The organism is Rummeliibacillus pycnus (assembly GCF_050459865.1).
Lineage (GTDB): Bacteria > Bacillota > Bacilli > Bacillales_A > Planococcaceae > Rummeliibacillus > Rummeliibacillus pycnus_B.
In genome coordinates, this window is the sequence record NZ_JBCMNM010000098.1 from 1 (window position 1) to 42,145 (window position 42,145).

Annotated in this window: 35 protein-coding genes and 10 tRNA genes; 35 read left to right on the forward strand and 10 right to left on the reverse strand. The window is 35.1% G+C overall.

The genetic code is table 11. From position 1 onward, the window contains the following. Positions 1-30: 30 nt before the first annotated feature. From ABE048_RS17750 to ABE048_RS17820, 15 genes are all read left to right on the forward strand, one after another. A tRNA-Arg gene (locus ABE048_RS17750) sits at positions 31-107 on the forward strand. A 105-nt stretch (positions 108-212) separates the two neighbouring features. Continuing rightward, positions 213-286 (forward strand) — tRNA-Met (locus ABE048_RS17755). An 8-nt stretch (positions 287-294) separates the two neighbouring features. Further along, a tRNA-Ser gene (locus ABE048_RS17760) sits at positions 295-387 on the forward strand. A 148-nt stretch (positions 388-535) separates the two neighbouring features. Beyond that, positions 536-612: transfer RNA gene (locus ABE048_RS17765), tRNA-Met, on the forward strand. Between the two features lie 4 nt (positions 613-616). Beyond that, positions 617-693 (forward strand) — tRNA-Asp (locus ABE048_RS17770). Positions 694-719: 26 nt separating this feature from the next. After that, positions 720-795, forward strand: a tRNA-Phe gene (locus ABE048_RS17775). Positions 796-799: 4 nt separating this feature from the next. After that, positions 800-873, forward strand: a tRNA-Gly gene (locus ABE048_RS17780). A 5-nt stretch (positions 874-878) separates the two neighbouring features. Further along, a tRNA-Ile gene (locus tag ABE048_RS17785) sits at positions 879-955 on the forward strand. Between the two features lie 9 nt (positions 956-964). Continuing rightward, a tRNA-Asn gene (locus ABE048_RS17790) sits at positions 965-1,041 on the forward strand. A 4-nt stretch (positions 1,042-1,045) separates the two neighbouring features. After that, positions 1,046-1,117 (forward strand) — tRNA-Glu (locus ABE048_RS17795). A gap of 61 nt (positions 1,118-1,178) precedes the next feature. Then, positions 1,179-1,328, forward strand: a complete 150-nt coding sequence (locus ABE048_RS17800) for an endonuclease (protein ID WP_430312639.1) — start codon at positions 1,179-1,181, stop codon at positions 1,326-1,328. Between the two features lie 427 nt (positions 1,329-1,755). Next, on the forward strand, positions 1,756-2,964 hold the full coding sequence (locus tag ABE048_RS17805) for a M20 metallopeptidase family protein (RefSeq protein ID WP_430312603.1): 1,209 nt from the start codon (positions 1,756-1,758) through the stop codon (positions 2,962-2,964). A 52-nt stretch (positions 2,965-3,016) separates the two neighbouring features. After that, entirely contained in the window at positions 3,017-3,829 is an 813-nt protein-coding gene (locus ABE048_RS17810; RefSeq protein WP_430312605.1) for a DUF3100 domain-containing protein, read from the forward strand. Between the two features lie 2 nt (positions 3,830-3,831). Continuing rightward, on the forward strand, positions 3,832-4,272 hold the full coding sequence (locus tag ABE048_RS17815) for a hypothetical protein (protein WP_430312606.1): 441 nt from the start codon (positions 3,832-3,834) through the stop codon (positions 4,270-4,272). A 207-nt stretch (positions 4,273-4,479) separates the two neighbouring features. Continuing rightward, a complete protein-coding gene (locus ABE048_RS17820) occupies positions 4,480-4,914 on the forward strand; it encodes a hypothetical protein (protein ID WP_430312607.1) in 435 nt (144 codons plus the stop codon). Between the two features lie 63 nt (positions 4,915-4,977). On the opposite strand, the gene ABE048_RS17825 is transcribed toward ABE048_RS17820, so the two are convergent. Further along, on the reverse strand, positions 4,978-5,157 hold the full coding sequence (locus tag ABE048_RS17825) for a small acid-soluble spore protein H (protein WP_430312608.1): 180 nt from the start codon (positions 5,155-5,157) through the stop codon (positions 4,978-4,980). Between the two features lie 506 nt (positions 5,158-5,663). On the opposite strand from ABE048_RS17825, the gene ABE048_RS17830 reads away from it, so the two are divergent. The 3 genes from ABE048_RS17830 to ABE048_RS17840 all read left to right on the forward strand — a co-directional run bounded on the left by ABE048_RS17830 (position 5,664) and on the right by ABE048_RS17840 (position 8,691). Then, a complete protein-coding gene (locus ABE048_RS17830) occupies positions 5,664-6,764 on the forward strand; it encodes a PepSY-associated TM helix domain-containing protein (protein ID WP_430312609.1) in 1,101 nt (366 codons plus the stop codon). Positions 6,765-7,020: 256 nt separating this feature from the next. Continuing rightward, entirely contained in the window at positions 7,021-7,584 is a 564-nt protein-coding gene (locus ABE048_RS17835) for a MarR family winged helix-turn-helix transcriptional regulator (RefSeq protein ID WP_430312610.1), read from the forward strand. 78 nt (positions 7,585-7,662) lie between these two features. After that, complete coding sequence (locus ABE048_RS17840) at positions 7,663-8,691, forward strand: serine hydrolase domain-containing protein (RefSeq protein ID WP_430312611.1); 1,029 nt, start codon at positions 7,663-7,665, stop codon at positions 8,689-8,691. Positions 8,692-8,794: 103 nt separating this feature from the next. On the opposite strand, the gene ABE048_RS17845 is transcribed toward ABE048_RS17840, so the two are convergent. After that, positions 8,795-9,625: a nuclease-related domain-containing protein gene (locus ABE048_RS17845; RefSeq protein ID WP_430312612.1), complete on the reverse strand. Its 831-nt coding sequence runs from the start codon at positions 9,623-9,625 to the stop codon at positions 8,795-8,797. A gap of 223 nt (positions 9,626-9,848) precedes the next feature. Between ABE048_RS17845 and ABE048_RS17850 the strand changes: the two genes are divergently transcribed. Beyond that, positions 9,849-10,703: a lysozyme inhibitor LprI family protein gene (locus ABE048_RS17850; protein WP_430312613.1), complete on the forward strand. Its 855-nt coding sequence runs from the start codon at positions 9,849-9,851 to the stop codon at positions 10,701-10,703. A gap of 105 nt (positions 10,704-10,808) precedes the next feature. On the opposite strand, the gene ABE048_RS17855 is transcribed toward ABE048_RS17850, so the two are convergent. Both ABE048_RS17855 and ABE048_RS17860 read right to left on the reverse strand, forming a co-directional pair. Next, complete coding sequence (locus ABE048_RS17855; RefSeq protein WP_430312614.1) at positions 10,809-11,840, reverse strand: DUF5105 domain-containing protein; 1,032 nt, start codon at positions 11,838-11,840, stop codon at positions 10,809-10,811. A 679-nt stretch (positions 11,841-12,519) separates the two neighbouring features. After that, positions 12,520-12,999: a sigma-70 family RNA polymerase sigma factor gene (locus ABE048_RS17860; protein ID WP_430312615.1), complete on the reverse strand. Its 480-nt coding sequence runs from the start codon at positions 12,997-12,999 to the stop codon at positions 12,520-12,522. Between the two features lie 446 nt (positions 13,000-13,445). Here ABE048_RS17860 and ABE048_RS17865 point away from each other — a divergent pair, with 446 nt between their 5' ends. The 3 genes from ABE048_RS17865 (at position 13,446) to ABE048_RS17875 (ending at position 16,804) form a co-directional block, all read left to right on the forward strand. Further along, positions 13,446-14,333 carry a PP2C family serine/threonine-protein phosphatase gene (locus ABE048_RS17865; protein ID WP_430312616.1) on the forward strand — a complete coding sequence of 296 codons (888 nt, stop codon included), beginning with the start codon at positions 13,446-13,448 and terminating at the stop codon, positions 14,331-14,333. 213 nt (positions 14,334-14,546) lie between these two features. Next, a complete protein-coding gene (locus tag ABE048_RS17870) occupies positions 14,547-15,614 on the forward strand; it encodes a hypothetical protein (RefSeq protein WP_430312617.1) in 1,068 nt (355 codons plus the stop codon). 359 nt (positions 15,615-15,973) lie between these two features. Continuing rightward, positions 15,974-16,804: a glycerophosphodiester phosphodiesterase family protein gene (locus ABE048_RS17875; RefSeq protein ID WP_430312618.1), complete on the forward strand. Its 831-nt coding sequence runs from the start codon at positions 15,974-15,976 to the stop codon at positions 16,802-16,804. A 453-nt stretch (positions 16,805-17,257) separates the two neighbouring features. Here the strand turns inward: ABE048_RS17875 and ABE048_RS17880 are convergent, their stop codons facing one another. Both ABE048_RS17880 and fdhF read right to left on the reverse strand, forming a co-directional pair. Continuing rightward, on the reverse strand, positions 17,258-17,743 hold the full coding sequence (locus tag ABE048_RS17880; RefSeq protein WP_430312619.1) for a DUF1641 domain-containing protein: 486 nt from the start codon (positions 17,741-17,743) through the stop codon (positions 17,258-17,260). Positions 17,744-17,745: 2 nt separating this feature from the next. After that, positions 17,746-20,682, reverse strand: a complete 2,937-nt coding sequence (fdhF, locus tag ABE048_RS17885; RefSeq protein WP_430312620.1) for a formate dehydrogenase subunit alpha — start codon at positions 20,680-20,682, stop codon at positions 17,746-17,748. 371 nt (positions 20,683-21,053) lie between these two features. On the opposite strand from fdhF, the gene ABE048_RS17890 reads away from it, so the two are divergent. Both ABE048_RS17890 and ABE048_RS17895 read left to right on the forward strand, forming a co-directional pair. Further along, positions 21,054-21,398 carry a DUF2294 domain-containing protein gene (locus tag ABE048_RS17890; protein WP_430312621.1) on the forward strand — a complete coding sequence of 115 codons (345 nt, stop codon included), beginning with the start codon at positions 21,054-21,056 and terminating at the stop codon, positions 21,396-21,398. A 160-nt stretch (positions 21,399-21,558) separates the two neighbouring features. Further along, positions 21,559-22,341, forward strand: a complete 783-nt coding sequence (locus tag ABE048_RS17895; protein WP_430312622.1) for a formate/nitrite transporter family protein — start codon at positions 21,559-21,561, stop codon at positions 22,339-22,341. Between the two features lie 142 nt (positions 22,342-22,483). Here the strand turns inward: ABE048_RS17895 and ABE048_RS17900 are convergent, their stop codons facing one another. Next, positions 22,484-22,867, reverse strand: coding sequence for an HsmA family protein (locus ABE048_RS17900; RefSeq protein ID WP_430312623.1), 384 nt, complete (start codon positions 22,865-22,867; stop codon positions 22,484-22,486). 974 nt (positions 22,868-23,841) lie between these two features. Here ABE048_RS17900 and ABE048_RS17905 point away from each other — a divergent pair. The 3 genes from ABE048_RS17905 to ABE048_RS17915 all read left to right on the forward strand — a co-directional run bounded on the left by ABE048_RS17905 (position 23,842) and on the right by ABE048_RS17915 (position 27,551). Next, positions 23,842-25,932: a methyl-accepting chemotaxis protein gene (locus ABE048_RS17905; RefSeq protein WP_430312624.1), complete on the forward strand. Its 2,091-nt coding sequence runs from the start codon at positions 23,842-23,844 to the stop codon at positions 25,930-25,932. Between the two features lie 66 nt (positions 25,933-25,998). Then, entirely contained in the window at positions 25,999-26,364 is a 366-nt protein-coding gene (locus ABE048_RS17910; RefSeq protein ID WP_430312625.1) for a hypothetical protein, read from the forward strand. Positions 26,365-26,492: 128 nt separating this feature from the next. Then, entirely contained in the window at positions 26,493-27,551 is a 1,059-nt protein-coding gene (locus tag ABE048_RS17915; RefSeq protein WP_430312627.1) for an acyltransferase, read from the forward strand. A 190-nt stretch (positions 27,552-27,741) separates the two neighbouring features. On the opposite strand, the gene ABE048_RS17920 is transcribed toward ABE048_RS17915, so the two are convergent. Further along, complete coding sequence (locus tag ABE048_RS17920; protein ID WP_430312628.1) at positions 27,742-28,725, reverse strand: Two component regulator three Y domain-containing protein; 984 nt, start codon at positions 28,723-28,725, stop codon at positions 27,742-27,744. A gap of 638 nt (positions 28,726-29,363) precedes the next feature. Here ABE048_RS17920 and ABE048_RS17925 point away from each other — a divergent pair. Further along, positions 29,364-29,891, forward strand: coding sequence for a DUF1643 domain-containing protein (locus tag ABE048_RS17925; protein WP_430312629.1), 528 nt, complete (start codon positions 29,364-29,366; stop codon positions 29,889-29,891). A gap of 214 nt (positions 29,892-30,105) precedes the next feature. On the opposite strand, the gene ABE048_RS17930 is transcribed toward ABE048_RS17925, so the two are convergent. Both ABE048_RS17930 and ABE048_RS17935 read right to left on the reverse strand, forming a co-directional pair. Next, positions 30,106-32,259 carry an alkaline phosphatase PhoX gene (locus tag ABE048_RS17930; RefSeq protein WP_430312630.1) on the reverse strand — a complete coding sequence of 718 codons (2,154 nt, stop codon included), beginning with the start codon at positions 32,257-32,259 and terminating at the stop codon, positions 30,106-30,108. A gap of 294 nt (positions 32,260-32,553) precedes the next feature. Next, positions 32,554-33,201, reverse strand: a complete 648-nt coding sequence (locus ABE048_RS17935) for a hypothetical protein (protein WP_430312631.1) — start codon at positions 33,199-33,201, stop codon at positions 32,554-32,556. Positions 33,202-33,396: 195 nt separating this feature from the next. Here ABE048_RS17935 and ABE048_RS17940 point away from each other — a divergent pair, with 195 nt between their 5' ends. The 7 genes from ABE048_RS17940 to rbsB all read left to right on the forward strand — a co-directional run bounded on the left by ABE048_RS17940 (position 33,397) and on the right by rbsB (position 41,822). Continuing rightward, positions 33,397-35,574 carry a bifunctional metallophosphatase/5'-nucleotidase gene (locus ABE048_RS17940; RefSeq protein WP_430312632.1) on the forward strand — a complete coding sequence of 726 codons (2,178 nt, stop codon included), beginning with the start codon at positions 33,397-33,399 and terminating at the stop codon, positions 35,572-35,574. A 613-nt stretch (positions 35,575-36,187) separates the two neighbouring features. Further along, entirely contained in the window at positions 36,188-37,162 is a 975-nt protein-coding gene (locus tag ABE048_RS17945) for a LacI family DNA-binding transcriptional regulator (RefSeq protein WP_430312633.1), read from the forward strand. A gap of 11 nt (positions 37,163-37,173) precedes the next feature. Further along, positions 37,174-38,052 (forward strand): ribokinase, encoded by an 879-nt coding sequence (gene rbsK, locus ABE048_RS17950; RefSeq protein WP_430312634.1) that lies wholly within the window; start codon positions 37,174-37,176, stop codon positions 38,050-38,052. A gap of 2 nt (positions 38,053-38,054) precedes the next feature. Further along, the gene (rbsD, locus tag ABE048_RS17955) at positions 38,055-38,447 is read left to right on the forward strand and encodes a D-ribose pyranase (protein WP_430312635.1); all 393 of its coding nucleotides are present in this window, start codon (positions 38,055-38,057) and stop codon (positions 38,445-38,447) included. A gap of 17 nt (positions 38,448-38,464) precedes the next feature. Next, on the forward strand, positions 38,465-39,961 hold the full coding sequence (locus ABE048_RS17960) for a sugar ABC transporter ATP-binding protein (protein ID WP_430312636.1): 1,497 nt from the start codon (positions 38,465-38,467) through the stop codon (positions 39,959-39,961). Continuing rightward, a complete protein-coding gene (gene rbsC, locus ABE048_RS17965) occupies positions 39,948-40,883 on the forward strand; it encodes a ribose ABC transporter permease (protein ID WP_430312637.1) in 936 nt (311 codons plus the stop codon). Before ABE048_RS17960 ends, rbsC begins: the two co-directional genes overlap by 14 nt. Positions 40,884-40,898: 15 nt before the next feature. Next, the gene (rbsB, locus tag ABE048_RS17970) at positions 40,899-41,822 is read left to right on the forward strand and encodes a ribose ABC transporter substrate-binding protein RbsB (RefSeq protein ID WP_430312638.1); all 924 of its coding nucleotides are present in this window, start codon (positions 40,899-40,901) and stop codon (positions 41,820-41,822) included. Positions 41,823-42,145 lie beyond the last annotated feature (323 nt).

Genomic DNA, 42,145 nt, shown 5'->3' on the forward strand with positions numbered 1-42,145 from the left:
TAAAATATAATTAAATGATATATATAATATGCGCCCATAGCTCAACTGGATAGAGCGTCTGACTACGGATCAGAAGGTTGTGGATTCGACTTCTGCTGGGCGCACCATATCGGGAAGTAGCTCAGTCGGGAAAGCGGCCTACCTTGCACGCAAGAGGTCAGCGGTTTGAACCCACTAGGCTCCACAAGTTTTAAATATAATATTATTATTATGGCGGCCTAGCTCAGCTGGCTAGAGCGTACGGTTCATACCCGTAAGGTCGGGGGTTCGATCCCCTCGGCCGCCATATTACCTGGAGGAATACCCAAGTCTGGCTGAAGGGATCGGTCTTGAAAACCGACAGGCGGGTCAAACCGCGCGGGGGTTCGAATCCCTCTTCCTCCTCCATTTTTATTAAATAATGAATATAAGTTAATACTATTATCGCGTGGTGGAGCAAATCGCAATACGAAGATTGCGATTAACGTCGACGCAAGCAAAGCGTGGAAGACGTCAGCTTACTTAGTGCATAATGCAATTAAGTTAATACTATTATCGCGGGGTGGAGCAGTTCGGTAGCTCGTCGGGCTCATAACCCGAAGGTCGCAGGTTCAAATCCTGTCCCCGCAACCAAAATGGTCCGGTAGTTCAGCTGGTTAGAATGCCTGCCTGTCACGCAGGAGGTCGCGGGTTCGAGTCCCGTCCGGACCGCCATTTTCTTAAAATCTATTAAATTATTTGGGTCGGTAGCTCAGTTGGTAGAGCATTAGATTGAAGCTCTAAGTGTCGGCGGTTCGATTCCGTCCCGACCCACCATTATGCGGGTGTAGTTTAGTGGTAAAACCACAGCCTTCCAAGCTGTTGTCGAGAGTTCGATTCTCTTCACCCGCTCCAATTATGGGCCTATAGCTCAGCTGGTTAGAGCGCACGCCTGATAAGCGTGAGGTCGATGGTTCGAGTCCATTTAGGCCCACCATTTTATTTTTCCGAAGTAGCTCAGTTGGTAGCAGCATCTGACTGTTAATCAGAGGGTCGCAGGTTCGAGTCCTGCCTTCGGAGCCATATTGGCCCCTTGGTCAAGCGGTTAAGACACCGCCCTTTCACGGCGGTAACACGAGTTCGAATCTCGTAGGGGTCATACTTAAAAATCCTTTAGAATCATCTTGGTTCTAAAGGATTTTTTTTGCACAATGATATGCATGAAATCTTGTAAATATAGACCATTTGATATTAAAAGAAGTCATCGAATTTTACATTGGAATGAACAAGATCCAGTAAGTGAATGGGAAAGACAACAAAATGAAAAAATTTACAATATTCAAACCGCAATCCATTCATCGACCACCTAGATAAAAGTAAATACCAATAGAAAAAAGAGTATCTTCAATTATTTTACAATAACGGTATTTTACGTATGAATATCTTTAATTTTATATTGTAAAAGTTATATGGTTTATGTTCTTTTGCAAAATTTATATAAAAAACGAACATTTATAGCTATACGAGTTTAATGTTTATGGAGTATAATAAAAATAACAAGAATTTTAGTGTGTTGAATACATAAATGTTCGTGTTTTAGGAACCGAGAGTAATTATGAAGTGAAATTAACAAAGATTATTTAATAAGATCTTCACACTTAATTTAAAGATATTCTCCCAGAATAGTTTTCAGAAAATAAATAAAATATCGAAAGATAGTAATTATGTATTATTATTATTTTTAGAATACTTAAAGAGAATTCTTTAAATAATCGTTATAAGGAGGGGAATGTAAGGATGAATATTACAATTCTTAAAAATGTTGAGGTTTTGATTGATGACCATTTTGATGATTTCTGTTCCATTCGAAAGAAATTACACCAAACGCCTGAAATTGGTTACGATTTATATGAAACTTCTAAAATCGTCAAGAGCTATTTAGATGAATGGGGTATTTCATATACTGATAATGTAGCGAAAACTGGAATTGTGGCAATGATTAATGAAGAAGTTGATGGACCAACCATTGCTTTACGAGCGGATATGGACGCTTTACCTATCAAAGAAGAAACGGGTGCAGCTTTTGCCTCTTTTAACGAAGGTGCCATGCATGCATGTGGACATGATGTTCATACCACGACTTTACTAGGCACAACCAAAATACTAAATATGGTGAAAGACCAATTAAACTGCAAGATCAAACTCATCTTCCAACCAGCAGAAGAAATGGTGAAGGGTGCCGAAAAAATGATTGCAGAAGGTGCACTTGAAAACCCAAAACCTGACTTTATCTTTGGTTTGCATGTTTGGCCAGAACTCAATATAGGTGAGATTGGTGTCAAACCAGGTTCCTTAATGGCGAGTATGGATGTTTTTGAGGTAACTGTAAAAGGAATGGCAGGGCACGGAGCAGCACCGCATCAAGGCATAGATGCTATTGTAGGGACATCTCAAATTATTACTTCATTACAAACCATTTTAAGTCGAGAGATTAATCCTGTAGATGCTGCTGTTATGACGATTGGAACCATTGAAGGCGGACAAGGATTTAATATTATTCCAGAAGAAGTAAAATTCAAAGGTACGGTTCGTACAGTGGAGAAAGAAACCCGATTATTATTGAAAGAACGTTTTGAAAGTATTGTTAACAATGTTGCACAAGCGAATCGATTAACAGCGCATATTGACTACGATATGAGGTATCCAATTACCATTAACACACCATCTGTCGTCCATGCCATTCATGATGGATTAGTAGAGGAATTTGGGCAAGGTCGTATCGTCGATATCGAGAACCCTAGTCTAGCATCCGAAGATTTTGCATGTTATTTAGAAGAAGTTCCAGGTGCATTTTTCTTCCTTGGTGTCAATGATGGCAAAGGAGGAGCTCATAAATTACATAACGCTCACTTTTTACCGCCATTTGAATCAATAAAAAATGGTATATCCTTATTTTTATTTTTAGTTTTAAATAATGAGCTTTATCGAAATGTAATAGTAGAATAAATCAAAAATAATTTATTCGCCGTAAATAATCAAAAAGAGGTAGGAGTAGGAAATGAATCGTTTATTTAGCTGGAAAATACATATTTTAGTATTATTTTTAGTACTTATCGCCGAATTTATAGGTGTAAAAACATTAAAATTAGGTATTGGTTCTATTGCATTTTTCCCTATGTTATATGCTTTAATCATTGGGGCAATTATTAGTTTACCAAAATTTAAAATTCTATCTGAAAAAGATATGACTGTTGCTTCTAATATATTGGGCATTTCTTTCATGTTGTTTGTCACAAAGTTAGCAACATTAATGGGACCTTCTTTATCCCAGTTATTCGATGCAGGTTTTTCTCTTGTTTTCCAAGAAGTCGGTCACTTTTTAGGTACGATTGTATTAGGATTGCCAATTGCATTACTGCTAGGTATGAAACGGGAAGCAGTTGGTGCAACATTCTCGATTGACCGAGAACCGAACTTAGCAATTCTTTCTGAAAAATATGGTGCAGATTCTCCTGAGTCTCGCGGGGCATTAGGCGTATATATCTGTGGAACATTATTTGGAGCAATCTATTTATCCTTAATCGCAAGTTTAATCGCTAGTACAGGATGGTTTCACCCGATTTCTTTAGCAATGGGAGCTGGCGTTGGTTCTGGTAGTATGATGGCTGCCATGACTGGATCTCTATCAATTATGTTCCCGGATTCTGCTAATGACATTGCTGTATTTGCAGGTGCAGCAAACTTAATCACAACAATCGTTGGTACATTTATATGTGTGTACTTCTCTCTTCCAATGACAAATCTCCTCTATAAATATTTAGAGCCGATTTTGGGAAGAAAATCAAAAAAAGAAAAGTCTGCGGGTGAATAATTATGAAGGATCAAATTTTAACATTTATCATCATTGGTATTATTGCTATATTAGGAAATTGGATTGGCTATCATGTTTCACCCATTGAAGCAATCCCAGGTATGCTGATTATTGTTGTAATTACAGTTTTAGGTTATGCAATAAATAAGTTTGTCAAAAAAATCCCTACAGTTATTTGGGTCTCAATCATTGCATTATTAATTACTTCGAGTGTTAATCCTTTCCAGGAATCAATTGTTAAGTATACAGAAAAGATTAACTTCATGGCACTTGCCACACCAATTCTTGCTTATGCAGGTCTCTCTTTTGGGAAAGATATAAAAGAATTTAAAAAACTTGGTTGGAGAATTGTTGTAGTATCTATTTGCGTATATACCGGAACATTTCTTTTTGCCACACTCATTGCTGAAATTGGATTTAGATTGACTGGCAAGTTCCACTAGAAATAGGCAATTGATCAATATAAACGACTGCTGACATATATGTTAGCAGTTGTTTTTCTTTTTCAATCCAATTTTATTTACAAAATACATATCGCATCTGAAGTCCAATCTAAAATATTATTTTTAGCAACTTCTCGAAAGTCTAATCAATAAAAAAGTACAAACATATACTAAATTAGAAGTATAACTCTGATAGGGGGTGAATTCATGCCATTTTATCAACCAGATCCTAGAAGGAGTGCACTCCCACCAAGCTATAGACAAGGTTTTGGACCTCCTAATCAAGGAAGACAAGGCTTTGGACCTCCTAATCAAGGAAGACAAGGCTTTGGACCTCCTAATCAAGGAAGGCAAGGCTTTGGACCTCCTAATCAAGGAAGACAAGGCTTTGGACCTCCTAATCAAGGAAGACAAGGTTTTGGACTTCCAAATCAAGGTAGACAAGGCTTTGGACCTCCTTATCAAGGTAGACAGGAGCAGCGCTTTTTTGACCCTAATCAACGCCAAAATGTTTCTAGCTTTGGTAGATTACCAGATCATTTAAATACAATTATGGGCCATGCGGGAACAATAAAAAATGGGGTAAATATGATGAGGGAAATAGGATCATTTTTAAGATCATTTGATGGAAGAAGGCCTTAATTAAACCAAAAGCTCTCGGGTATATATACACGAGAGCTTTTATACTTATATGGGCTTTTCATATTAATGTTCTCTTAATTTTTCCAATGAAACCTCTTTTTCATTCCCTGGTTCATTAAGAGGATATATTCTAGCTGTTCCTTTTGTTTCATCAACATGTTGAATGTATATTGGAACTCCGTCATGTAATACATTAGCTAAAACTGGTGATGCAGCAATTTCTTGTGCTCTTTGAATTTCCATTATAAAAACCTCCATTTCATTTTGTTTACTCCTTAATTATTCTCATTCACACATTAAACAATGCATACAGATTTAAATTTTATGGTACCAGCCACCGAAACAATTAAAGATCAGTTGCTTCCTAGGCACAAAAAAGATCATCTAGGGCATTAAAATAACAGAGATAAAAAATCGTAAAAATATTTCTAAATAATGATTTAAAACTAATTGACAGTGATAATCATTATCAGTAATATATTACATATTGATAATCATTTTCATTTATATTTTGCGTAGCTTTTATATCAGCGCTGAATAACGCTAAATCATTTAAAAGATTTTCCCGGAATGAATAGGCTGCCCCGCCCCAAAAGATGAGTTTATGAGAGGTGACGTTTATATCTGGTCATACTGGAAAGGTAAAAGTTGAATAGACTCCAGATGATGAGGATATTAAAAAAATTCAATTATTATTATGATCTTTATTTTATTTATTATTATTTTGTTTGAAAGTAGGTTTTTATGATATGCGGAAAGTCATTGGAAAAATTCATCTATGGATGAGCATGTTAGTAGGTATTTTTATAGTATTTATCGGGATAACTGGAAGTTTACTTGTCTTTGAACCGGAATTAAATCACATGATACACCCTAATTTGTATAAAGTTACAGAAAGTAAGAAAGTAACGTATCAACAAGCTTTGGAAAATGTATCAAAATCATATCCAAAAGGGGAAGTTCAACGCGTATATACACCAGATCATCCTGATGCTAAAGGGGTATACTTATTTCGTCTGAACGAAGGTGAAAAACGGCAAACAATATATGTTGATCCGGGGACAGGGAAGATAAATGGTACATTGGGAGATAAATCATTTTTTAATATTATCCACAGTTTCCATGAATCGCTCCTCCTAAAAGATTTTAAAGGTGAAGAGATTGTTGGTATAATTGGATTTCTTTTCTTCTTTATTACTGTGTCAGGTATATATTTATGGTGGCCAGGAATAAAAAAATGGACAAGTGGTTTTAGAATGAGACGCAGTAAAAACGCTTACGTAAAGAAATATGATTTACATAAAGTAATCGGAGGAGTCTCTATTCCTTTTTTATTGATTGTTTCATTAACAGGGGCTCTTTTTACATATGATAAGACAATTTTCGGTTGGTTTGGTGGAAATGCTGAGGTGACAGTTCCAGAAAAGAGCCTTATCCCTAAACCTCTTTCAACTGGAAAACTTCCGCTCGATCAGTTATTAAGTAATGCTGAAAAAGAAGTACCTAAAGGAACTATTACACAAGTTAGAATGCCAGAAGATAAAGAGGGTGCAGTAGAAATTCGTTTGAGCCGTTCTTACGACCCTGGAAATGGTAACATAAAAGTATGGTTAGACCCTTATAGTGGAAAAATATTAGGAAAACTAGATCCAAAGATAAACAGTGGTCTGTTTTATCAAATTTGGCATCTGCCTTTACATGCAGGAACTTTTGGAGGAATATTTACTAAAATTTTATATGTAATTGGTGGACTTACTCCAACCATTCTAATGTTTACGGGGATTTATATGTGGTGGTATAAAAAGAAAAACAAAAGAAAACAAAAAGAGAGAAAAGTACAGGCTGCATAATTAAAGCTTGTTTTCATTTTCACTTAATGTTTTTCGGGAATTCTTTTTGATAGCTGTGTATATCGTGCAAATATGATTGTGATTATCGCAAAATAAAGTCTTTAATCTCTAACGAGGTTGAAGGCTTTTTAAGTACGATTTAATAATTCGAAAAGCTTTTTATTTCAAGATAAAATAAAATAGACAGTATATTGACTAAAATGAAAAATGTGATACTCTTAATTTAGACAGTGTAATGTCTAAATGGAGGTTGAATATGGATATTTATAGAGAACTTTTTTTAATGCAGCAAACTTACGCTACCTTATTTTCACTAGCAAATAAAATTCAGGTAAAAGGTGATAATTTCCTTGAACCTTTAACATCAAGACAGTATATGGCAATGGTGGCAATTGCTCATTTACCTGAAGATGAAACGACTTTGAATAATATTGCTAGAAAATTAGGTACCACAAAACAGAGTGTAAAACAGTTGATCACAATTATGGAAAGAAAGGGTTATGTTGACGTAGTTCCTAGTAGGAAAGATAAACGTGCAGTTAACGTAAATATTACTAAAACCGGAAAAGAGGTATTGCTAGTTGTTTCAGAAAAAGGAATCTTCCTTTTGGAAGACTTTTTCAAAAAATTGTCAGCTGAAGAATTGGAAACAATGTGGGACCTTTTAAAGAAACTTTATAGTTTTGACGGTGAAGAACACGATGGATTTGAAGAAGAGGGTAGCTTAAAAATGGATGAAGATAACAGTGAATTACAATTTAGAGTAATGAAGGAGTTTGAGAAACGAAGAATTCAAGCAATTAATAATGAAAATAAATAAATTGGATAGGCTAATTTATGAATATATATCCATTATTTGAAATGTTACTAAAATGAAGGATAAGGAGGAGTTATCATTATGTTTGAAATCAGTGATGAAACATTACGATTAATTAAAAGGACTTGCAAAGGAAAAAAACATTTAAAATTAACTGTTGGCTATTTAACAGACAATAATTCTGAAATAAAAATTTATAATGAAAACGGTGAACTTGATTCATCAAAAAAATATCATTATGAAATTGGGTCTATTACAAAGACTTTTACTTTATCTTTGCTATCAAAATATATATTTGAAAACAAGATGTCCATAAACGATTCAATACAAAAATATATAGAAGAGCTTAAGGAAGACGAATATTATCCTACATTGCTTCGCCTTGCTACTCACTCTTCTGGATATTCAGCAAGACTGCCATTAAATAAAAGGGAATATTTTAACCTAATTTTAGGCTTGATTACTGGCGGTGGTGATTTGAATAAGAATAATCCGTTAAATCTGGATCTTAATAAAATGAAAATGCTAATGGAAACAAATAAACTGAAAGAAATGGATTATTCATGGAAATATTCAAATTTCGGTATATCACTTATTGGGTATGGGTTGGGGACTGTATCAGGTAGGGGATATTGGGACACTATGAATGACTTTCTTCACAATGAGCTTGGATTAAGCGATACATATTTAGGTACATCAAATAATAATTTACATGGTTATGATAGAAAAAATAATGATTGTGGCAACTGGAAATGGAACAAAGAAAATCTTATATCGTCTGCGGGTGCAATAAGTTCAACTGCTGAAGATTTACTTAAATATGCAAAAATAAATATGAACGAAGATATACCATATTTGTCTCTTTGTCATAAAAAACATGGAAATGGAACAAAGAAGTATGATATGGGTCTAGGATGGTTGCTGTTAAAGAAAAACAATAATGTTATTTTACATGGCGGTGGAACAGGATGCTTTAGTTCATTTTTAGGGATTGATAAAGAAAAGAAAGTTGCCTCCGTCGTTTTGGCCAATTATAGATTAGGTAGAAATGATGATGAAAATATAGGAATTTCCTTATTAGAAAGTCTACAAAAATCAAAAGAAATATAAGAATTGCCAACAAAAAAATGGTGAGAGTTAATCTATCATGGTCCACCTTACCTTTAATTAAAGTAAAAAGCTCTCATGTATTTTTACATGAGAGCTTTTATACTTATACGGGATTTTTTTGGTGTTCATAACAATAGATGTTTCCTTTGAATTTTGGATTTGATAAGCAATATGATTTTACTTTATCTGAAACAGGTTTCTTGCAGATAATGCACTTATTTTCATCGGCTTTGTCATCATTACTCATGTTCGTTTTTATCTTCTCAACATGTTGTTTTCTGATTGAGGGATCGAGGACATTGGATTGTGAAAGTGTATTGTATATCCAGTCAATTTCATCATTTGTTAATAAGGGTTCGTTGTGCTGCAATTTTAGGATGGCAATTTTTCTATTAATAAACTCCGATAATAGAATATCGTAAATAACCAATTCGTTTGATTGTATTTTCTGTAATTCTGGATCAATTTTTAGTTTGCATCTTTTTGTAAAAGAGACGATTGAGAGAAAGTGTTCATGGTATTTTTTATCAACCAGCTCTTTAATAGCTTGAATATGACCGTAATTTTGTAATAGTGGATTCATCATTTTAAATTTGCCATTAATTAACCACGTTTTTCGATCCTTTCCTCCGTAAATAGTACCTTGATAGTTCTTTGTTTCAATGACAAATATTCCGTATGGTGTAATGATTACATGGTCAATTTGTGAGTAACCTGTTGAAGATTTGCCATTCTTTATAAGTAGGTCACTATGATACTTATAATTTTTAGGAAACTGATCTAGTTGAATATTGATTTTATATTCACCAAGTTCTCCTTTTCGATTTGCCCAGTGTTCATTATTTTTCTTACTCTCAGTAGTTTTTGTAACTGAAGAATTAGTTACTTCTTTTTCATTCTGTTTCTTTTTATTGAAGAGAAAGCCAAAAACCATTATTTAACCTCTTTTCCTATGTAAATAATAACTAATGTTTGTCTTATGTAAATTTTAGTAAATATAAAGTTACATAAATTATACCAATATTTAGGTCTAAAAGATTATAAATAATAATTTATTTGATAACTAGTATAATTCCTACTCGAAATAGCAAATGTACTAGTCATTGTTTAAAATCTAGAATAAAATAGGAATGGAATAAGTCAAAAGGTGGGACAACATGAGGAAATTATCATACATACTTATAGTCGGATTATTATTAGCAGGATGCGGTAATAGTGGAGACTCAAAGAAAAATGCAGAAAGTGTAAATTCTACATATACAAAAGCTGTGGAGCAGGGAAAACTTGCCCTAACAGATGGAGATATTGATAAAGCATTAGCATCTTTTGAATTGGCATTAGACGAAAAACCAAAAGATTCACAAGCAAAAAAATATGTAACGCAATTAAAGAAGACGCAAGAAATTGAAAATTTAATCGAAGATAAGAAATATAAAAAAGCAATGAATCAAGCAGATGCATTACTTAACTCTACAAATATACTCAATAGTGTAAATGGCCAGGTAGAGAATTTACGTCAAGAAGCAAAGAGAAAACAAGACAAAGAACTTGCTGCTAAAAAGAAAAAAGAGCAAACTTCTTCAACTAACAGTAGTACATATCAACCTCAACAACAACCAAAAAATAATATGTATCAAGTCTATTCCAACCGAGCATCTTCAATTGTCACAAATTATGATAATCCTGCTGCAAGTATTGATGGTACAACAATGGGTTCAGAAGATAAAATGATCAATGCAGAAAATGCACGTTATGGGCAATGGGATGCATTACTAAATGATATCTATGGTACATTAAAAACAAAATTATCAGCAAGTGATTTTAATAATCTACGAAACTATCAACGCCAATGGATTAATGATCGCGATGCTACTGCTGATCAAGCAAGTATAGATGCAGAAAGTATGGATTCGTATACACCAAAGGTAACACACGCTATGACTTTAGCTGAGTCTACGAAAGAACGCTGCTATGAATTACTAAATGATTATGCAGCTGAACTTCAACGTTAAAGCGTAGGTTCGAATCCTACAATGTCAGACTCAAAAAGAATCCTTTACTTATAATAGAAGAAACACAAACCACTTAAGGTTTGTGTTTCTTTTTCCATAGCCTGTTTAATACATTTCTAAAACAAATGCTTTGACCAAATCATCGTATTCGCTATTCATATCTTCATCAGTTGTGTTAATAGTCCACTTACCATCTACGTTTTTCATAGTAATTGAATAGTCACGTGAGCTATCTTTTAGTTTTGTATTGTTTAGAATTTGATCAATTCGACTAAAAGTATAAACTAACGCATCTTTTTCAGCTTTATCATATTCATCATATGAATATTTTTTTTGATTTTTTTTCGCAAATTGTTCGCTTACTTTTCGAGTTTGTTTGAACAAATCAGAAGTATCAAAGTTTTTAAATCTTACCATCACTTTTGCATTTTTTGTGTCTGCATATTCGATTTGATAGGTTGGTTTGATATTTTGATTTAATGCTTTACGGTATTTTTCAATAAATATTTTCTCAGTTTTTAAATCTGGTGTGTGATCCCCAAAACCTTCTTTAATTTGATTTCCAAGTTCTTCATCAAATTTTTGACTATCCTTAATCACATCATTTGTAACTAAAGTTTTAAAATCAGGGTTTTCTTTGCTTAGGAATACGTTATCGATGTAAGCTTCAATTGCCTTTTTCGCATTTTCAGTATCATTTTTATATTTTGACGGATCCACTTTCGCTACTAATTCTTTTTGTTTGTTACCTTTATCATCATAAATTTGTGGTTGGAAATGAAGTTCATATTTTTCTTCTGGATTAATAGGGTATGCTAAATCGCCAGATGCCTTTTTCTCTGGTGAAATGCTTCCTGATAATTCTTTATATGAATCTTCGTCTGGCGGATTTATATAAACCGTTTCAATTTTTTCATTGTTTTTATCATAAAGACTAAAATCTATTTCCGAAATAGAAGTTTCATTTTTAGATTTATTATGTACTGTTACGTTTAACTTGAGGTAGGTTTTTTCTTCGTTGTCATCATATTTAGTGAGTGTAATATATTCACCTGAGTTGATTTTAAATCCAACATCACTTGATTCTTGCTTAGAATCAGAACCACTACCACTTGAACCACATGCTGCTAGAAGCAACGAAAGTACTGCAAATAAACTAATGAATAACCACCTTTTCTTATTAATAACAAATCCCTCCAATATAATAATTTCTAAATGATTATAGCACTTCTTAAAACTTAGTGTGGGTTAAAATGTAAAAATGGAATAAAAATACCAAATCTGGATTGGTTATAAAGAAATAAAAAATAAGTAATTATCCATCTATTTTAGGGGTAATTACCTATAAATGAATAAAGTAATTTATGTTAATTCTTTAAGTAAATTTAGCTATGTCGAATTGTTGAGTATTTTGTATTGCGTTATTTTCATATTTAGAAATACAGAAAGGGGATGATTAGGAAAAAGGCATAATGGAAAATAAAATTTAAATAAAATATTTTACTTTTTAAATAAATATTTGATATTTTTACTTATCTTTTTGAGAACGTCTCCTTATCTAGTGAGTGGAATTGAAGGGCTTACCCGCGAAATCGAATGTCCAATCCACGGAAATTGTAGTCCAATACATGAAAAAACGAGTTGTATCCACGAAACAGATAGTTTATGTCACGTCGACTTCCGAAATTTCCATCTTCCTTGGTAATCTTTTCGTTTAAAACAGTATCCCTCCGCGAGCAATGTACTTAAGCAATAATTCAGCTTTTATTTTTAACAACACCACCTGAGCAATACAAATCAGGTGGTGTTCTCTTATTTAAATCCTTTTTCTCACTTTTTCTAATATCCTCGCACGTCTCTTTTTCAAAGCTGCAACAGAAGCCTGATATTTTACCGAAAGTTCTTCATTTGAATAGCCAAAAATATAAAAGTCTATAAGAAGTTGCTGATCTTCTTTCGTAATGTTGTTGAGGAGTCTCTCTAAAACATACAATACATCGGATTCTTTTGATGTTGGCATGTAAGATTCGATAATATCATCTTGCTCTGGTTGATAGCGTTCTTCGTAGCGGTTTTCGCGTTTTAGTTCGTCTAGGATGCAACCACGGATGCAAGTATAGGCATAGGGTGCAAAATGACCTTGTTTTTGATCATACTTTTCCCATGCTTTCCATAACGCAATGCGTGCTGATTGACGATAGTGTTCGTGGTTTTTGTAAATACGACATTTTCGAATTGTTGAAGTAATCATTGGTTCAAATTGCTTCAGTACTTCTTCAAATTGATACATTATCATTGTCCATTCTCATTGTGCACAATGGTTGTTTTCCTAGGTGCTTTGAGAATACTGGTTTGTTTTGACATCTGTAAAACGGATAAAATTGCGTTTTAGAGGGCTAAAACACACAAAATAGGTCTGTCGATGAAATGTAGAAAATTAGCGAAATCCCATCATAGCTGTGTTTGTAGTGATGATAAATATTTGATATGTAGTAAGTTTGCAACCTATTTTTTCAGTTTTGATATAATTTCTGATTTTTTAAAAATTTCCATAAATTATGAATTAATTGTTACAAATTACATATTATGTATCTTTCGCATTCTAAATAATGGTAATGTGTGGTTATAAAGTAGTATTGGAGAAAGGAGGTCAGTGAATAGTAATGAGAGCTTGATGTGTTGAGAGTTAGTTCAAAGGTATTTTTTTCACTAAATCTTAAAAAGGATGGGAGTTGTTCTAGAATGATTAAGGTTTTAGGGATTATTTATGAAGAAGGTAACAAGAAGGAACTAGAGGATGCATATGTGAACGATGAAAAAAATAATCGATATGCTGTAATCGATGGCGATCCCGGGTTTGGGCCGTTCTCTGGGGTAGAAGCTGCAAGTACCATCAGGAGCTTTCTTCTAAATAAAAGATATGAAAATGATTCTTTAGAACACATACTTAGAGTTGCGAATATCCAATTGCGAAGAGTGAAAAGCGGAAGTGCGATTTGGGATGACTTTAGTGATATGGAAAAACACATGAGAAATTGTTGTAGTGTAGCTGCTATACAGGTAAAGGATGATCAGTTGCACTATATTCAAACAGGAAATTGTATGATATTTGTTCAATACCAAAACGGTACAATTCGAAGCCTTACATATGATCACACAACCAAAATTCAGGAAAAGTATATTCGAAAGGTGAAGGGATCATTTAATGTATTAAAAAAGACATTGAGGAGAAATTACTCAGAAAAAAAGTTAACGCAATGTTATGAAAATGCACTGATGCTGAGTCAACCTTATCGTATGAAATGTTGTGAAAGCTTCAACACGTATGAAGGATATGGAATCATAGATGGAAGCAAAGAATCCGCAAATTATTGGGAAATGGGTAGTATTCCATTGATGGATGTAAAGAAAATCGCATTAGTAACAGATGGACTCCAATTACTAAGCCATAAACCACCAGGCCACGAAAGATGGATGGACTCAGCAAAGCAAATTTTCAACAGAGGCCTCAAAAGTATCTACACGAAAATCACCCTAATGGAAAAGAATGACCCATATTGCCAACAATTTCCGAGAGTAGAACAATCCGACGATAAGACCGGGATTTTGTTGGAGGTTTTGAGGAGTTAAATGGTGTTATTACAAATAGATAATTTAAAAATGGATTGTTAAGTCAAATTTCTGTTTTGAAATAAGAGATTTAGTAATTTTATGAGGTTGGGTGTTGTTCATTTTACTAGCGCTCTAATTCTATCGGACTGAATGGATCCTAAGTAAAATGATAGATAATTATTATGGAATAAATTTCATTATATAGATAAGATTGTTATAGGAGGGTGAGCAATGAAAAAACTATTCTATTCATTCATTTTTGCATTTACTTTATTTTTAAGTTTGGCGGTAGCAGATCGGGCAGAAGCATCAGTTCTCGGTACTAGAGAAAATCCTTTTAACGCATATGAGAAAACTGAATTTACATTTAAACCATATTTCACTAGTAATGAAAAACAAGTTGAACTTCAGTTGTTAGAATTGACTACAGGTGATACAGCAAATCAAATTGTGCAACAAGAATACAATTATAATGATAAACCACAAAGTGATGAACAATGGCTATTATTTAAATATAACTTAAAACATATTAAAAATAGCAAGGATGAACAGTTGGCAGCTAGAGATGTCATTTATAATAATCAATTTTCTTCTGACTTTTATTTTTCAAAAAATTATAGAGGGATACAGCCAATTAGTACGGCTACATTTTATGGGAATTTGAAGGAAAATGAAGTACGTAATGTCCTTTTATATCCTGGAGCACAAAGCAATGTATATGCTGGGGCATTAATGAAAAAGTCAGATGGCTATCCACTATTCCGTATTCGTAAATCAGACGGTACGTACTATTGGTTCACAACAGATCCGAAAGCTTTTTCTGTCAGATCCAACGCAAAAAGTAGCTATGTATATACTGGAAAAGCGATTCAACCATCAATCATTGTTAAAACGCCAAAAGAAACGCTAAAGCAAAATGTGGATTACACTGTTACGTATAAAAACAACAAAAACGTTGGAAAAGCAACTGTTACGGTTAAAGGTAAAGGACAGTATGAAGGAGTAACCAGATCATTTACATTTAACATCAAACCAAAGTCACCAACAATTACAACTGCATCGAACTCAAGCAAATATACCATTACATTAAAATGGAAAAAAGTAACAGGTGCCAAAAAATATGAAATCTACTATTCATATGGAGGATTAAACTATTATAAATATTATACAACAACGAGTACTTCTAAAAAAATAAATTATGTTAGCAGAGGCTATACTTATAAAATCAAAGTAAGAGCCGTTTATAATAGTGACATATACACTGACAGTCAGATAAAAGCAGTAAAGGTGACGAAATAGAACTATTCGAAGCCGAGTGGTATTTCCGCAAAAAAACGATTCATAAAATTAAGTGAACCCCATGTATCTCATGGGGTTTTTTATTTGAAACGATTAGATGAAATGCTTCTTTTTACGAAACTAATAAACCTCAATCTCCTCGAACCAACAGAAACTTATGCTTTAAGCTATTAATGCAAATGCCTTAACCTGATATTTTCCTGTCGGATCATATGTCACCAAGCCCGTATAAAACACCGTCTGTAGCGGAACATCCAAAAATGGAATTATGAAATTAATTTAAACAGATATAAATTAAATTTTAATTAAACTTTGGTCCATTATACTCTAAATATTTTTTATTGGGGTAAAATAATAGCATGAAAAAGTTAATAATAGTTGTTTTAATCGGTATATTTACATTCAGCACAATTAAATTGTTTTCAGTTTCTGAAGTTAAAGCAAAGAGATCAATGATGGTGATCGCACATAGAGGTGCGAACGACAAAGCTCCCGAGGAAATATTGCCAGCTTATTCAATAGCAGTTCAAGAAAAAGCGAATTATATTGAAATGGATTTAAGAGAAACAAAAGATAATCAGTTAGTTCTTATGCATGATCCGACGATAGACCGAACAACCAATGGTCATGGAGAAGTAAGTCAATATAGCTTACAGGAGATCAAAAAGTTTGATGCTGGTAGTTGGTTTAGCCCAAAATACAAAAACGAAAGAATCATTACGCTTGAAGAACTTATTAATCATTTTGGTTCAAACACAAATTATTTCATAGAAACTCGACAGGTAGATAATAAGCTAAAGATGGAAAAGCCATTAGTAGAATTGTTGAATAAGAAAGGGCTTATCAAGAAAAACAAAGTAATAATTGAATCCTTTTCGACTATGAGTCTAAAGAAAATACATGACCTAAACAATCAAATTCCCCTAGTCCAATTGACACTTTGTACTAGTCAAAAGGATTTTACGACAGAAAAAATAAATCAGTGGAAAAAATACGCAATGGGTATAGGGCTGAATGCAGATTTGGTTGACAAATCACTAATAGATAAACTTCATCAAAATCACCTGAAAGTGTATCCATTCTTTTTTAATGCGGAGACAGAAAAAGCTGAACAAAAACGAGTCATCAAAGACGGAGCTGATGGTGTATTTACGAATCACATATCTTATACACAGTCATTATTAAAGTAATTAGTGCTAGTCTAGAAAAATGGATGGAATCCGCAAATCACATTCTTAACAGAGAACTCAAAAGTACCTTCAAGAAAATCGTATTAATGGAAAAGAATACATCCCTCCTTTATCAACACTTCTAAAGGTTCGATATTTTTGTAAATACTTAAGCTATAAAAGCCATCCATCTTGCGTCCGCTAAATACACATATATAATAGTAGATACTCAAAATTTTTCGTGGATAATTGTTCCTGCTCGATCTTAAGGTGGGATCTTACTACACGTTAATACGGAATAAAAATTAATATAAAAAAACAAGCCAAGCGCTAATTAAGGCGCTGGCTTGTTTCTTTATCATTTGTTGCCGTAGGTGTAAATAAGTCAGCTAAATGTATGAAGGCTTCACCGACGATAGAGTATAAAGCTCTGGAGCATTGATTTTATTGAGCGTTTCTAATACTTGCTCTTTGTTAACCTTCGTCTTTCAATCCTTTACCAAGACCTTTTAAGAAGTGAATGCCAAAGTTTAGAGCACGATTGACATCAGGATCTTTAATGACTTTCATTAAGCTGAAGAGTGTGATTTTTTCTTCACTAGCAGTTGCAGCATTTGCTTCATCAAGTCCAGTATTTAAGCTACCGATTAGCTTTTTCGTCATATCAGGATCCATTGCTGATAAAAGACCTGCAACAGACATTAGCTGATTGATGATGTTTGTTACAGGCTCACGAGAAATTTGGCCGAGTGCAATATGGGCGATTTCTTCTTTCGCTTGTATCATTTTATTGACCGCTTCGAGTGCTCCGATATCGTTTAATTCGGATACAATCGAAAAAATTTGTTGTAGTGCTTGCTCATTTTCTGAAAGCAAACCTTTTAAATCATTTAATTTTTGTTCTGCAATTTGTTCTTCTGTAACTTGCTGTTTTTGAATAGTTGTAATTGGTGCTGCCATTTTTACACCTCTTCCTGATTCGTTGTTAAGTGAACGTAGCCAGGACGTTGCCATTTTCGCGATACTTCAACACCATTTTGTGGATGTCGTTTTTTGTAGCGCGGATTCGTACGTGGGAGTGGATTTTTCCCTTTCGTTTTTAACACTTCTACGCGGACTTTTGTTTGTTTATAAGCAGGTGTGGATGTATTCTTATCGCCTGCTGGCCCAGTCAAGAAGTTGATGGATGAATCTTTATCAACAGAGTTCATCGGTAAGAATAGCTCATTGCCGCGTACGCGATCGGTAATAAGGGCATTTAATTTTAGTGCTCCATATGGTGAAACAAGGCGTACGAGTGAGCCATCTTCAATACCACGCTCTTTTGCAAATTCAGGAGAAACCTCAACGAAGGTTTCAGGTACTTTTGATTGAATACCGTCTGATTTGTTTGTTAAATTTCCTTCGTGGAAATGTTCAAGCATACGGCCATTGTTGATATGGCAATCGTATTCAGCAGGGAATTCCACAGGCTCTACCCAATCGTATAAAGCGAATCGTGCTTTTTTGTCTGGGAAGTTGAAGCCATCTGTATATAAAAGTGGTGTATCTTTTCCGTCTAGGCTACCCCAGCAGAAGCTATTCCAGCCTTCTAATACGTCGTAGTTCGCTTGGCTGAAAATAGGAGATAGGCTTGCCATTTCTGCGAAAATTTCGCTTGGGTGGCTGTAGTTCCAATTAGCGCCTAAGCGATTCGCAACATCTTGGAGAATTTTCCAGTCTGGTTTTGACTCACCAAGTGTCGGTAATACTTGATATAAACGTTGAACACGGCGTTCTGTATTTGTGAATGTTCCTTCTTTTTCGAGAGAAGGTGCTGCTGGAAGTACGACGTCCGCATATTGTGCTGTACGAGATAAGAACACATCTTGTACGACAAAGAAGTCAAGTTGTGAAAGTACTTGGTCTACATGGTTGGCATTACAGTCAACGAGTGCCATTTCTTCTCCAACAAGATACATTGCCTTCATTTTTCCTTCGCTAATAGCATCAAGCATTTGCATGTTGTTGCGACCAGGTTCTGGTTGAATTTTGACACCGTATGCTTTTTCAAATTTTGCACGTTCCTCATCATTCACTACTTTTTGATAACCAGGAAGTAAGTTTGGTAATGTCCCCATATCACAAGCGCCTTGTACGTTATTGTGACCACGAAGAGGGTAAGCACCTGCTCCTGGACGGCGGTAGTTGCCGGTCGCTAATAGTAAGTTAGAAATAGCTGCTGAAGTATCGGAGCCACCTGTGTTTTGTGTAACACCCATACCCCAAAGAACACATGTACCATCTGCATCGCGAATCATTTCTGCTACGTGAATAAGCGTTTCTTTTGAAATGCCTGTTTCTTGTACGGCATAGTCGAGTGTATATTTTTCAAGTACTTCATTGAATTCATCGAAGAAATTAACGTTTTCTTTGATGAATGCCTTATCATGCCAGCCTTGGTCGATGATATATTTCGTAACAGCCATAAGCCATACTTGGTCTGTACCTTGCTTTGGGCGCATGAAAATATCTGAGCGTTCGGCCATTTCATGTTTTCGCAAATCGGCTACGATTAATTTTTGACCGTGTAATTTATGCGCACGTTTGACGCGAGTTGCTAAAACAGGGTGACCTTCTGCTGGATTGGCACCAACGATAATAACGAGACCTGCTTGGGCAATATCTTTTACCGTACCTGCATCGCCCCCCATACCAACTGTGCGGAACAAGCCGTCTGTTGCAGGAGATTGGCAGTAGCGTGAGCAGTTGTCGACATCATTTGTTTCAAATAGCTGACGGGCCATTTTTTGGATTAAATAGTTTTCCTCATTGGTGATTTTTGAAGAAGAGATAAAGCCGACAGAGCCAGGACCAAATTCTTGTTGAATACCACCAAGTCTTGAAGAAATCACATCAAGCGCCTCATCCCATGAGGATTCTACAAATTCTCCATCTTTTCGAATCAACGGTTTTGTTAAACGTTGCTCCGAATTTACAAAGTCCCAACCGAATTTCCCTTTGACACATGTAGAAATAGCATTAACAGGACCATTAGATGGCTGTACTTTTAAGATTTTGCGGCCCTTTGTCCATACTTCGAACGAACAACCAACACCGCAGAAGGTACAAACGGTTTTCGTTTTTTTGGTGCGCTTGCTACGCATAGCAGATTCAATTTCAGAGATGGCAAAGATACCGCTGTAGCCAGGCTCCACTTCTTTAATCAAATCAATCATTGGATCAAGCATCTCTTGTTTCATGCCTGTCATAAATCCTGCTTCACCAAGCATTGATTTTTCCATCAATGCATTACATGGACAAATCGTTACACATTGACCACAGCTAACGCAGGAAGAATCATTGATCGCAACGCCTTCATCCCAAATAACACGTGGGCGTTCTGCTTCCCAATCAAGCGATAGCGTTTCGTTTACTTGGAGGTTTTGACAGACCTCAACACATTGTCCACAAGCGATACATTGGTTAGGATCGTAGCGATAAAATGGATGGGACATATCAACTTCTGTTGGTTCCACTTTCGGTTTATACGGATATTTTTGATGCTCAACTTCCATCATTTCTACCGTATTGTGAAGCGTACAGTTCCCGTTGTTATTATCGCAAACCGTGCAGTACAGCATATGATTTTCAAGAAGACGATCCATCGCTTCTGTTTGTGCTTCTTTCGCTTTTGGTGATGTAAGCTGTACATCCATTCCATCCTGTGCCTTTGTAGAGCATGAGCGAACGAGCTGACCATCTACTTCTACGATACATGTATCACATGTTTGAATCGGGTCGACTTCCGGTACATGACAAATTTGTGGATGGGAAATTTGATTCTTGTTAATGACGTCTAAAATCGTTTCGCCTAGTTTTATTTCATAGGGCGTACCGTTAATTTTCATTTTCGTCATAGTATTGTCTCCTTTTTTCCTCAACATAAAAAAATCCACCATGAATGAGCACACTTCTAGCTAAAAAGTATGGCTAAGCAATTCATGGTGGATAAGATTTTCAGCAGATCTTACTAAAAGACCAATCCAAATTTTTTTTAGAGTTGTTAAATAAAATCAAAACATAAAAACTTAAATATTTTAATTCCATTTATATCATTGATATCATTATAAACCTTTGAAGAAAATTAATAAATCCTCTTTTTTGATAATGATTTTAAAAAAAAGAGACTTTTAATTTTTTTAAAGTTGCTTTATTATTAACAAACTGTAGAGATGAAATAGTTTAAACGAGAACAAAAACAGTTTTTTACGATAGGAGAATGCTGATTATGTCGAGAAAAGTGAATGAATTTAATGACATTATCCGAAAGCTTCGCAAAGATTTATTTGGCAAAGGTCCTGAGCGTATCCATACCATCTTTGTGGAAAATATGGCTATTTCAACGCTATATGGAAATATAACGCCGACGGAAAAATTCATTGCAAGTTCATCAGAAGGCGTGGCAATGGTACATGCTGCTCGCACAAAAATGATTCAAGAAGTGTATTCAAAGGCAACGCCTGAAGGCATGGAGGAATTAATGCAGGCCAAATTATTGCATCTGTTTTCAGATATCAAAATTGAAGAGGATATGGCCGTTTCAGTTTTTATTTTTGATCGAAATATTGTGTGATGATGTCATTGCAAAAACATTTCGCACGTATGGCAACGTCGAGAAGATTGCTATTCTGATGAGCGAACAGAACATACATCTCACCAGCAGAGAAAGGTTGAAATTTCTCATATTGGTGGATGATCACAACAAAATAGAATAGACAAGAGGGATTAGTAGGATGGCTTTTAACAAACCAGAGCAAATTACAGAAATCGCCATTAATGCAGGTGTAGGTAAAGCAAGTTATTCGATTTTTAAGATGTTAGTATTAGGATTTTTAGGTGGGGCCTTTATTGCTTTAGGGTTTTTACTCGATATTCGTGTAAGTGGCAATATGCCGGAAGCATGGGGCAGCTTCGCTGGTTTCATCGGAGCAGCGGTATTCCCATTAGGCCTTATTTTAGTATTATTAGCTGGTGCCGAGTTGATTACGGGGAATATGATGTCTGTAGCAATGGCCTTTTATGCAAAGAAAATTTCAATTCCAGCATTGATCCGTAACTGGTTTTGGGTGACACTTGCCAATTTACTTGGCGCTTTATTTGTAGCATTTTTCTTTGGACATATCGTTGGTCTAACAGAAACAGGTCCATTTTTACATAAAACAGTAGCAATTGCTAAAGCAAAAACAGCAGATTCATTCTTACAAACGTTTATTTCTGGTATTGGCTGTAACTGGCTTGTATGCTTAGCTGTTTGGCTGGCTTATGGCGCAAATGATTTTGTTGGTAAAATTGCAGGTATTTGGTTCCCTGTCACAGCGTTCGTTGCGATTGGCTTCCAACACGTTGTCGCAAATATGTTTGTCATTCCAGCTGCTATTTTTGCAGGACAAGCAACATGGACAGAATTTATAAGTAATGTTATTCCAGCCTTTTTAGGAAATGTCGTTGGTGGCGCCGTTTTCGTTGGCTTGATTTACTTTATTTCTTATCAAAAAGAATATGCTACAACTAAATAGCACAAAAGAAAAAACCGGCATATGCCGGTTTTTTTTTGTATGTTTATGTAAAACTGCACCTCTAATTGAGGAGCAGTTCAGATGACAGTAGTTTTGAAAATGCTTTAAATTGTTCCAATGAAAGGACACGTTTTTCTGTATTTTAGTGTGTAATACCTAAAAAAGCTCCTAACAAATAAGAGACAAGCCATAAAGCCCATACAATTATGCTAAATTTGTGGAATTGATGTTTGGCATTTTCAGTTCCTTTTCGAACGACGTAAATTGCCCAAATTAGGTGAATAGCCATTAAAACAATAGCTGCACCGCCTGCTATTTGGTGTAGACCTAATTTTGATCCGCCAGTTGTTTCAGCAATAGTGCCCATTGTAGTTGTACCGATTGTATCGAATACAAGACCGAATGCAAAACTTAAAATGTGACTTTTTTTAATTGTTCCTGTACGTTTTTCGCTAAATACACCCCATGTGTAGAAAATAAGCGCAAGAGTAATGGTGATTATTGACAAAAGTAATTTACTATCCATTTGCGTTTCCTTCTTTCTTTTAGAAGATATGATACTAAAGTTGCAAATACCACTTAAGTATTATGGTAGATAACATTACTCTATGCAACTGTAATTTTGCCTGGCATGGACATAAATTTATGGAGACAAATCGAGCGCCAATAGTGGTTTATCACAAAGCATTCCATGGGCAATCAAAAATTAAAGAGAAATCAGTGTTTGTGTTGATTAATAATGGAAATTAAAGTAAAACATAGACTGCTATTTATATTTTGTATAAATTGTCACAATTGAATCCTGCAATATGTTATATAAAATATACGAACATTTAATGATTACCAATTTCTTTAATTTCAACGCTACAGATACGGGAAAAGCTTGAGCTGAAAGCCACGAAGAACGGTTTTAAGGAACAAAGCCTAAGAATGCCACGTCCTGTGGAAAAGGCTTCGTGACCAACATCGTGTTGGCCCGAGGAGATTGAAGCAAAGCCCGTGGAAAGTGCCGTCTGTAGAGGAGCATACAAATCTGAATATTGAATAGTTAATGTGTTGAAATGTTCGTATTCAAAAATCGAAAACGGATTTATAAAATTGATTCGTTTGTTAATTTAATTGACATTTATACAGGTACATAATAGTATTTCTTTGTATATACAATTTTCTTGTTTTTTCTTTTTATTTGATTTATTATACCTAAATACTTAGGTATAAATAACTTGTGTAGCGTGGTTAATAATTTGTTGCATATGTACTATGCAAACAATATGTATGAAGAAAAATACATAAGAAATACCTATCTGAATAATTAGTTCGCGAAATTTGTCGAGATTGATCAGACATGAAAATGAACTGGTAAAGAACGTATAAAGATTTGTATTAGGTGAAAATCCGAAATTGATAGAGAGACATTTTAGTGATAGTCAAGCAGAGTTTGAAGGAGAAACTAGAGTTTGACCTTTCATAGTGTCGTAAATTTGAAGGAGATTTTATTCGATGAAATTATTAACCAAAATATTATTGTCGATTCTTGGTACATGTTTGATTGTTTTTATTACAATCATAGGGTTTAATCTATATCAAGTCGATCATTCATCCGTAAAAAATGCAAAAAAATTAGCCCTCAAGGTAAGTGAAACAAAAGCAAGAGATGTCGAAGCTAAACTAAATTATGCTATGAATACTTCTAAAGGTGTTGCTACGACATTGAGCACGATGGTAGAAAAGGATAAAGCGAATCGCCAACTAGCAAATGCCGTTTTAGAAAAGACGCTTCAAGAAAATCCATCTTTCTTGTCTACTTGGACAATATGGGAGCCAAATGCTTTCGATGGAGCAGATAAAAAATATAAGAACACCAAGGGCCATGATGAAACAGGGAGATTTGTTCCTTATTGGACTCGAGAAAGTGGTCAGATTCGTTTATTAGCATCAGACGATTATGATAATCCAAAAGAAAACGACTATTATCAGCTTGCCAAAGACACTGGTAAAGAAGTTATTCTCGATCCATACACTTATCAAGTAGCCGGAAAAAATGTACAAATGACCACGATTGTCGTACCTATTAAGATAAATGATAAGGTAGTAGGGGCTGTTGGGGTAGATATTAGTCTAGACTCTATGCAAAAATTAAACGACACTATTCATCTCTATAAAAGTGGCTATGGAGCCATTATCTCGAATGATGGGACCATTGTATCTCACAAATCACACGAATTGGTTGGAGAAAGTAGTTATAAGCTTGTAGGCGCGAATTCAAGTAAAGTCAAAAATGCTGTTCAAACGGGACAACCTTTATCTTATACGGATGTTTCATCTGATGGAGCCGATGTTTATAAAGTGTTTTCACCAATCAATATAGGTTCTACAGGTACTCCCTGGTCACTTATGATCACTATACCTCTGGATGAAGTAAAACAGGATACCAATACAATGATGAAGTACTCCATCATTATCAGTTTAATTGGTATCATTATTCTTGCTACATTGATTACATTGATTGCTAGAGGATTAGTGAAGCCAATAGTAAAAGTAGTCGATAAAGTTCAAGAAATTGCTGGTGGGAACTTAACAACGGAAGCATTAACAATCCAAACAAAAGATGAAATCGGTCAATTAGCGAAAGCTATGAATGAGATGTCTTCTAGTACCCGTACATTAATCAGCGATGCTGCAGGTATCTCAAAGCAAGTATCCTCTCATAGTGAAGAATTATTGACATACACTAATGAAATAAGTGAAGGTATTGAACAAGTATCAGCCACAACGGAACAATTAGCAGCTGGTTCGACTGATCAAGCTCAGCATGCTAATGAAACGTTAGAAAAAGTACAATATGTGGATGAAGCGGGTAAAATGATAGGACAATATTTGGAAGAGATGACGAATAGTTCACGAAAAACAGAGGAGTCCGTTGAAAAAGGATTACAAAGTGCTAATCAATCGATACAAGGGATGCAAATAATCGAGGAAAAAGTAGCATCCACTGCAAATATTGTTCAACAATTAGGTGAAAAGTCAAAAGAAATTAGAAGAATTCTTGATGTAATCAATGATATTGCGGATCAAACAAATTTATTGGCTTTAAATGCAGCCATTGAAGCGGCACGTGCTGGAGAACATGGCAAGGGATTCTCTGTGGTAGCAGATGAAGTAAGAAAACTAGCCGAACAATCAGCAGAATCTACAGATAAAATTTCTACTATTATTGATGGTGTATTAAAAGAAACTCAAGAAGTTGAACTCTCTATGAATGGTGTTGTTCAAGAAGTTCAAGTAGGTTCTAATTTAATAGAGCAAAATAGAGAAGCTTTTGATGGTATCAATCAAAATATGGAAGAAATGTCCAATAAAATCATTCAAGTCAACGGTGCATCTAAAACAATTCATGATGCAACTACGGATGTGCTTAAAGCTGTAGAAAGTATTGCAGCAATCAGCCAAGAATCATCTGCAGGGACAGAAGAATTATCTGCGACTATGGAAGAACAAAATGCCTCCATTCAAGAGATTCTAGGAATGGCTAAAAACCTATCTCATTTGGCAGAATCACTAGATCAATCGCTATCAAAATTTAAGTACTAACTTCTTTGTCCGGAGTTTAAAAAGAGAATAGACTTAGTTAGAAAAGCCCTGTAAAGTAGATATTTTATGGTCTACTTTATAGGGCTATTTCTTTTCTTTATCTTTAATGAAAAAACAGATGCATTCCATCACATTAAAGTGGAACCTGGTGCCAATCAACTCGAGTGGAGTAGAGCAAAACAGCTCCCGAGTAGAGCAAAATGGCTCCCGAGTGGAGTAAAAAGGCTCCCGAGTGGAGCAAAAAAACTCTCGAGTGAAGCAAAACCACGCTCGAGTGAAGCAAAACCACGCTCGAGTGAAGCAAAACAGCGCCCGAGTGGAGCAAAAAAACACTCGAGTGAAGCAAAAAAACTCTCGAGTGAAGCAAAAAAACTCTCGAGTGAAGCAAAACAGCGCCCGAGTGAAGCAAACCACGCCCGAGATTATATATGAGTGAAATAGTTTTACTAATGTAACTTTTTAATGACATTTACAAAATTTTTAAAAAAAGACTAGACGGATTATTCTATCCCTATGATATGATGAATTAGTTTCTTTATTGTATTGTTAGGAGGTTTAGGATGCAGCGTAGTGATAAAAGTAAGGTTCGTGACTCGAATTTTGAGTTACTTAGAATCATATCGATGTTTATGATTGTTATTCTACATATTGGTACACATGGAATGGGGAAGTATATTAATATATCGAATTTTTTAACAGGATTCAATGAGGTATTTTATTACTTTATTCGATCACTTTCCATCATTGCAGTGAGTTTGTATGTGTTAGTAAGTGGATATTTTCTAACTAAATCGAAGTTTAAGTTGAAGAAGTTAGTTAGCTTATTTATGGAAGTGAGTTTTTTTTCAACGGTCATTTATCTAGTGAATGTACTCGTAGGTAATGTAGATTTTAATGTAGTAATGTTCTTCAAATCATTATTTTCTGTGTTTACCGGTGGGTATTGGTTTGTAACGGTGTATTTTGTTATGTATGCATTATCACCCTTCATGAACAAATTAATTGATCATATGGACAAGAAAGAACACGGGAATTTAATCATTACTGGGTTACTTGTTTGTAATATTTGGCAATTCATCTATCCTCATGCGTTAGTTGGCGTTTCGAATGGATATGGGCTTGTATACTTTTTATTTCTATACATTCTAGCAGCGTATATTCAGAAATATGAGTTTCTCATAAAAGATTTTAACCGAAACCTCTACTTATTTATGTATTTCTTTGTAGCATTTATTAATAGTTTACTAATTTATCGTACTGGTCTAATGGATCAATTGTATTCATACAATTCTCCATTGGTATTAATCATGGCCTATTGTTTATTCCAATATTTTAAAAAGTTAAAAATAAAATCACCCAACATCAATTTTGCTTCTAAATTTGTTTTTGGCATCTATTTAATCCATGAACAAAGTTCGATGAGACCTGTGATATGGAAAAAGTTCGGCATCATAGAAGATATTATTTCGACAGATGGTAACCTGATCATTTTCAAAATGATTGGATATTGTGTCATTGTCTTTATTAGTTGCTGGATAGTATCCTTCGTGATTGGCACAATTTATAACGCTTTATATAAAAAAGTAAGTACTTATATGTTGACGTTTTTGAAGAGCTAAATGTTGATGCGTTTTTTAAATTCCAATTAAACAAAAGAAAACCACCCTACGCCGATTAAAGCGCAAGGGTGGTTTTCTTTTGTTATAAACTAAGACAACGGTCAATTCACAATTCGAACACAACAAATGCATCAGTACCCAAAACAAGCATGAAAGCTTAACGTTCATTAAATAGGGGAACAGTCACCCACTAATAAACCTCAATCTCTTCTGAACTAACTGAAACCTTATGCTTTAAGCTATTTATCGCAAATGCTTTTACATAATATTTGCCTACATGATCGAATGTTACTGAAAGGGTATGGTCAGTCGAATAATTTTTCATCTCAACTCGGTCATTCTCACGGAAAACATACCATGCAATTTTATTTTTCTCGGACTCGGTTTTAGCCTCAAATGTGCATTGAGAACCAATAGGTTGTTTCCCATTTGTTGATTGGGTGATTTCAAGTGAAGGATAATGTAGTAATGTTCTAATATTATCTTTTAAAATAGTAGGAAAGAATTTGCCAACATCACTATGCTTACTATAGTCACCTAAATCAAGTTCATAATTGATATGAACCTCATTTAGTTTGGCCAATAACGGCTTTACATGATTTTCATAGTGTGGTTCATCTTTTCCTAAGTGTATGAAAATATTAGGTTTGCTTTGTGTTTCGTCAATCATTTTTGGCATAATCTCATTTAGAAACTGGTGATCTTCATCAGCTGATAATCCAGACATGAAAAGAGTCACGTCTTGTGAATTCGTTTGATCGAGTAAATAGTCACCTAAATAATACTGAGGAGAAGCAGCGATAATATGATCGAATCCATATTTGATACCATAATATAAAGCCGCATAGCCCCCTTTGCTCGATCCACAAGAAATGACGTGATCAATCTCATTTTCTTTTATGATAAAGTTAATGAGAGAAATGACCGATCTTTCGATGGAAAAATCTCTCTTTTCGCATAGATAATAACTTGCTCGACTTCCGAAATCATCCAATATAAAAAGCTTGTTACAATCAAACTCCGATAATGTACGGACAAAATTGTAAGCCGGTTGTTTCCCTTTAGTAGGAAATGCTGAAAAGATGATAACTAGACTATTTGTCTTTGAATAAGATTTCTGAAACAAATACTTGATAGATTTTTCACTTTCGAATACTTTTTCACCTTTAAACATAGGGTTTCTCCTTTACGAGGTAACGTTTACCATCATTAATAGCTATATCTACTGACTATTTTATTACAGTTGAAACCATTATTATTAGATTTTATTGGCAATTTACAATAGTTTTACAATGATGAAAAGTACCTATCATAATTCGCTATAGATTCGTTGTTAGACAAAATAAACACCACCTGAAATGAAGAAAATCAGGTGGTTCTTTTGTGTCGATAATAAAAACCACTTACTATCTCATATTGTAAAATTAGCTATCAGAGGTTTGACCAGGATAATTTTTTGGGGGATGGAAATGAAAGGATTTTGTCATGTTTATAGGGACACTAAGCAATTGTTAAATATCCTAAATAATTAAAAAAATTGTGGAATATTGGTGCAATATGTTAGATAATTATTAACACCATGATAGTAAAAATGTCTGAATAGGATAGGGGGAGGAAAGTCGGGGGAAGACAAAGGTGAAATAATAAAAAACGCTGTCAATTGCAATTTAAGGTCCATCATTAGTGACCAATATGGTTACGACGCTACTGAAAAATGTAGAAGCGATTTGTACTTCAAGGTCTCTCAATGTACTAAAATAAAAATTAAAATCGAGGGCAGTAAAAAGTATTACATAAACGGAGTTGTTGCTGATGATAAGACCGTGGAAACCTAATGAGCATGTAAAAGTAATGTTTGATAAGTCAAGTAAACATCAACTTAAGCTTAGTTGTACTTGGGATGAGAACTTACCGGAGTGTTTGTTTATCATGTTGAATCCAACTACACTTGATTGCGATAAGTGTGATCGAGCAATTGATAAATGTATTAAAACGGCATCTTATAACGGTTATGGTTCGATTGCAATCGTTAACCTATTTTCTCTGCGAACACCGACTCCTGAACATTTGTTAGAAGCGAGTGTTCGAACACTTCCTCAAAATATGGAAATTGTAAAACGATCAATTAATGCTACAGACATGATCGTCGCCGCATGGGGTGAGAAAGGTTCATGGTTCAATGCGAATTATCCCGTCCTCAGATACATAGAGGCTACCGGGAAAAAACTTCATCATCTTCAAACAAATAAATACGGGTGGCCAATGCATCCACTAAACATTAAAATAGCCTGCGTTTTTAAAGAATATCTTTATGGAAAAAAGATAGATGTTTGGATATAAAGATACAATCTAGCCTAAGACGAATAAAACCTTCTAATAGTGAAAAGCTGTTAGAAGGTTTTGCTTTGTAGGGAGAAAAGAGAAGGTGTTATGTACCAACACTTCACTATTCAATTACGAAATGGCACAAGTTAAGTCCTACCATACCCAAGATTTTCACAAATATAAAAGAGGCAACGAATGATTTCGTTGCCTCTTCTCAATACTTTAAAATCTATTTGCTTACTTTCACTGTACTAGCTTTACTTTTATTACCTGCGTTATCTTGAGCTAACACTTTAAGCGTAGTGCCTTTCTTTTGTGCTTTGATTTTCACTTTGTATTCGCCTTTTGAGTTTGCAACAGCTTTTCCTAGTAATTTATTGCCGTTGTAAATGAATACAGTTGCACTAGCTTCAGTTTTACCAGTGATAGATGTTGTTTTTTGCGTTACTTTTTTAATTGTCGGTGTTTTAGGTGGTGCGAAATCTGGCATTTTCACCAAAGATGGTAGACCAGAGATATAACCAATGCCACCTGTTTTGTTAATACCAATTTGTGTATCAACTGCTTTTTTCAGTTCATCTTTATTTACTGCTGTAATATTTTTTGTATCTAGTTCATCACCAGGATGTTGGAAATTACTGAAGATGTAAGGGAAGTCATTGCGGTTGTCAGCTGCAAATAATCCTGTTGCTTCAGCTCCAGCTGGTACTGATAAAACACGATCTAATTTTTTCGTATCAACATTATAAGCCCATACAAAGTTATTTGTATGCATACCACTGTCTTCACCGATAAACAGTGTTCTCATTGCTTCAGAATAGCTTAAGTTATCTGGATTTGCTACTTTGTTCACAGTTGCTGTATTACCATATGCATCTGCTGCTGGAAGGTCTTCACCAACAACAAGTCCTGACATAGATGAAGCTACATATGAACTATTAATTGCTGTACCTTTGCTATCTTTTTGGCCTTTATTTAAGTCCAATTGATAGGTAACGCCAGATTTAATTTTTGGTAATTGAATATGGTCTGCTGGATCTTTTCCAGATGTGTCTTTTTCCATACTCTTACTTTGATCTGAAATAGCGATGTACACTTTACCATCTTTAGCGTTTAGTGTAACACCTTCCATTTTGTTAAATTCAGTCGTTGCACCAAGGATTGCTGCGTATCGGCGTGATTCAAGGAAAGCTGCTGCTTTTTCTTGACCAGGTTTTACTTTTAGATACTCAACTTTACCAGCTGAATATTGTTTAATTGGTGTAAATCCATCTTTAGGAACATCCGAAGTTTCGAAAATATCACTGAATTTAGTACCTTTATCAATAATATCTTTCACTTCTTTATCTGTTGCATGTCCTAGATTAATCCATTCTAAATCTCCAGAACCACCGTTTTCAATACCTGTTTGATTGAATTTAGCGGCATATAATGTACCTGCGGATAGATCTTTTTCTTTATCTGCTACATACATAAACATCGCTGTATTCGTACCATCGTCACCGAAAAATACTGTTTTGTTATCAGGCATTACTTTCATCAATTCATGAGAGAAACGACCTGTGCTGTAATGCTTCACAACAGATGTTTCGCCATTTTTATTCACTGTAATTTCTGGTGAATAGCCATAGAAGTAAGGATTTGCTTTCGTTGCATCTCCGAAATAAAATTTAGCAAAACTTTCTGTCCAAGTTCTTGCGTTTGATTTAGGATCATTTTCAAATGCACGTGCATCTGGTTCATATTCTTCTGAACCTAAGTGTGTATTCCATGGAGATAAAGAGCCGTTACATGGAATCCAAAGACCGTTCACGGAAGAAAAGTCAATTTTGCTTACTTTTTTCGGTGTAAGTTCACCCGTTTTCTTATTTTGCTCCATTTGAGTTAAAGACATAGAAGAAGGGACTAAACCGTATGCGTCTTTACCCGCTGCATCGATTGTTTGGTATTCATAATGTGTAACCATATAAAGCTTGCCATCAATAGGATTCAAAAGGCTGTTAGAATCTGGTGCATCTGAAACAAAGTATTTTCCCTCTGCGCTGCTAGGATCTTTGATTGGATTGCCGTTAACATCAATTGGCGTACCAGCAGGAACTTTTTCTCCATTTACAGTTGCTACTTTATCTTCGGATTTAAATAATTGATTATATTTCAAAGGGAATGTTTTTACTTTTCCGTTACTATATTTCACATTGACTGAAGCAGTTGTGTACGTTTTTACCATTTGATCAATTGTAGAAGGGGCTTGCATACCGTTAAATTGAACAGATTCAATTTTCAAATTTTCCTTAGCAGCCGCTTGAGTAGGGGAAATAGCTGGAATAGCAATGGCTAGAGCTAGAGCCGCTGCAGCACCTTTTTTAACAAATTTCATATTCATGGATCAAACTTCCTCCTAATAATTTAATAGTCTTCCTGTAATAATTACACAAAAAAACTATTAATGGCATATTAAGGGGATGTTAAAAATGGTTAAGAAATTGTTTCATTAATCTGAATGATTCTTATTGAGCGGAAATTAGTAAGTGAGGATGCTTTCTTGCATCTCTACGAAAAGTTAGGTCTAAAGTAGAAATCATTTTATTGAATAGTAAAAAACTCTGCAGTTCATTCTACAGAGTTTTTTGTATTAAAAATTCAAATGTAGTTCCGTAAATTTAAGCTTCATGCTGGTTTAGTATTTCAAATACCTTTGTGGGACAGGTGTAAATTTAAAACCTGCTGCAAAAGAATCTAATTCATAAGGATCGAACACAATGTTAATCCCTTTTTCTGTCCAAAAGAATTGATGATAATACATTTTTGAATTTTTATCTGCTAATGGGTATTTGTAGGGATGATTTAGAAGATAAGTTTTTACATATTTATTTGCTTCGGCATATGCTTGTGAGTTTTTGAAAGCTTTTTGTAAAGTTATATTTCCACCTTTATAGAAATTAAATACCGTCATTGTGATGTCTTCATGTGCCCCGCCTTGATAGAATGCATTAATATAAGAAATGCTGATTTTATGATCCTGATTGTATATTACTTTGCTGATGCTATAAGATGCAGATGATAAATTTTCCTTTTTTAATTTTTGATTAGCTTCATAGATACTTGCTACGTATTTCAACATTTGATAATTAGCTGCATCATATTTCTTCCCATTTATTTCAGCGTATTGAAAGTTCTTGTTATTTTTATATTTTTTAATTGTTATTTTAGGATTTGTTGATGTGGATTCGGAAGCAAAGACTGGTGACGAATCGTGAATTCCTAGACTTGCGAAAAGTAAAACTGAAGTAATAATCAGTACGACTGTTTTGGTAACACTTCTCATTTTTCTTCCTCCCATAGAATTGTTGCTTAGTGCAGATATAATTTATTCTTTCCATTACAACTCTAATTATTTATGCCATACAAAATAATCAAAATATTTCATGTATTCATTGGATAATATAGATAATATTTTTTATAATGGTATATATTACTAAACTAGTAATAAAAAATAATTGAAGAGGATGGTTGAGAAGAAATGTATAATATGAAATTTGTTAAACCCGTAGCATCACTTATTTTGGGGAGTGCAGTAATATTAGGAGCTATCAGTGCTACACAAGTAGAAGTAGATGCAGCATCGAGTTACAAAATTTCACACGGTAAACTTGTTGCGAAATCATCTGGTAAAGTCGTAAAGGGATTCAAAACATTTAATGGCAAACTCTATAAAAATGGCAAACTATATACGGGTTTAAAAGGTCATGTTTATTATATAAATGGCAAAGTAGGAACAGGTACTTATAAAGGAATCTATTATGTGAAAGGGAAAGTATTTACTGGCGTTGATTCCAAATCCGGAAAGTTCTATGTAAAAGGAAAGGTCAATAAAGGTCTTACACTTTACAATGGCAAACTATACAATGGAACAACATTAAATAAAGGACTTGTTCTTTACAGTGGCAAACTATACAATGGGGCAACATTAAATAAAGGACTTGTTCTTTATAAAGGCAAACTATATAACGGCTCTAACCAGAATAAGGGTGTAATTCAATACAAAGGCCTTTGGTATAAGAATGCAGATATAGCAAATGGTCTCATTAAAACACCTGATGGTAAAGAGATTAAAGTGGTGAACGGTAAAGAAAACTTTGCACTTTCTGTTATGCATACAAACGACACACATGCTCATTTGGATAATATCGCTAAAAGAACGACGGCTATTAAAAATGTTAGAGCCGAAAAACCAAATTCATTACTGTTAGATGCAGGTGACGTATTTAGTGGAACATTGTATTTCAATGGATTTCAAGGACAAGCAGATCTTAAATTCATGAATGCATTGGGCTATGATGCAATGACATTTGGGAATCATGAGTTTGACTTAGGTGCAAGTCCAGAAGGGCATCAAGCACTTGTTGATTTCATTGAAGGAGCAAACTTCCCATTTGTTAGCTCGAATGTGAACTTCTCAGGAGATGCACGTTTTAAAGGATTATTTTCGGATTTAATATCTAGTAATCCAGCAAAAGGTAAAATTTATAATGGAATTATTAAAGAAATTGATGGAGAAAAAGTCGGAATCTTTGGTTTAACAACTGCAGAAACAAAAGAGATTTCAAGTCCTGGAAGCGTTGCATTTGAAAATTATATTGAGGAAGCAAACAAAGCAGTAAAGGCATTCGAAGGTCAAGGTGTTGATAAAATTATCGCCTTAACACATATCGGTTATGATGATAACCCAGCTGTTGATAACGATCTAACATTAGCTGCATCTGTAAAAGGCATTGATTTAATCGTTGGCGGACATAGCCATACACAATTAGATAAACCTGTGGTAGTAGATAAAGATAACAACAATAAAGCAAAAGATCCAACAGTCATTGTACAAGCTTATCAATATAGCGATTTCTTAGGTACGGTGGATGTTGAATTTGATGGTGCAGGCAAAGTCGTGAAATCAGATGGCAAGTTGATCAAGATTGCTGATTTACCAGAAGATCCGGAAGCAGCTGCCATGTTAAAAGATTACTCTGAAAAGCTAAAAGAGATTTCTAGTAAATCAATTGGCGCGGTTGCAGAAAGTGACCTTATAAACCCGAGAGCATCAGATGCAGGAAACACTTCAGGTGTAAGTGTACGAAATAGTGAAACAGCTCTAGGAAACATCATTACAGATGGAATGTTAGCAAAAGCAAAAACTTATGACAAAGATATTGTCATGGCATTGCAAAATGGTGGTGGTATTCGATCAGCTATTCCTGCTGGTGATATCGCAGTAGGAGAAGTGATCACGGTTCTTCCATTTGGTAACACTCTTGCTACAATGTCATTGACAGGTGCTGAACTCAAAGCAGCATTTGAAACAAGCTTCAAGGAATATCCAAAAGAAAACGGTGGCTTCCTACATGTATCTGGAGGTAAAGTAGAATTTGATTCATCTAAACCAGTAGGCGAGCGAGTAGTATCTATTTCATTTAAAGATGCAGATGGCAAATACACACCTATTCAAGATAATCAAACTTACAAAATCGCAACAAATGCCTTCACAGCAAAAGGTGGCGACGGCTACACAGTATTCGCCAAAGCATATGCAGAAGGCCGCGTAACAGACCTAGGCTTATCAGACTGGGAGAACCTAGCGGAACAACTAACAAAAATGAAAACAATTCAACCGAAAATAGAAGGTAGAATTGTAGATGTGAAAAAATAGAAAACGGAAAACACCATCTAATGAGTAAGAAATTAGATGGTGTTTTTTTGATGTTTTTAATAAAAATATATCATTTTTGATAATTCTAGCTTGGATAGAGGACTTAAATAGCTGAGAGAGCGAATACAATTTCAAATGGAGCGAATAAAACTCCAGAGAGAGCGAATAAATCACCGAAGAGAGCGAATAAACCTCCAAAGAGAGCGAATAAATCCCGAGAGAGAGCGAATAAACCTCCAAAGAGAGCGAATAAATCCCGAGAGAGCGAATAAAACACCGAAGAGAGCGAATAAATCCCCCGAGAGAGCGAATAAACTACTTATTATCAAATTAATATGTACTAATAAAATAATAGTATATCACTATTGAATAAAATTTCATGTTCAAACATATAATGAGAAAAAATTTTCAATCAATACAACTAAAAATGTCCCGCCTAATGACAATAAACCCTAAAAATTAACGAACTATCACTATAATGGTTTAAAAAGAAACGTTATTTAGTATGACATAATTATCTCATTATGTTGACATATTAAAAGATTTTAAGTATATTATTGTGTAATCGGTTACATGTGTAATCGGTTACACACAACCACAGAGGAGGGGAAATATGGTAACGATTAAGGACGTAGGAAAACGTGCAGGCGTTTCTGTTGCTACTGTCTCCAGGTATTTGAATGGGAAAGGCTATGTTAGTGAAGAAGCGAAGCAAGTAATAGAGAAGGCTATTGAGGAGTTAGATTATAAGCCTAATCAGCTTGCTCGATCATTAAGCACAAAGAAGACCAATATTATTGGATTGCTTGTACCAGACATTACCAACCCATTTTTCCCTGAATTAGCTAGAGCTGTGGAAGATACAGCATTTGCAAATGGCTATACAGTTGTGCTGTGTAATTCGGGAGAACAGAAAGAAAAAGAAATTCATTATATAGAATCACTTCAGCAAAATTATGCTGCAGGATTTATTGTAACGACAAATCATCTCGAAGCAGACTATTATCGTAATATTCAATTACCAATTGTTGCGCTCGATAGACGACTTGATCCGTCCATTCCGACCGTGACAACGAACAATATTGATGGAGCGAAAATCGCAACGGAATACTTAATCGGAAGAGGATCTAAGCACATACTTTGTATGCGAGGACCAATTGGATTAGATGTTGCAGAAGATCGAATGAAAGGCTTTACGGAAACAATCAGTAACTATCCAAATATAAAAACAGATATCATTACAAGTTTATTTGATTTTGATGAAGCAGAGCATAAAGCATTTGAGTTTCTCAAAACACACGAAACAGTTGATGCTATATTCGCGGCAAGCGATGCATCTGCGATTGGTGCGATGAAAGCAGCTCATTCACTAGGTATACAAATTCCAGGTGATCTTCAATTAGTGGGGTTTGACGGAATCAGTATTGGAAAACTGTTAACACCCGAATTGACGACGGTCGCACAAGATATTTATAAATTGGGCACTGTCGCTACTGAATTGCTTATCAAAAAAATTGAAAACGAAGTAATTGAAAATAATTTAATTGAATTACCTGCAACATTAGTTGTTCGAAGTTCTACAAAGTAAGGAGGGATTTCATGATTACCGTAATAGGCAGTATCAATATGGATTTAGTAATTGATACAACAATTTTCCCTAAACAAGGCGAGACAGTTTTAGGTAATCGCTTTGAAACAGTACCAGGCGGTAAAGGGGCAAATCAAGCTGTAGCAGCTGCAAGGCTTGGCGGAGATATACATATGTTAGGTGTTGTTGGTGAGGATGGCTTTGGTCAAGAATTAACAAAGAATTTAGTGGCTGAAGGTATTGATACACAATTTGTATCGACCACATCACAAGCGGCTACTGGCATTGCCAATATACTCCTCTATGAAAATGATAATCGTATTATTGTTGTGCCAGGTGCAAATGGTTTAGTAACACCAACAGAAATTGATGGTGCTAAAGAGGTTATCGGAAAAAGTGATATGGTGATCATGCAGCTTGAAATACCAGCAGACACGGTTCATTATACATTAAATCTTTGTAAGCAACTTGGTGTACCAGTATTGCTAAATCCTGCACCATCAGAAAACTTTGACGCATCTTGGATGGATTTAATTAGCTATATCACACCAAATGAAACAGAATGTGCAGATATTTTTTCAGGTGATTTAGAAAGCACATTAGAACAACATCCAAATAAGGTAATCGTCACACTTGGTTCTAAGGGTGCTCGTTATTTTGATGGGAAAGAGCATATTTTCGTAGAAGGATTTAAGACTCAAGCGGTTGATACGACTGGTGCAGGTGACACATTCAATGGTGCATTAGCTTATGCATTAACGACTGGTCAATCTCTTAAAGAGGCTGTTCGTTTTGCAAATATCGCAGCATCATTATCAGTCGAAAAATTTGGAGCACAAGGTGGAATGCCTACACTTCAAATGGTAGAAAGTCGCTTGGGAGGACAATAATTTTGAAAAAGCATGGAATTTTAAATCGCGAACTAGCTGGAATTTTTGCCAAAATGGGACATACAGATACGATTATAATCGCGGATTGTGGTTTACCAATTCCAGATGGTGTGCCTTGTATTGATTTAGCTTATACGCTAGGAAAACCAAGTTTCGCAGATATTTTAGAAGTTGTTTTAGATGATTTTAAAGCTGAAAAAGCTGTCATTGCTCAAGAAATAGAAAGTCAAAATACGGTACTACACAGTCTTGTGCATCAAGTGCTTTACGTTCCAATCGAAACAGTTAGCCATGAGGAACTAAAGCAACTTTCATCTAAAGCAAAAGTTATTATTCGTACTGGTGAAGCAACACCGTTTGCAAATATCATTTTGCAATCAGGCGTTATATTTTAACGAGGTGGTGAAATCGCATGATTGAAATGACAGGCATTGATAAAGCCTTCAGCGGAAATGTCGTGTTGAAGGATGTACAATTTTCGCTAGTAGATGGAGAAATCCATGCACTAATGGGTGAAAATGGCGCTGGTAAATCAACGCTTATGAAAATTTTAACAGGGATTTACGAACGAGATGCAGGCGTTATTAAAGTAGATGGCCAAGAGGTTCATTTCAAATCACCTAAAGAAGCAGAAGCAATGGGGATTGCCGTAATCCATCAGGAGCTAAATATTTTACCTGACTTAACAGTTGCTGAAAACCTATTCTTAGGAAACGAACGAACCATTGGCAAGTCAGGTATCTTAAAGACAAAAGAAATGAATAAAGAAGCGAGTCGAATTCTAAGTCAACTTGGTCTTGATGTTGATGTCAAAACTCCGGCAGGTCAATTATCTGTTGGGAAACAACAAATTATTGAAATTGCCAAAGCAATTGAAACGCATGCCAAAGTAATCATTATGGATGAACCGACAGCTGCCCTTACAGATCGTGAAATCAAAACATTATTTAAAACCATTCGTAAACTACAATCTCAAGGTGTTTCCTTTGTCTATATTTCACACCGTATGGAAGAGATTTTTGCCATTTGTGATCGCATTACCATTTTGCGAGATGGTGAATATGTTGGCGTTCGAGTGATTAAAGAAACAAACTTTGATGAAATCGTGAAAATGATGGTTGGACGTGAACTGGGTGACCGTTTCCCAGAAAGACAAGCGAAAATCGGGGATGTTAAGCTCGAAGTGAAAGGGCTTACAAGAAATGGGTATTGTGAAGAGATTAACTTCCAACTACGAAAAGGTGAAGTACTAGGTATTGCTGGCTTAATGGGAGCTGGTCGTACAGAAGTAGTACAAGCTTTGTTTGGCTATCGAAAAATGAATAAAGGTGAAATATTCATAGATGGTCAAAAGGTGAAAATTTCAAATCCAATTCAAGCGAAAAAACATGGCATTGGCTATGTATCAGAAGACCGTAAATCAGAAGGTTTAGTAGTTGATTTTTCGATTAAAGAAAATATTATGCTTACAAATTTAGATAAAGCTTCAAAAATGGGCATTATCGATCGTAAAAAGGAAACGAGTTTTGTAGAAAATTTAATCAAAAAATTAGGTGTTCGTACATCGGGCGCCATGCAAACTGCCAAATCATTAAGTGGTGGTAACCAACAAAAGGTTGTAATCGCTAAATGGTTAGGTGATGAACCTAAAATCTTAATCTTAGATGAACCAACTCGCGGTGTCGATATCGGTGCTAAAAAAGAAATCTATCAAATTATTAATAACCTTGCAGAACAAGGTGTTGCCATTTTAATGATTTCATCAGAATTACCAGAAATTATCGGTATGGCAGACAGAGTACTTGTTATGCATGAAGGTAAAATCACTGGAGAAGTCACAAAAGAAGAAATGACGCAAGAAAAAATTATGTATTACGCTACTGGAGGTGACAAAGTTGTCCAAATCTAAAGGGTTAATTCAAAAACTTGGACCACTTCTAGGACTCCTTTTAATCATCATCATTATTTCGATTATGAGCCCTAGCTTTTTAACAGCTACAAATATTTTCAACGTACTTCGTCAAGTATCAATTAGTGCGTTAATCGCATTCGGGATGACTTTTGTTATCTTAACTGGCGGTATCGATTTATCAGTCGGATCTACTCTAGCATTAACCGGTGCAATTAGTGCAGGTATGCTTGCAAGCGGTATGGATCCAATTTTAGCAATGCTTATTGGATTAGCACTAGGTGCGGTTCTTGGTGCAGTCAACGGTGTCATTATTGCAAAAGGGAAAGTTGCTCCTTTCATCGCAACATTAGCAACAATGACAATCTATCGTGGTATAACACTTGTTTATACAGACGGTAAACCTGTATCTGGCCTAGGTGATTCAATGGTCTTCCAAATGTTCGGTAAAGGGTACTTTTTAGGAATCCCAGTACCAGTCATCACAATGATCGTGGCATTCTTTGTTCTTTACTTTATCTTACGTAAAACAACATTTGGTCGACGCGTTTATGCAATTGGTGGTAACGAAGAAGCTTCTCGCCTTTCAGGTATTAATGTAGACCGTATTACAATCGCTGTTTACTCATTAACAGGTATGCTTGCAGCACTATCCGCTTTAATCTTAACTTCTCGCCTTAACTCAGCTCAACCAACAGCTGGTGAATCATATGAACTTGATGCGATCGCAGCAGTAGTACTTGGTGGTACTTCTTTAACAGGTGGTCGCGGTTGGATTTTCGGTACATTGGTAGGTGCGTTAATCATCGGTGTACTAAACAATGGTTTAAATCTAATTGGGGTATCTTCATTCTTCCAACAAGTTGTGAAGGGTGTCGTAATATTAATCGCGGTACTTCTTGACCGTAAAAAAACAGCATAGGAGAGAATCAATACAATGAAAAAACTATCTTGGACTTTAGCATTATCAGCTTCACTACTACTAGGCGCATGTTCTATGTCACCAAATGGTGATAGCTCATCATCTGATAAAGCAGCAAAAAAATCTACAGATGATATGAAAATTGGTATGTCAATTTCAACATTAAATAACCCATTCTTCGTTACATTATCTGATGGTGCAAAAGCAGAAGCCAAAAAAGATAAAGTGGATCTTACAGTAGTAGATGCACAAGATAATGCTTCAAAACAAGCTTCTGACGTAGAAGATTTAATCCAACAAAAAGTAGACTTAATCATCATTAACCCGACAGATTCAGAAGCAGTTGCTTCAGCTGTACAAGCTGCTAATGATGCCAATATTCCTGTTATCACTGTAGACCGTTCTTCTGATGGTGGTGAAGTTGTATCACACATCGCTTCAGATAACGTAAAAGGTGGCGAAATGGCTGGTCAATACTTAGAAGAATTAGTAGGCAAAGGTGCAAAAGTTGCTGAACTTGAAGGTGTAGCTGGTTCATCTGCTGCTCGTGACCGCGGTGAAGGTTTCCACAAAGTTGCTGATAAAGACTTAAAAGTAGTAAAATCTCAAACTGCTAACTTCAACCGTTCTGAAGGTTTAACAGTAATGGAAAACATTCTTCAATCTAACCCAGACATCAAAGGTGTATTCGCACACAATGACGAAATGGCTCTAGGTGCTCTTGAAGCAATTGAAGCTGCTCACAAAGACATTAAAGTAGTAGGTTTTGATGCTACTGACGATGCTCAAAAAGCTGTTAAACAAGGTAAAATGTCTGCAACAATCGCTCAAAAACCAACTGAAATCGGACAAATCGCAATCGACACAGCTGTAAAATCACTTAAAGGTGAAAAAGTAGCAAAATCTATTCCAGTTGATCTTGAATTAATTAAAAAATAGAATTTAATCTATTGAAATAGATAGTCACACTTTGAAAAAAGTGTGGCTTTTTTGATTGGAAAAAAGAAGTGAAATACAAATATTAATAGTATTAATCTGTTTTCGGCATGATGTGGGATTAGCTTCGCTTTCCGGGGCGAGCGTTGAGCCTCCTCGGCAGTAAACTGCCTGCGGGGTCTCACCTGTCTCGCTTTCCAGCAGGAGTCTTCGCTAATTCCACATCAACAATGATAGCTCAAGATTTTATTATAAACTTTCATCTATTTTTACTTTTTAAGTGCCTTCATCGAGGGGATTGAAGCCTAGTCGTCCTGTGGCAACGG

Coding starts and splice junctions, on each gene's coding strand:
- ABE048_RS17800 (WP_430312639.1), top strand. CDS start 1,179: ATGAAATCTTGTAAATATAGACCATTTGATATTAAAAGAAGTCATCGA.
- ABE048_RS17805 (WP_430312603.1), top strand. CDS start 1,756: ATGAATATTACAATTCTTAAAAATGTTGAGGTTTTGATTGATGACCAT.
- ABE048_RS17810 (WP_430312605.1), top strand. CDS start 3,017: ATGAATCGTTTATTTAGCTGGAAAATACATATTTTAGTATTATTTTTA.
- ABE048_RS17815 (WP_430312606.1), top strand. CDS start 3,832: ATGAAGGATCAAATTTTAACATTTATCATCATTGGTATTATTGCTATA.
- ABE048_RS17820 (WP_430312607.1), top strand. CDS start 4,480: ATGCCATTTTATCAACCAGATCCTAGAAGGAGTGCACTCCCACCAAGC.
- ABE048_RS17825 (WP_430312608.1), bottom strand. CDS start 5,157: ATGGAAATTCAAAGAGCACAAGAAATTGCTGCATCACCAGTTTTAGCT.
- ABE048_RS17830 (WP_430312609.1), top strand. CDS start 5,664: ATGCGGAAAGTCATTGGAAAAATTCATCTATGGATGAGCATGTTAGTA.
- ABE048_RS17835 (WP_430312610.1), top strand. CDS start 7,021: ATGGATATTTATAGAGAACTTTTTTTAATGCAGCAAACTTACGCTACC.
- ABE048_RS17840 (WP_430312611.1), top strand. CDS start 7,663: ATGTTTGAAATCAGTGATGAAACATTACGATTAATTAAAAGGACTTGC.
- ABE048_RS17845 (WP_430312612.1), bottom strand. CDS start 9,625: ATGGTTTTTGGCTTTCTCTTCAATAAAAAGAAACAGAATGAAAAAGAA.
- ABE048_RS17850 (WP_430312613.1), top strand. CDS start 9,849: ATGAGGAAATTATCATACATACTTATAGTCGGATTATTATTAGCAGGA.
- ABE048_RS17860 (WP_430312615.1), bottom strand. CDS start 12,999: ATGATAATGTATCAATTTGAAGAAGTACTGAAGCAATTTGAACCAATG.
- ABE048_RS17865 (WP_430312616.1), top strand. CDS start 13,446: ATGATTAAGGTTTTAGGGATTATTTATGAAGAAGGTAACAAGAAGGAA.
- ABE048_RS17870 (WP_430312617.1), top strand. CDS start 14,547: ATGAAAAAACTATTCTATTCATTCATTTTTGCATTTACTTTATTTTTA.
- ABE048_RS17875 (WP_430312618.1), top strand. CDS start 15,974: ATGAAAAAGTTAATAATAGTTGTTTTAATCGGTATATTTACATTCAGC.
- ABE048_RS17880 (WP_430312619.1), bottom strand. CDS start 17,743: ATGGCAGCACCAATTACAACTATTCAAAAACAGCAAGTTACAGAAGAA.
- fdhF (WP_430312620.1), bottom strand. CDS start 20,682: ATGACGAAAATGAAAATTAACGGTACGCCCTATGAAATAAAACTAGGC.
- ABE048_RS17890 (WP_430312621.1), top strand. CDS start 21,054: ATGTCGAGAAAAGTGAATGAATTTAATGACATTATCCGAAAGCTTCGC.
- ABE048_RS17895 (WP_430312622.1), top strand. CDS start 21,559: ATGGCTTTTAACAAACCAGAGCAAATTACAGAAATCGCCATTAATGCA.
- ABE048_RS17900 (WP_430312623.1), bottom strand. CDS start 22,867: ATGGATAGTAAATTACTTTTGTCAATAATCACCATTACTCTTGCGCTT.
- ABE048_RS17905 (WP_430312624.1), top strand. CDS start 23,842: ATGAAATTATTAACCAAAATATTATTGTCGATTCTTGGTACATGTTTG.
- ABE048_RS17910 (WP_430312625.1), top strand. CDS start 25,999: ATGGTCTACTTTATAGGGCTATTTCTTTTCTTTATCTTTAATGAAAAA.
- ABE048_RS17915 (WP_430312627.1), top strand. CDS start 26,493: ATGCAGCGTAGTGATAAAAGTAAGGTTCGTGACTCGAATTTTGAGTTA.
- ABE048_RS17920 (WP_430312628.1), bottom strand. CDS start 28,725: ATGTTTAAAGGTGAAAAAGTATTCGAAAGTGAAAAATCTATCAAGTAT.
- ABE048_RS17925 (WP_430312629.1), top strand. CDS start 29,364: ATGATAAGACCGTGGAAACCTAATGAGCATGTAAAAGTAATGTTTGAT.
- ABE048_RS17930 (WP_430312630.1), bottom strand. CDS start 32,259: ATGAATATGAAATTTGTTAAAAAAGGTGCTGCAGCGGCTCTAGCTCTA.
- ABE048_RS17935 (WP_430312631.1), bottom strand. CDS start 33,201: ATGAGAAGTGTTACCAAAACAGTCGTACTGATTATTACTTCAGTTTTA.
- ABE048_RS17940 (WP_430312632.1), top strand. CDS start 33,397: ATGTATAATATGAAATTTGTTAAACCCGTAGCATCACTTATTTTGGGG.
- ABE048_RS17945 (WP_430312633.1), top strand. CDS start 36,188: ATGGTAACGATTAAGGACGTAGGAAAACGTGCAGGCGTTTCTGTTGCT.
- rbsK (WP_430312634.1), top strand. CDS start 37,174: ATGATTACCGTAATAGGCAGTATCAATATGGATTTAGTAATTGATACA.
- ABE048_RS17960 (WP_430312636.1), top strand. CDS start 38,465: ATGATTGAAATGACAGGCATTGATAAAGCCTTCAGCGGAAATGTCGTG.
- rbsB (WP_430312638.1), top strand. CDS start 40,899: ATGAAAAAACTATCTTGGACTTTAGCATTATCAGCTTCACTACTACTA.